51 protein-coding genes (1 of these 51 only partly in view) are annotated in these 56,013 nt (G+C 70.0%); 21 read left to right on the top strand and 30 right to left on the bottom strand.

Annotated elements, in window-relative coordinates; translation table 11 throughout:
- A protein-coding gene (locus ACZ63D_RS04250) for a response regulator (RefSeq protein ID WP_465352850.1) crosses the window boundary here: on the bottom strand, positions 1–516 show its 5' portion. It extends 180 nt beyond the left edge of the window; 516 of the gene's 696 nt are visible here — the first part of the coding sequence; the start codon lies at positions 514–516; the stop codon falls past the left edge of the window.
- Positions 517–714: 198 nt separating this feature from the next.
- Here ACZ63D_RS04250 and ACZ63D_RS04245 point away from each other — a divergent pair, with 198 nt between their 5' ends.
- A complete protein-coding gene (locus ACZ63D_RS04245) occupies positions 715–1,266 on the top strand; it encodes a M15 family metallopeptidase domain-containing protein (protein WP_465352849.1) in 552 nt (183 codons plus the stop codon).
- On the opposite strand, the gene ACZ63D_RS04240 is transcribed toward ACZ63D_RS04245, so the two are convergent.
- Positions 1,263–2,471 (bottom strand): RNA polymerase sigma factor, encoded by a 1,209-nt coding sequence (locus tag ACZ63D_RS04240; RefSeq protein WP_465353691.1) that lies wholly within the window; start codon positions 2,469–2,471, stop codon positions 1,263–1,265. The genes ACZ63D_RS04245 and ACZ63D_RS04240 overlap by 4 nt on opposite strands.
- Entirely contained in the window at positions 2,468–2,839 is a 372-nt protein-coding gene (locus ACZ63D_RS04235; protein WP_465352848.1) for a YciI family protein, read from the bottom strand. Before ACZ63D_RS04235 ends, ACZ63D_RS04240 begins: the two co-directional genes overlap by 4 nt.
- Before the next feature lie 97 nt (positions 2,840–2,936).
- On the opposite strand from ACZ63D_RS04235, the gene ACZ63D_RS04230 reads away from it, so the two are divergent.
- Positions 2,937–3,305 (top strand): VOC family protein, encoded by a 369-nt coding sequence (locus tag ACZ63D_RS04230; RefSeq protein WP_465352847.1) that lies wholly within the window; start codon positions 2,937–2,939, stop codon positions 3,303–3,305.
- Between the two features lie 58 nt (positions 3,306–3,363).
- Positions 3,364–4,848 carry an MFS transporter gene (locus ACZ63D_RS04225; RefSeq protein ID WP_465352846.1) on the top strand — a complete coding sequence of 495 codons (1,485 nt, stop codon included), beginning with the start codon at positions 3,364–3,366 and terminating at the stop codon, positions 4,846–4,848.
- 13 nt (positions 4,849–4,861) lie between these two features.
- On the opposite strand, the gene ACZ63D_RS04220 is transcribed toward ACZ63D_RS04225, so the two are convergent.
- Positions 4,862–5,368: an EXPERA domain-containing protein gene (locus tag ACZ63D_RS04220; RefSeq protein WP_465352845.1), complete on the bottom strand. Its 507-nt coding sequence runs from the start codon at positions 5,366–5,368 to the stop codon at positions 4,862–4,864.
- A gap of 52 nt (positions 5,369–5,420) precedes the next feature.
- Between ACZ63D_RS04220 and ACZ63D_RS04215 the strand changes: the two genes are divergently transcribed.
- The 4 genes from ACZ63D_RS04215 (at position 5,421) to ACZ63D_RS04200 (ending at position 8,329) form a co-directional block, all read left to right on the top strand.
- Positions 5,421–6,242, top strand: a complete 822-nt coding sequence (locus tag ACZ63D_RS04215; protein ID WP_465352844.1) for a DUF1295 domain-containing protein — start codon at positions 5,421–5,423, stop codon at positions 6,240–6,242.
- 120 nt (positions 6,243–6,362) lie between these two features.
- Complete coding sequence (locus ACZ63D_RS04210; protein WP_465352843.1) at positions 6,363–6,740, top strand: hypothetical protein; 378 nt, start codon at positions 6,363–6,365, stop codon at positions 6,738–6,740.
- Position 6,741: 1 nt separating this feature from the next.
- On the top strand, positions 6,742–7,788 hold the full coding sequence (locus ACZ63D_RS04205; RefSeq protein ID WP_465352842.1) for a hypothetical protein: 1,047 nt from the start codon (positions 6,742–6,744) through the stop codon (positions 7,786–7,788).
- 1 nt (position 7,789) lies between these two features.
- Entirely contained in the window at positions 7,790–8,329 is a 540-nt protein-coding gene (locus ACZ63D_RS04200; protein WP_465352841.1) for a YbaB/EbfC family nucleoid-associated protein, read from the top strand.
- Positions 8,330–8,334: 5 nt separating this feature from the next.
- Here the strand turns inward: ACZ63D_RS04200 and ACZ63D_RS04195 are convergent, their stop codons facing one another.
- Positions 8,335–9,003 (bottom strand): TetR/AcrR family transcriptional regulator, encoded by a 669-nt coding sequence (locus ACZ63D_RS04195; RefSeq protein ID WP_465352840.1) that lies wholly within the window; start codon positions 9,001–9,003, stop codon positions 8,335–8,337.
- A gap of 140 nt (positions 9,004–9,143) precedes the next feature.
- Between ACZ63D_RS04195 and ACZ63D_RS04190 the strand changes: the two genes are divergently transcribed.
- Together ACZ63D_RS04190 and ACZ63D_RS04185 are read left to right on the top strand one after the other, a co-directional pair.
- Positions 9,144–9,995, top strand: a complete 852-nt coding sequence (locus tag ACZ63D_RS04190) for a 3-hydroxybutyryl-CoA dehydrogenase (RefSeq protein ID WP_465352839.1) — start codon at positions 9,144–9,146, stop codon at positions 9,993–9,995.
- Between the two features lie 10 nt (positions 9,996–10,005).
- Positions 10,006–11,160 (top strand): acyl-CoA dehydrogenase family protein, encoded by a 1,155-nt coding sequence (locus ACZ63D_RS04185; RefSeq protein WP_465352838.1) that lies wholly within the window; start codon positions 10,006–10,008, stop codon positions 11,158–11,160.
- 123 nt (positions 11,161–11,283) lie between these two features.
- On the opposite strand, the gene ACZ63D_RS04180 is transcribed toward ACZ63D_RS04185, so the two are convergent.
- The 4 genes from ACZ63D_RS04180 to ACZ63D_RS04165 form a co-directional block, all read right to left on the bottom strand.
- Complete coding sequence (locus ACZ63D_RS04180; RefSeq protein WP_465352837.1) at positions 11,284–12,519, bottom strand: pentapeptide repeat-containing protein; 1,236 nt, start codon at positions 12,517–12,519, stop codon at positions 11,284–11,286.
- Positions 12,520–12,613: 94 nt separating this feature from the next.
- Positions 12,614–13,159: a DUF6069 family protein gene (locus ACZ63D_RS04175; RefSeq protein WP_465352836.1), complete on the bottom strand. Its 546-nt coding sequence runs from the start codon at positions 13,157–13,159 to the stop codon at positions 12,614–12,616.
- A 44-nt stretch (positions 13,160–13,203) separates the two neighbouring features.
- Positions 13,204–13,797 (bottom strand): HdeD family acid-resistance protein, encoded by a 594-nt coding sequence (locus ACZ63D_RS04170; protein ID WP_465352835.1) that lies wholly within the window; start codon positions 13,795–13,797, stop codon positions 13,204–13,206.
- An 87-nt stretch (positions 13,798–13,884) separates the two neighbouring features.
- Positions 13,885–15,030 carry a cytochrome P450 gene (locus tag ACZ63D_RS04165; protein WP_465352834.1) on the bottom strand — a complete coding sequence of 382 codons (1,146 nt, stop codon included), beginning with the start codon at positions 15,028–15,030 and terminating at the stop codon, positions 13,885–13,887.
- A gap of 87 nt (positions 15,031–15,117) precedes the next feature.
- Between ACZ63D_RS04165 and ACZ63D_RS04160 the strand changes: the two genes are divergently transcribed.
- The gene (locus tag ACZ63D_RS04160) at positions 15,118–16,188 is read left to right on the top strand and encodes a TetR/AcrR family transcriptional regulator (protein WP_465352833.1); all 1,071 of its coding nucleotides are present in this window, start codon (positions 15,118–15,120) and stop codon (positions 16,186–16,188) included.
- Positions 16,189–16,294: 106 nt separating this feature from the next.
- On the top strand, positions 16,295–17,221 hold the full coding sequence (locus tag ACZ63D_RS04155) for an XRE family transcriptional regulator (protein WP_465352832.1): 927 nt from the start codon (positions 16,295–16,297) through the stop codon (positions 17,219–17,221).
- Positions 17,222–17,266: 45 nt separating this feature from the next.
- Here ACZ63D_RS04155 and ACZ63D_RS04150 read toward each other — a convergent pair whose 3' ends face one another.
- The 6 genes from ACZ63D_RS04150 to ACZ63D_RS04125 form a co-directional block, all read right to left on the bottom strand.
- Positions 17,267–20,563, bottom strand: a complete 3,297-nt coding sequence (locus ACZ63D_RS04150; RefSeq protein WP_465352831.1) for a protease pro-enzyme activation domain-containing protein — start codon at positions 20,561–20,563, stop codon at positions 17,267–17,269.
- A 176-nt stretch (positions 20,564–20,739) separates the two neighbouring features.
- Positions 20,740–21,900, bottom strand: coding sequence for an MFS transporter (locus ACZ63D_RS04145; protein ID WP_465352830.1), 1,161 nt, complete (start codon positions 21,898–21,900; stop codon positions 20,740–20,742).
- A 265-nt stretch (positions 21,901–22,165) separates the two neighbouring features.
- Positions 22,166–23,335: a S8 family peptidase gene (locus ACZ63D_RS04140; RefSeq protein ID WP_465352829.1), complete on the bottom strand. Its 1,170-nt coding sequence runs from the start codon at positions 23,333–23,335 to the stop codon at positions 22,166–22,168.
- A 61-nt stretch (positions 23,336–23,396) separates the two neighbouring features.
- Complete coding sequence (locus ACZ63D_RS04135; protein ID WP_465352828.1) at positions 23,397–23,867, bottom strand: thioredoxin family protein; 471 nt, start codon at positions 23,865–23,867, stop codon at positions 23,397–23,399.
- 10 nt (positions 23,868–23,877) lie between these two features.
- Entirely contained in the window at positions 23,878–25,560 is a 1,683-nt protein-coding gene (locus tag ACZ63D_RS04130; RefSeq protein WP_465352827.1) for a cytosine permease, read from the bottom strand.
- Positions 25,557–26,240 carry a tRNA-dependent cyclodipeptide synthase gene (locus ACZ63D_RS04125; RefSeq protein WP_465352826.1) on the bottom strand — a complete coding sequence of 228 codons (684 nt, stop codon included), beginning with the start codon at positions 26,238–26,240 and terminating at the stop codon, positions 25,557–25,559. Before ACZ63D_RS04125 ends, ACZ63D_RS04130 begins: the two co-directional genes overlap by 4 nt.
- Before the next feature lie 226 nt (positions 26,241–26,466).
- Between ACZ63D_RS04125 and ACZ63D_RS04120 the strand changes: the two genes are divergently transcribed.
- Positions 26,467–27,420, top strand: a complete 954-nt coding sequence (locus ACZ63D_RS04120; RefSeq protein ID WP_465352825.1) for a LysR family transcriptional regulator — start codon at positions 26,467–26,469, stop codon at positions 27,418–27,420.
- Positions 27,396–28,331 (top strand): LysR substrate-binding domain-containing protein, encoded by a 936-nt coding sequence (locus ACZ63D_RS04115; RefSeq protein ID WP_465352824.1) that lies wholly within the window; start codon positions 27,396–27,398, stop codon positions 28,329–28,331. The genes ACZ63D_RS04120 and ACZ63D_RS04115 overlap by 25 nt, the downstream gene beginning before the upstream one ends.
- A gap of 71 nt (positions 28,332–28,402) precedes the next feature.
- Here ACZ63D_RS04115 and ACZ63D_RS04110 read toward each other — a convergent pair whose 3' ends face one another.
- From ACZ63D_RS04110 to ACZ63D_RS04100, 3 genes are all read right to left on the bottom strand, one after another.
- Complete coding sequence (locus ACZ63D_RS04110) at positions 28,403–31,780, bottom strand: S8 family peptidase (RefSeq protein ID WP_465352823.1); 3,378 nt, start codon at positions 31,778–31,780, stop codon at positions 28,403–28,405.
- Between the two features lie 242 nt (positions 31,781–32,022).
- The gene (locus ACZ63D_RS04105; RefSeq protein ID WP_465352822.1) at positions 32,023–33,246 is read right to left on the bottom strand and encodes an MFS transporter; all 1,224 of its coding nucleotides are present in this window, start codon (positions 33,244–33,246) and stop codon (positions 32,023–32,025) included.
- On the bottom strand, positions 33,243–33,881 hold the full coding sequence (locus ACZ63D_RS04100; protein ID WP_465352821.1) for a GntR family transcriptional regulator: 639 nt from the start codon (positions 33,879–33,881) through the stop codon (positions 33,243–33,245). Before ACZ63D_RS04100 ends, ACZ63D_RS04105 begins: the two co-directional genes overlap by 4 nt.
- 99 nt (positions 33,882–33,980) lie before the next feature.
- On the opposite strand from ACZ63D_RS04100, the gene ACZ63D_RS04095 reads away from it, so the two are divergent.
- Both ACZ63D_RS04095 and ACZ63D_RS04090 read left to right on the top strand, forming a co-directional pair.
- On the top strand, positions 33,981–34,859 hold the full coding sequence (locus ACZ63D_RS04095) for an ornithine cyclodeaminase family protein (protein ID WP_465353690.1): 879 nt from the start codon (positions 33,981–33,983) through the stop codon (positions 34,857–34,859).
- A 59-nt stretch (positions 34,860–34,918) separates the two neighbouring features.
- Positions 34,919–35,551, top strand: coding sequence for a class I SAM-dependent methyltransferase (locus tag ACZ63D_RS04090; RefSeq protein ID WP_465352820.1), 633 nt, complete (start codon positions 34,919–34,921; stop codon positions 35,549–35,551).
- Between the two features lie 304 nt (positions 35,552–35,855).
- Here the strand turns inward: ACZ63D_RS04090 and ACZ63D_RS04085 are convergent, their stop codons facing one another.
- Positions 35,856–36,137, bottom strand: a complete 282-nt coding sequence (locus ACZ63D_RS04085; protein WP_465352819.1) for an antitoxin — start codon at positions 36,135–36,137, stop codon at positions 35,856–35,858.
- Between the two features lie 207 nt (positions 36,138–36,344).
- On the opposite strand from ACZ63D_RS04085, the gene ACZ63D_RS04080 reads away from it, so the two are divergent.
- The gene (locus ACZ63D_RS04080) at positions 36,345–37,439 is read left to right on the top strand and encodes a CaiB/BaiF CoA transferase family protein (RefSeq protein WP_465352818.1); all 1,095 of its coding nucleotides are present in this window, start codon (positions 36,345–36,347) and stop codon (positions 37,437–37,439) included.
- Positions 37,440–37,705: 266 nt separating this feature from the next.
- Here ACZ63D_RS04080 and ACZ63D_RS04075 read toward each other — a convergent pair whose 3' ends face one another.
- A complete protein-coding gene (locus ACZ63D_RS04075; protein WP_465352817.1) occupies positions 37,706–38,926 on the bottom strand; it encodes a cytochrome P450 family protein in 1,221 nt (406 codons plus the stop codon).
- Between the two features lie 152 nt (positions 38,927–39,078).
- Entirely contained in the window at positions 39,079–40,575 is a 1,497-nt protein-coding gene (locus ACZ63D_RS04070) for a purple acid phosphatase family protein (RefSeq protein WP_465352816.1), read from the bottom strand.
- Positions 40,576–40,912: 337 nt separating this feature from the next.
- Between ACZ63D_RS04070 and eno the strand changes: the two genes are divergently transcribed.
- Positions 40,913–42,187 (top strand): phosphopyruvate hydratase, encoded by a 1,275-nt coding sequence (eno, locus tag ACZ63D_RS04065; protein ID WP_465352815.1) that lies wholly within the window; start codon positions 40,913–40,915, stop codon positions 42,185–42,187.
- A gap of 45 nt (positions 42,188–42,232) precedes the next feature.
- On the opposite strand, the gene ACZ63D_RS04060 is transcribed toward eno, so the two are convergent.
- From ACZ63D_RS04060 to ACZ63D_RS04050, 3 genes are all read right to left on the bottom strand, one after another.
- Positions 42,233–43,330, bottom strand: a complete 1,098-nt coding sequence (locus ACZ63D_RS04060) for an MFS transporter (RefSeq protein WP_465352814.1) — start codon at positions 43,328–43,330, stop codon at positions 42,233–42,235.
- A gap of 1,114 nt (positions 43,331–44,444) precedes the next feature.
- Positions 44,445–45,200, bottom strand: coding sequence for a S1 family peptidase (locus tag ACZ63D_RS04055; protein ID WP_465352813.1), 756 nt, complete (start codon positions 45,198–45,200; stop codon positions 44,445–44,447).
- Positions 45,201–45,998: 798 nt separating this feature from the next.
- Positions 45,999–47,210, bottom strand: coding sequence for a hypothetical protein (locus ACZ63D_RS04050; protein ID WP_465352812.1), 1,212 nt, complete (start codon positions 47,208–47,210; stop codon positions 45,999–46,001).
- A 172-nt stretch (positions 47,211–47,382) separates the two neighbouring features.
- On the opposite strand from ACZ63D_RS04050, the gene ACZ63D_RS04045 reads away from it, so the two are divergent.
- Positions 47,383–48,036, top strand: a complete 654-nt coding sequence (locus tag ACZ63D_RS04045) for an SDR family oxidoreductase (protein WP_465352811.1) — start codon at positions 47,383–47,385, stop codon at positions 48,034–48,036.
- A gap of 205 nt (positions 48,037–48,241) precedes the next feature.
- Here the strand turns inward: ACZ63D_RS04045 and ACZ63D_RS04040 are convergent, their stop codons facing one another.
- From ACZ63D_RS04040 to ACZ63D_RS04030, 3 genes are read right to left on the bottom strand one after another with little or no spacing between them, the layout of a single operon-like run.
- Positions 48,242–48,634, bottom strand: coding sequence for an Imm1 family immunity protein (locus tag ACZ63D_RS04040; protein WP_465352810.1), 393 nt, complete (start codon positions 48,632–48,634; stop codon positions 48,242–48,244).
- Between the two features lie 30 nt (positions 48,635–48,664).
- Positions 48,665–49,906: an RNA polymerase sigma factor gene (locus tag ACZ63D_RS04035; RefSeq protein ID WP_465352809.1), complete on the bottom strand. Its 1,242-nt coding sequence runs from the start codon at positions 49,904–49,906 to the stop codon at positions 48,665–48,667.
- On the bottom strand, positions 49,906–50,304 hold the full coding sequence (locus ACZ63D_RS04030) for a YciI family protein (protein ID WP_465352808.1): 399 nt from the start codon (positions 50,302–50,304) through the stop codon (positions 49,906–49,908). The genes ACZ63D_RS04035 and ACZ63D_RS04030 overlap by 1 nt, the downstream gene beginning before the upstream one ends.
- A gap of 206 nt (positions 50,305–50,510) precedes the next feature.
- Between ACZ63D_RS04030 and ACZ63D_RS04025 the strand changes: the two genes are divergently transcribed.
- Positions 50,511–51,302 carry a thioesterase family protein gene (locus ACZ63D_RS04025; RefSeq protein WP_465352807.1) on the top strand — a complete coding sequence of 264 codons (792 nt, stop codon included), beginning with the start codon at positions 50,511–50,513 and terminating at the stop codon, positions 51,300–51,302.
- A 109-nt stretch (positions 51,303–51,411) separates the two neighbouring features.
- Here the strand turns inward: ACZ63D_RS04025 and ACZ63D_RS04020 are convergent, their stop codons facing one another.
- A complete protein-coding gene (locus ACZ63D_RS04020; protein WP_465352806.1) occupies positions 51,412–52,188 on the bottom strand; it encodes a GntR family transcriptional regulator in 777 nt (258 codons plus the stop codon).
- A 95-nt stretch (positions 52,189–52,283) separates the two neighbouring features.
- Between ACZ63D_RS04020 and ACZ63D_RS04015 the strand changes: the two genes are divergently transcribed.
- Positions 52,284–53,336: a YeiH family protein gene (locus ACZ63D_RS04015; protein WP_465352805.1), complete on the top strand. Its 1,053-nt coding sequence runs from the start codon at positions 52,284–52,286 to the stop codon at positions 53,334–53,336.
- Between the two features lie 4 nt (positions 53,337–53,340).
- Here the strand turns inward: ACZ63D_RS04015 and ACZ63D_RS04010 are convergent, their stop codons facing one another.
- On the bottom strand, positions 53,341–53,613 hold the full coding sequence (locus ACZ63D_RS04010) for a hypothetical protein (protein ID WP_465352804.1): 273 nt from the start codon (positions 53,611–53,613) through the stop codon (positions 53,341–53,343).
- A gap of 93 nt (positions 53,614–53,706) precedes the next feature.
- Between ACZ63D_RS04010 and ACZ63D_RS04005 the strand changes: the two genes are divergently transcribed.
- Positions 53,707–54,213: a putative immunity protein gene (locus ACZ63D_RS04005; protein ID WP_465352803.1), complete on the top strand. Its 507-nt coding sequence runs from the start codon at positions 53,707–53,709 to the stop codon at positions 54,211–54,213.
- Here ACZ63D_RS04005 and ACZ63D_RS04000 read toward each other — a convergent pair.
- Complete coding sequence (locus ACZ63D_RS04000) at positions 54,210–55,829, bottom strand: ABC-F family ATP-binding cassette domain-containing protein (RefSeq protein ID WP_465352802.1); 1,620 nt, start codon at positions 55,827–55,829, stop codon at positions 54,210–54,212. The two genes, ACZ63D_RS04005 and ACZ63D_RS04000, sit on opposite strands and share 4 nt — an antisense overlap.
- Positions 55,830–56,013: the final 184 nt, after the last annotated feature.

The following is a 56,013-nucleotide window of genomic DNA, read 5'->3' as shown; positions in this document are numbered from 1 at the left end:
GGGGACCGAGGACAGCTCCAGCAGCAACCGCAGTTCGGTCGGCGCGAGCCCGATCACCGTGCCGTGCTTGCTGACCACGAGACCCTCGCGGTCGATTGTGAGGTCGCCGTGCCGTTCCGGACCCGGTTTCGCGTCCGCGCCGCGCGGTTCGCCGCCGGTGGTGCGGCGCAGCACCGCGCGGATGCGCGCCTCCAGCACCCGGGCCTGCGCGGGCTTCACGACGTAGTCGTCCGCCCCGGCTTCGAGCCCGGCCACCACGTCGATGTCGTCGTTGCGCGCGGTGAGCATGATGATCGGCAGGTCGCCGGCCGCGCGGATGCGGCGGCACACCTCGAAGCCGTCCATCCCGGGCAGCATGAGGTCGAGGACCACGACGTCGGCCGGGTCGCCGGCGAGCCGGGCGAGGCCTTCCTCGCCGGTCTCCACCGCGTCGACCGTGTGCCCCTGATAGGTCAGGGCCAGCCGCAGGCCGTCGCGCACGGCCTGGTCGTCTTCGATCAGCAGCACCCTCGGCATGACTCCCACTATCGCAGCCCGCCCGTCCGGCCGCCCGGACAGTCCACAGCGGACACCGGGGTCCAGCCTGCCCGGCCCGGTTCGCCGCGTGGTGCGTGCCGTGTCATCGTTCGGTAACAGCGCGGCCGTGGCGAACTGTTACAGAGCTGTCAAACTCCGCGCGCAGTGCGCGCACACTGGGGTCCGAAAGTGGACCCCATGATCGAGTCGCTTCACCGGTCCCGGGTCCTCGCGGCCGTCACCCGCCTCCTGGCGGTGGCGCTGCTCCCGGCGGCGTTCCTGCGTTCGCCCGGCCGCGGCCGGTACTTGGCCTGCCAGTGGGCGCTCGCGATGCGATACCCGGCCGAGGACCTCGCCGGCCTCAGCGAACCGGCCCGCGCGGCCTTCACCACGGCGCGCACCGAGGCGTTCTGGCGGCACCGCCAGCTCATCGGGCTCACCTCCGGCCACCGCGACGCCGCCCACCAGCACCGGCTGTTCGCCGAAGAAGTGCAGCGCACCGGCTCCGTCGCCGCGGCCCGGCATCGAGTGCTGCCGCCGCACGAATCGGCGCACGTCCGCGGCACCGCGCTGGACGTGCGGCCGGTCGAGGGCGCGGCATGGCTGGAGCGGCACGGGCCGCAGTACCGGCTGTATCGCCGCTACGACAACGAATGGTGGCACTTCGAGTACCACGCGCACACCGTGCCGATGCGGTTGCCGGATCCCGACGCGCTGCGTCCGTCGAGGATAGACCGGGTGGCCAGCTAAGGCGCTTTCCCCGGCGCGGCACGGGATTCCAGGTACTTCCGTTCCGGAACGCTGAGCGTTTTCCGTGCCGCTGAACGGTAATAGACCCGGGCTTGCTCGGGCTCTCCCGCCAGGTCGAGCAGGTGCGCGCGCACGACGTCGACGCGATGGTGGTCGTCCAGCCCGGCGATCTCGTCCAGCTGCCGCAATCCCTCGCGCGCGCCGTGGACCATGGCGACCGGGACGATCCGGTTCAGCGCCGCGACCGGACTCGGCGCGAGGGCGAGCAGCAGGTCGTAGAGGGCGAGCAGCTGCGGCCAGTCGGTGTCCTCGGCGCGGGTCGCCTCGTCGTGCACGGCGGCGATCGCGGCTTCGAGCTGATACGGGCCGAGCTGGGCGGTGACCAGGGTTTTCCCGATCAGGTCGAGCCCTTCGGCGATCGCCGCGCGATCCCAGCGGGTGCGGTCCTGGTCGGCCAGCGGCACGGCGGTGCCGTCCGGCCCGGTGCGCGCGGGCCGCCGGGCGTCGGTGAGCAGCATCAGCGCCAGCAGCCCGGCGACCTCGCCGTCGCCGGGGACCTGTGCGTGCAGCTGCCGGGTGAGCCGGATGGCCTCGGCGGTGAGCTCGACCCGGTGGACGGCGGTCCCGGAGCTGGCGGTGTGCCCCTCGGTGAAGATCAGGTACAGCACCTGCAGCACCGCGGTCATCCGCTCGGCCCGGTCCTCCGGCGGCGGCATCCGGAACCGGGCGCCGCTGAGCCGTTTCTTCGCCCGGTTGATCCGCTGGCTCACGGTTTTCTCCGGCACCAGCAGAGCCCGGCCGATTTCCGCCGTGGTGAGCCCGCCGACCGCGCGCAGGGTCAACGCGACCTGGGACGCCTTGCCGAGGTCGGGGTGACAGCACAGCATCAGCAAGGTCAGGGTGTCGTCGTCCGCCGGCGCCGGTTCCGGTCGCGGCACTGCCAGCCCGGCGGCGGTGTGTTCGCGCTGCCGCCGAGCGGACTCGCTGCGTTCGATGTCGATGCGCCTGCGGGCGGCCGCCGTGATCAGCCAGCTCTTGGGGTTGTCCGGCATCCCCTGCTCCGGCCACTTCATCGCGGCGGACAGCAATGCCTCCTGCACCGCGTCCTCGCAGAGCGCGAAGTCGCCGAACCGGCGGCAGACGGCGGTGAGCACCTGCGGCGCGAGTTCGCGCAGGAGCTGCTCGAAGCCGGGCGGGGGAGTCAGAGATCCAGCTCTTTCACGCTGCGGATCGGCCGTACCTCGACCTTGCCGTACATCGCGTCGGGCACTCGGGCGGCGAGTTCCAGCGCCCGTTCCATGCTCTCGCAGTCGACCAGGTAGAAGCCGACCAGATGCTCCTTGACCTCGGCGAACGGCCCGTCGCTCGGCACCGCTTTGCCGTCGCGCACGATGACGCATTTGGATTCGGCGGGGTCCGCCAGACCGTCGCTGAGCACCAGTTCGCCGGACTCTTCGAGCGCCCGGTTGAGCGCGAGATGGCTTCGTCCGAACTCGGCCTTCCGCTCGTCCGGCAGCTCCTCCCAGAGGGCCCGGAAGTGCGGGTTGCTGTGGATCATGATCAGGTACCGCACGACGTCCCCTCCGAAAATTTCTTCGCCGCGGGTGTCGCCTTCGGACTTCCGGCTCCGACGTCCCCTGCGCAAGGTCAGCTGAAGAAGGAGCATAGCGATGTTCGACACCAGCAAGGCATTCAGCGGATTCTCCGTGGACGACATCCCCGCCGCGCGGAAGTTCTACGCCGGGACGCTCGGCATCGAGGTCACCGAAAACTGGGGGATGCTGCGCCTGCGGTTCGCCGAAGGACGCGAAGTGCTCGTCTATCCGAAGGGAGACAAGCATGTTCCGGCCGAGTACACCATTCTCTACTTCCCCGTCGACGACATCGACCAGGCGGTCGCGGACCTAGGCGCGGCCGGGGTCGCCTTCGAACCCTTCGACGGGGTCGACGAAAAAGGCATCTTCCGGCTGGGCGGGCCGCTGATCGCCTGGTTCCGTGATCCAGCCGGGAATATTCTTTCGGTCCTCCAGGAAAACTGAGGACAGGACCGCAAAAGCGAAGATGCCGGTGCGGGCGCCCGGATGAGACGTTGGAGGCATGACGACAGCTTCGGGACCGGCTCGGACGAGCTGGCGGGGATTGCTCGCGGTGGCCGCGGCAGTGGTGGCGGTCGCTTCGGCGGTGGGCTTCTTCCGGGCGTTCGCGATGCCGGGAATGGACGCGATGCCTGGGATGGACGCGATGCCGTCCATGGAGCCGATGGCCGATCGGCGGCTGCACGGCATGCCGCTGGCCGACATGCCGGAAATGTTCGTCGCCGGAGCGGCCTTGCTGCTCGCGCTGGGCGCCGCGCTGGTCCTCGGCCGGACGCGGCACAGCGTCGCCCTGCCGCGGCCGAAAGAGCGGGGAAGGCGAACGATCGCGGTGGTCGCCACTGCCGCGTTGACGATCGACATCAGCAAGACGTCGACGCTCGGGTTCGTCATCCCCGGCATGCGCGCGGAATACGGCATCGACGCCTCGGCCGCGTCGCTGCTGGCGGTGAGCGGGCTGTCCGGCACCGCACTGGGCGCGTTGCTGTGCAGCCAGCTGGCCGAGCGGATCGGGCGGCGGGCCTGCTACCTGCTCGCCACGCTCGGGTTCACCGCGACCAGCATGTGCGGCACCATGCCGGATTTCCGCGGCAACGTGGTGATGTGCTTCCTGATGGGGATCGCCGTCGGCGGGCTGGCTCCGATGCTGATCACGGTGCTCAGCGACCTTTTCCCGGGGCCGGGCAGGGGAGCGGCGGTGACCGGGCTGTCGATCGTCGCGACGGCGATCGGCTATCTGATCGCGGCCGGTTCGGCGTGGTGGCTGGAGCCGGTGTTCGGGTGGCGGGTGCTGTGGCTCATCGGCGCGCCGACCGGATTGCTGCTGGCGGCCGCGGCGGCGGTCATCCCGGACCAGCGAAGCACTCCCGCTCCCGCAGCGGCGGCGGTGGACTGGCTGGCTCGCACCACGCTCACCACCCGGCTGCAGTGGGTGTTCGCCTTCTCGATCGGGCTGACCACGTTCGGCCTGACGACTTGGGTGCCGACGCTGTCCCGCGTCGGCGGGCTCTCGCTGACCACGGCGAACGCCCTGCTCACCGGATCCGCGGTGGCGATGGTGGTGTGCGCGGGGCTGCTGGTGCTCGGCTACCGCCGCTTCGGCCCGACCGGCGTGACGGTGCGCTTGGCCGTGTGCACCGCGGTGCTGCTGCTGGCGTTGGCGGTGTCCGGCTGGGCGGTCGCCGCGCCGTGGCTGTCGGCCTCCGTGCTGACGGTCGCTTTGCTGGGCGTCAACACGATGGCCGCGGTGTTCCTTCCGGTCGCCGCGGACGTGGCCGAGGACGGCAGGCGCGGACGGGTCGCCGGATCGGTGTCGTTCTTCAACCGGCTCGGCGGCCTCACCGGTCCGCTGGTGCTTTCGCTTCTGGTCAAGTCGGTGACCGGCGTGCTGGTTTCCGTCGCGATCCTCGCGCTGCTGTGCGGTTCGGTCGCGGCCTACACCAGCCGGCGGCAACGGGTTTTGCGGAAAGCCAGTGCGGCGGTGCCGTAACTGTCCACAGTGGTCAGAACCGCCGGGCGAAGGGCAGCGGTCGGCGCATCCGTACGAGCAGCAGCAACGGAATCAGCACGTAGGGGAGGTTGAACGCGAGGAACTTGCCCGGGTCGCCGGTGCGGGTCGCCGGGTCGCCGAAAAACTCGACGCCGAACACGACGATCCCGGTCAGCGTGGCGATCATCGTCGCGTAGATCACCGCGAACAGCTGGATCCCGTTGCGGCCCGCGACGAGGCACCAGACGAGCACGACGTAGAAGGGCAGGTAGCCGAACGCGGACAGCCCGGTGACGATCCGCATCCAGTCCGGCGGGTGCATGAACAGCGGATCGGCGTCGTGGGCGTACCAGTAGTTGGAGTCGACGAAGAAGGTGCCGGTCGGCCGCGAGAAGTCGACGCCGATCGTCGGCAGCAGATCGCTGATCAGCGACGTCACCGTGAACACCGAGAAGATCGCCGCGAAGAAGATGTCGATCTTGCGCTCGCGCAGGGACAGGTTCGCCGTCGTGGTGCCCATTCGGCGGATTGTAGGGCGTCGCACCGGCGATTTCCGCAGTACAGTCGCGGACATGAACGCGTTCCAGGTGTGCCTCTGGGTTTTCGCGGGAGTGTGCGCCGGCTGCTGGCTGCTGTCGGTGCTCACGCGGGAGTACTCCTGGGTGGACCGGATCTGGTCGGTCGTCCCGGTGGCCTACGCCGGGATCTTCGCCGGGCACGCGGGGTTCGCGGACGCGCGGCTGAACCTGCTGTTCGCGCTGGTCTTCCTGTGGGGCGCGCGGCTGACGTTCAACTACGGCCGCAAAGGCGGCTACGCGCCCGGCGGCGAGGACTACCGGTGGGCGGTGCTGCGCGCCCGGATGGCTCCGTGGCAGTTCCAGCTGTTCAACCTCTTCTTCATCACGCTCTACCAGAACGTGATCCTCCTGCTCATCACGCTGCCCGCGTGGACCGCGCTGGACCACCGGACTCCGCTGGGCGCCGCCGACTTCGTGCTGGCCGTCGCGTTCCTGGCGTGCCTGGCCGGGGAAACCATCGCCGACCAGCAGCAGTGGAACTTCCATCAGTGGAAGAAGCGCGAGACGGCCGCCGGGCGCACGCCCGACCCGCGGTTCGCGCAGACCGGGCTCTTCCGGTTTTCCCGCCACCCCAACTTCTTCTTCGAACAAGCGCAGTGGTGGCTGGTGTTCCTGTTCGGCGTCTCCGCGGCGGGCGCGGTGACCTGGACGATCGCCGGCGCGGTCCTGCTGACCGCGCTGTTCGTCGGGTCGACGATCTTCACCGAGAGCATCACGCTCGGCCGCTACCCGGAGTACGCGGACTACCAGCGGCGCGTTTCGCCGGTCGTGCCGTGGTTCCCGCGCCGGAACGCGGTGCGGTCCACTTCGGACTGAGCCGTGCCGGGTATGTGACTGCCCTCACGTTAATGCCGTGAACCACCTCGGTGTCCGTTGAGTCGGAAGGGATACCGTTCGCCCGGTAGGGTCACGGTTCACACGACTGGGGGTAGTTCCATGATCGGTTTCGAAACCGACCTCAAAGACCTGCGCAAGGCGAGCGGGTTCGTCGCGGCGGCCGGGGACGCGGCGGACGCCGCGCGCGGCGGGGTACGCAAACTCGACCTGCCCGACGCGGTCAGCCCGGCCGCCATCATCGGCTCGATCAACCCGTTCGGCGGCGGCCCGACCACCGCGTTCGGCGGATCGCTCGGCATGCCCAAAGTCGCGGCGGCGTACGAGAACCACCGCGCGAAGGTGGAGGACGCGCTCGCGAAGCTGGCCTACACGACGCATCAGGCGAGTGAAGCGCTCAAGCGCGTAGCCGAGCTGTACGAGGCTTCGGACGCCGACGCGCAGTCCGCGGTGCGGCGCGCGGGCGGGGAGGTGCGCTGACGTGAGCGAGCAGGAGGACTACTTCGGGCTCAGCGGCGGCGGGCAAGGGCGTCCGCGGGCGAAGCTGCTCGAAGGCATCAGCGACGATCTGCACAAGGGTGCCAACGACGCGCTCGACGGGCTGGAATTCCTGCGCTACGCGGAGTTCTTCAACTTCGCCATGACCGAAGAGCTGTACGCCGCGCAGCAGGACAAGGTCACTGAGGTCTTCCGGGAGTTCTCCGAGGCCGACCTCAAGGACACCGGCGGCGGCCTGCAGGCGATGATCAACTCGTACGAGCCGGTGTGGAAGAACCTCAGCCGCGGGTCGATCACCGAACTGCGGCGGGCCAAGGAACTGCTCGGTTCGTGGCGCGGCAACGCGGCCGAGGACGTCAAGACCTATCTCGACCGGCTGTCGGAGGCCTACGAGGCGCTCGCCGCCGAGATCACGGTCGTGGAAAGCGACCTCGTCGCCAGCCGGGACGGCATCTGGGCCGCGCGGGACGACCTCAGCTCGCTCGCGCTGACGTTCCGGGAGACCGCGGAGAAGTACCAGAAGGCGAAGGCCAAGGAAGGCGAGATCTCCTGGTCGAAGGTGGCGGCGGTGGCGTTCACCGGCGCGCTGGTCGGGATGCTCGCCGTGGTCGCCACCCCGGCGGGAGCCGCGGCGGCGGCAGGCGGGCTGTCGATGAGCGCGGTCGGCGCGCAGGCCGCGGTGGCGGGCGCGGGAGCCGGGCTCACCGAGGTGACGGCGCAGGCCTCGGCGAAGGTCGAGGGCGACAACGCGAACGACATCTTCGAAAGCTTCCTCAGCGGCGTGGACAAGATCCGCTCGCACATGCAGGATTCGGCGGGACGGCTCGCGGACAAGATCCACGAGAAGTCGGTCAACCTGCCCCCGGTGCCGAATCCGCCCGACGTGAGCCCCGGCGATTCCTTCGACCCGGCCAACTTCGAGACCTCGAACACCCCGAAGGGCACCGAAAAGCGGGTCCGGGACCGCAACGTCGACATCGCGCCGGACGGTTCGGTGTCGCAGCCGCTGTCGCCGTCCACACTGGGCTGACGTGGCCGGTCCGGAAGAACTGATCCAGGCACTGTCCGCGTTGTCGGTCGAAGCTTCTTCGCCCGACAACGCGGTCAGCGCCACCGTCAACACCGACGGTGTCCTCACTGGACTGAAACTGTCCGGCACAGTGCGGAATTTGCCGCCGGACGAGCTGGCCGCGCTGGTGCTGCGCACATACGCCGAAGCGCAGCGGGAATCGGCGAACCGGACGGCGGCGCTGCTGGCTCCGCTCGGCACCCGCGGGTACGTGATGGACCGGTTGAGGTGGCGTGCCGGGTTCGCCCCGGACATCGCCTCCGAGGCTCCGGCCCCTGCTCCTCGGCGACCCGTTCCACCTGTCGAAGCAAGGCCGCCGGACCAGCCGAAACCCCTTGCTCCGACGGAGAATTCTCCCGCGCCTCGGGTGGCCGCCGTAGCGGGGGAGGGCGATTACCTCCGCAACCGCACCGCCGACCCCGAGCTTCCGGCAGAACCGGAACGCCCGGTGAGCGATGAGGACTGGTACGAGGCTGGCGTCCGTTTCGACGAGGCCTGGTAGCCGCCTCAGCCGAGCGTGCCCTCGTCGCCGAGCAGTTTGCGCAACCCCGGCAGAACCGCGGAAAGGTCTTTGCCAGTACGGAAAGCGACGACGGTCGTCTCGGTCTCGCCGGTGTTGCCGAACAGCGCGACCGTGTCCGCCATCGCGGCGTCGAAGGCCGCTTCCGGGTCCTTCGCCTGCCCGCGCAGCCACCGGCGGAGGACGTGGTTGTGCGCCGTCACCACTGCCGCCGCCATGAGTTCGGCGCGCAGGGCGGTCTCTTCGCCGCCGCCCATCCAGCGGTGGACGAATTCCTGGAACAATCGCTGGTACTGCCGGGTTCCGGCGATTTCCCGGGCGCGCAGCGCGGGCACGCTGCGGGTGAGCCGGTACCGCGCCAGCGCCAAATCGCCTTCCGCGACGTAGTGCCGCAGCACCAGCCGCGCGGCTTCGGTGACCGCGACGATCGCGGTGCGCGGGTCGGATCCGGCCAGCCGGGCCTCGATCGCGCTCAGCAGCACCTCGTGGTCCGGGAAGATCACGTCCTCTTTGGACCGGAACGCACGGAAGAACGTACTGCGCCCGACGCCAGCGCGGTCGGTGATGTCGTCGACCGTCGTCTGGTCGTAGCCGCGTTCCTCGAACAGCGCGAACGCGGCCTCGGTCAGCCGCTGCCTTGCTGGTTTCTCGGGCATCGGGCCACCTTTCGCACGCACGCTGCGGCCAGCCTAATCGCCCGCCCGCGCCCGCGAGCAGGGTGACGTGGGCCACCCTCGTCTCGCCTACCCGTCGGTACTGAGTACCGTCATGATGAAACCAAGTACCGGAGGGATGGGTGAGGCACGTGGAGCTCGTCGGCGTGGTCGGCTGCGGCCAGATGGGGGCGGGGATCGCCGAGGTGTGCGCCCGGGCCGGGCTGGACGTCGTGGCGGTCGAATCGAGCCGGGCGGCCGCCGACGCGGGCCGGGCGCGGCTGGAGGCGTCGCTGGGCCGGGCCGAGCGCAAGGGGAAGATCGAGTCCGCGGCCGCCGTGCTGGAGCGGATCCGGATCACCGAGAACCTCGACGACCTGGCCGACCGCACGCTGGTCGTCGAGGCGATCGTGGAGAACGAGGCGGTCAAGGCGGAGCTGTTCGGGAAACTGGACAAGATCGTCGCCGCGCCGGACGCGGTGCTGGCGTCCAACACGTCGTCGATCCCGATCATGAAGCTCGGCACCGCGACCGAGCGCCCGGCGCAGGTGCTCGGCATCCACTTCTTCAACCCGGTCCCGGTGCTGCCGCTGGTCGAACTGGTGCCGAGTCTGCTCACCGGCGACGAGACCACCGGCCGCGCGCGGAAGTTCGCCGAGGAAACCCTCGGCAAGCACGCGATCCTGTGTCAGGACCGGGCCGGTTTCGTGGTGAACGCGCTGCTGATCCCGTTCATCCTCGCCGCCGTGCGCATGCTGGAGTCGGGCTTCGCGACGAAGGAAGCCATCGACGAAGGCCTCGTGCGCGGAGCCGCGCACCCGCAAGGCCCGCTCGCCTTGGCCGACTTGATCGGCCTCGACACCACGAAGGCCGTCGCGGAATCGCTGTACGAGGAGTTCAAGGAGCCGCTGTACGCGCCGCCGCCGCTGCTGGCCCGCATGGTCGACGCCGGCCTGCTGGGCCGCAAAACCGGCCGCGGCTTCTACACCTACTAGGAGATCTCCCATGAGCTTCGACCTGTTCAAAATCAACGAAGACCACGAAGCGATCCGCGAAGCCGTCCGCGCGGTCGCCGAAGAGCAGATCGCCCCGCACGCCGCCGAGGCCGACGAGCGCGAGGAATTCCCCAAGGCGTCCTATGACGCACTGGTCGCGTCGGACTTCCACGCTCCGCACGTGCCGGAGCAGTACGGCGGTGCCGGTGCCGATGCACTGGCCACCTGCATCGTGATCGAGGAAGTGGCGCGCGTATGCGCTTCGTCCTCGCTCATCCCCGCGGTGAACAAACTCGGCAGCCTCCCACTGATCCTGGCCGCGAACGAGGACGTGAAGGCGAAATACCTTCCCCCGCTGGCTTCCGGCGAGGCCGGGTTCTCCTATGGACTGTCCGAACGCGACGCGGGCTCGGACACCGCGTCGATGCGGTGCCGCGCCACCCCGTCCGGCGACGACTGGATCCTGAATGGACAGAAGTCCTGGATCACGAACGCCGGTTTCTCCGAGTACTACACGGTTCTGGCCGTCACCGACCCCGACGGCCGCCGCGGCGCCAACGTGACCGCCTTCGTCGTGGAAAAGTCCGACCCGGGTTTTTCCTTCGGTGCCAAGGAAAAGAAACTGGGCATCAAGGGCTCGCCGACGCGTGAACTGCTCTTCGACCAGGTGCGGATCCCGGGCGACCGCATGGTTGGCGAGCCGGGTCAAGGCTTGAAGATCGCCCTGCGGACGCTCGACCACACCCGCGTGACGATCGCCGCGCAAGCGGTGGGTATCGCCCAGGGTGCGCTGGACCACGCGCTGGCGTATGTCAAGGAGCGCAAGCAGTTCGGCAAGCACATCGCGGATTTCCAGGGAATCCAGTTCATGCTGGCCGACATGGCAATGGCGGTCGAGACGGCGCGCCAGATGGTGTACACGGCAGCCGCGAAGTCCGAACGCGGTGACGACGACTTGTCGTTCTTCGGCGCGGCGGCCAAGTGCCACGCGTCGGATGTAGCGATGAGCGTGACGACGGACGCGGTCCAGCTGCTGGGCGGGTACGGGTACACCCGGGACTTCCCGCTGGAGCGGATGATGCGGGACGCGAAGATTACCCAGATCTACGAAGGCACGAACCAGATCCAGCGGCTGGTGATGGCTCGGCAGTTGTTGAAGGGCTGAGGTTCTTTCGGTTGGGGAAGCGGCATCGTCGAGTCGGCGGTGCCGCTTTTTCAGCGTGTTCGGTCCGCACGCTCATCTAACTGTGCGAGTGCTGGACGCGATCGAGGAGGTGTTGCGGCGGGGTTAGACGGTGTCTTCGAGGCTGAACTGGTCGGCCTGCAGCTGCGGGGGCCGGTAAGGGGCTCCGTTGAGGGTGGTGCCGTCGAAGCCCACGTGACCGTCGAAGTTGGCGTTTTCGAAGGTGGTGTAGTTCGTGAAACTCACCTGGTCGAACCACGCTTCCTTGCCGAAACGGGCGCGGTCGAAGTACGCGCTCTGGGTCGCGGCCTCGTTGTCGAACACCGGTGCGGTCATGAAACCGGCTCCGTCGAACCTCGCGCTGCGCTCGAATTCCGCACCGCTGAACCGGGCGACGCCGCGCAGATGTGCTTGGTCGAAACGCGCGGCTTGCTGGAATTTCGCCTGGCGGAACATGATTGTTCCGACGAATTCAGTGTTCTCGAAGCGTGCTTCGCCGCGGAAGACTGTGCGACCGAGATCAGCGCTGCCGGAAAAGGTGGCCCGGACGAACCAGGCTTCGTTCTCGAAGACGGCATCGTCAAACCGGGTCGTGCCGGTGAACGTGACCTCGTGAAACCAGGCTTCTCCGATGAACCTGGCACCGGTGAAACGGGCGTTGTGCAGCGCAGCTCCGTTCAAAGTGAAGTCGAACAGCACCGCGCCTGACAGATCGAGTTCCACCCCGCTCCAGAACAGCTCTTGCGGAGCGTCGGGAATGAGGTGCTGGATCAGCAGTCGTTGCACGGTGAGCCGGACCTCGCGTTCCTGCCGCGGCTCCGGGTCGGTGCTGTCGGCGGGCGGGTCGTACGGCATGCGCAGATAGGCGCTCAGCACGTGAGCGATCGTCGGGCGCAACCGCGGATTTTCCTGGGCGAGCCGGTCCAGCGCGTACAGTCCGGCCAGCCGGACCGGGGCTTTCTCAGCTCCGAGTTGCTCGACGGACTTGAGGTAAAGCTCGTTGATCCGCCGCTCGGTCGCGTCGTGCCGGGCGTCGTCGTTCGCCTGCTCGCGCAAGCGCAATTCCGCGCGTTTGGTCGCTAGGTCCCGTTCGGCGGTTTGCTGACGACGGGCAGCCAGCAGAAGCGCCAGCGCGCCGCCGGTGCCGACCACGATCGTGCCCACCGTCCGGATGCCGTCCAGCCGGATGCGATCGGCTTCGGTGCCGTGCCCGTACCAAGCGAAGAGAAGCCAGCAAGCGCCCGCCGCGATCGCGGCCACTGCCAGTGCGCAGAGAAGAATCGTCCGGCTGGAAAGGACGCCGTCAGCGCGGGAACAGTCCCGGTCGTCAGGCGGTGCCATCCCTCCATGATCAGCCCTCAGCCGACGGAAGGAAGCGGCAATCGGGGTGGAATCCGCTCCGCCGTCCGGATGGTTCGCGCGACCGCGAAACCACTCAGCGGTCGTAATACGTAGTCGGCCCCTCCGGCCACTGCCGCGTAGGCGGAGGCGGCTGCTGCTCCGCCCGGCTGCTCTTCTTGCGCCGATGCAACGTCCGGGCACTGGCCGCCATGCTGCTCACCAGCGAAGCGATCACCAGCCCGATCACCAGGTTGATCGCCGCCGTGGCGATTTTCGCTTCCATTCCCACCGTCAGGGTGAGCGGCAGGACCACGGCGATGGCCGTCACCAGCACCATGATCCAGCCGAAAAACTGGCCTGGCGCGGGGGTCGCCACGCTCAGCACGTGCATCAATCCGGTCGCCAGCAGGGCTACCGCGGCGGCGGAGATGGCGTACGTCGGCGTGCTCGCCTTGCCCCACAGGCCGTCGCCCTTCGGGGCGAGTACTGGCACGTCGAAGATGCCTCGCGCGATCAGCAGGCCGACCACCGCCACGAGGGCCGCGACCACCGCGGTGGCCACTCCGCCTGCCCACAACCTGGCCGCGTCGATGCCTGGCCGGGTGTCTTCCCCGTAATCGCCGGGGTAGTGCTGCGCCATCGGCGGTCCCTCCGTCGCAATACCGGTCGCTGACGATTGTCCCGCTAGTTCGGCTGCTCCGCTGGGTCGGCGGATTTCGCCAGCGACCGCAGCCGCAGCGACAGGACTACGAGGGTTACCCCGTAGATGACCGCGTAAATCCCGATCAGCAGCGCGACGCCGTACGCGCCGGCGATCGGGTGGAACAGCACGAGCACCCCGGCGATCACCGAAAGCGCGCCCGCCACGATCAGGAACGCCTCGCCGGTGATCTGCTTGCGCAGCCGGATCGCGGCGACGATTTCCATGATCCCGGTGACCACCGCCCACGCGCCGACGAGCGTGGCCAGCACCAGCACGGTCACGCCTGGCCACACGAGCGTCATGATCCCGGCGACGAGGCCCAGCACGCCGAGCAGCGCGTAGGCGATCCGGTGCGCGCCGTCGCCCGGCCGGAACGCCTGCATCAGCGCGCCGACCGCGTCGATCAGCACGTAGATCCCGAACAGGAAAGCCAGCGCCAGCACGGTGATCCCCGGCCACACCAGCGCCAGCACGCCGAACAGGACGCCCAGGATCCCGCGGGTGAGCACGAGCGGCCACGCGCGCCTCGGGTCGAGGACCGCGAAGCCGAGGACGGGCGGAATGGGCGTGGACATGGATTGCCTCCCGGGGTGTCGTGCTGACCTGGCGAAACGGTAGCCGGACCTGCGCGGCGCCGCCGGGACCTCACCCGATCGAGGGCGCTACCAAGCGACGGTCAGCCCGGCGAGCCGCCACGTCCCGGGGTCGGGTACCCGCTTCGCCTCGAGGACACGCAACCCGGGGAACCGCTCCAGCAACGCGGTCAGCGCCACCTCCGCCTGCACCCGCGCGAACGACGCGCCGAGACAGAAATGCGGCCCGTGCGCGAAACCGAGGTGCGCGCCTGCCGCGCGGCGGACGTCGAACCGGTCCGGGTCGGCGAAGACGCGCGGGTCCCGGTTCGCCGCGGCGATCGACGCGGTCACCGGTTCGCCTTCGCGGATCCGCACTCCGTGCAATTCCAGGTCCTCGGTCGCCCGCCGGGGAATCGTCAGGAGCTGCGAACCGCACCAGCGCATCAATTCCTCGACCGCGCCCGGCCACAGGTCCGGTTCCGCGCGCAGCAGTGCGAGCTGATCCGGGTGCGCCAGCAAGGTTTCCACGGAATTCGCGATGAAGTTCGCCGGAGTTTGCCCGGCCAGCACGAGCTGCCAGACGAGTGCGACGGATTCCGTTTCGGTCAGGCCCGCGCTCGTCAGATGAGCCAGCAACGCGCTGTCCGGATGCTCGACCAGTGCCCGCGAGCTGTCGATGATCCCGGGCACGGCGGCGGCGAATCCGTCGCCGGACACCTGGACGACCGCCGCGCCGTACTCGTGCCAGCGCGGCCGTTCGGTTTCCGGGACGCCGACGAGGGCGCAGATCACTTCCATCGGCAAGGGCCGCGCGAACTCGGCGAGGAGGTCGACCGGGCCTTCCGCGGGCAGCGCGTCCAGGTACCGGGCGACGATTTTCTCGATCTCCGGCCGGAAATCCAGTGCGCGGCGGGCGGCGAAGGCCGGGGTGGCGAGACGGCGCAGCCGAGCGTGTTCGGCGCCTTCCATTTCCTGCATGGTCCGCAGGTAGGGACGGCAGTGCTCGGGGACGTCCGGCCGCTGATAGCTGGCCTCGCTCAAGGCGAACCGCTGGTCGGTGAGCATCGCGCGCGCTTCGGCGTGCCGCGTCAGCACCCACATCGGCGGGAAGCCGGTACCGGTCAGCTTCGCCAGCGGACCCTGTTCGCGGGCGGCTCCGAAGGCAGTGAACGGGTCGTGCAGGACGGCCGGATCGGCCAGGTCCAGTTCGGGAACGGGGGACGAGAGGGACACCGCAGCCTCCAGATGTTCTATTCAGATGATCTCATCATATGAATGATGGGGATATCTTGGCAAGGAAGCGGACCGGGAGGACTCACGATGGCGCGGCTGACCAGGGTGCAGACGCAGGAGCGCAACCGGGCGAAGGTGCTGGCCGCCGCCCGCGAGGAGTTCACCGAGCGCGGGTTCCGGGACGCCAAGATCGACGTGATCGCCGAGCGCGCCGAACTGACCCGCGGCGCGGTCTACTCCAACTTCCCCGGCAAACGCGCGCTCTACTTCGCCGTGCTCGCGGCGGAAGCGGAGCGGTTCGCCGCGCTGCCGCCCGCGCCGGACCCCGGTCTGACGCCCGCCGAGGCACTCGGCGCGTTCGCCCGCGCCTGGGTCGCCCGGCTGCCGCTGGCCACCGACCCGGACGCGCGCCTCGGCGTCGACCTGCTGCCGGAAATCCTCGCCGACGAACTCACCCACCGGCCGTACGCGCAATTGCTGCGGTTCGACGCGATCGTGCTCGGCCTGGCGCTGGAACGGCTTTCGCCGTCGTCCGGCCGGCTGGTGCGGGTGGCGGAAGCCGCGCTGACGACGCTCCACGGCGCGAGCCAGCTCGCGGCCGCGGCACCTGGTTTCGGGGAGCCGTTCCATGTTGTGCGCGTCTGCGAAGCGTTGCCGACGCTGGGGTTGGCCGACGCTTGGCCGGAGCCGCCGATCGTGCCGCAAGCGCGGGCGGCTGGGGAAACCTGGTCTCCGCCAGAGGTTTTCGATGCTCTGCGAGAGCGTCCGGCGCGCATCGACGGCGACGGAGTGGTCGCGGTGATCGGGCTGCACCGGCTGTCCGCGGTGGAGGAAGCCCTGCGCGCGGCCAAAGAGGTCACGCTCGTCGTGGTGACTGGACAGCCGGGGGAGCTGGTGCCGTTGACGAATCTGGTGCTGGCGGAGCTGCGCGGGTTGTTGAAGCGGTCCTGCCCGGAATCGGCGTGGCCGGACGTGCGGGTCGTCGTGGACGAAACCGGTGCGGTGGCTGCCGCGGCGGGAGTTTCGGCGGTGAGCGACGCGACCGAGACCGCGATCCGGGTCCACAATGGACGGATACTGCTGCGCGCCGAGGGCTACGGTGCGTGCCACGCCGCCGCGACCGGCTCCGTGCCAGCCGGGTCCGGGGAAAAGCGGTAACCGGCGCCGGAATCCGCCGCCGGGCCGCCTAGACCCTTCCGAGGTCGGTGGACAGGGCCGTCGCCGCGGCAGATAGTGGAGCGAAGATCGGCCGAAGGGAGCGACGATGGCCGAGATCGCTCCGGCGGCGCCGGTGGACCGGCAGTTGCGCAGCCTGCTGCGGCACGGCACGTTCGCGCAGGTCCTCGACCACGCGCTGAACATCCGGGGGCTGAGTCTCGAACAGGTCCGGCAGCGGCTCGCCAGGCAGGGGGTGCGGGTCAGCCGGGCGGCGCTGAGCTACTGGCGCCACGGCCGCAGCCGCCCGGAACGGGCTGAATCGCTGCGCGCCGTACGGGCCTTGGAGGCGGTGCTCGGCCTGCCGGCGGAATCGCTGGTTTCGCTGCTTGGGCCGCCTCGGCCGCGGGGAAGGGCGGCGGCGGCGGACCCGGGGGCCATAGACCGCACCCGGCTGTGGCCTGCCCACCGGCCGTTGCTGGCGGAGCTGGACCTGCCGCCGGACCACCTCGTGCGGCGGCTCGACGTGCACGAGCACCTGCGGGTCGACGAGCACCGGCGGCTGACCCGGGTGCACACCCGGCTGGTCGTGGAGGCCACCGCCGACCGGGTCGACCGGTGCGTGGTGTTCCTGTGGGCCGAACAGTCCGCCCCGGCATTGCCCGCCGACGTCCGCTACTGCCGTCCCGGTCGGGTCCGGATCGACCCGGACGCCGGGGCGACGGTCTGCGAACTGCTGCTGGACCAGCGGCTCGCGACCGGCGAGCGCAGCGTGCTCGAGTACACCGCGGTCTACCCGCCCGGCCCGGAACTGACCTTCTACCACCACCGGTTCACCCGCCCGGTGCGGCAGTACCTGCTGCAGGCGGAGTTCGCCGGCGCCCCGCCCGCCACCTGCGTGCCGTTCCGCCAGAACAGCGTGCAGGCGCCGCGGCGCCCCGGGCCTCCGCTGTGGATCGGCGCCTCCCGGACCGCGCACCTGGTGCTGACCGACGTCCGGCCGGGCATCGCGGGCCTGGCCTGGGAATGGGCTTGACCGGCGGTCTCCGGGAACCGCCGGTCGAGCCCCTCCCTCATCCGGTCAGTAGACGAACCAGGAGACCCGCGCGTTCCCCGCGGCGCCGGAGGTGTCGGTAGCGGTGATCGTCGAATCCCGCAGGCCCGAGGTGGTCTGCGGGTTTCCGGAGATCACGCCGGTGGCGCGGTCGATCGACAGCCCCGAAGGCAGTCCGGCGGCGCTCCAGGAATAGCTGCCGGTGCCGCCGGAGGCCCGCATCGCCAGGCGCACCGGCGTGCCGTGCGGCACGAACTGGAAGCCCGGGTCGGCCACGGTGACCGGGCCGGACGAACCGCCCTGCACGGTGAGCGTGAACGTGGTGTCGTGGCTCGCCGTGGCGTTCTTGCCGGTGATCGTCACCCGGTAGGTCCCCTGCGGGGTCGAGGCGCTGGTGGCGATCGTCAGTTTCGCCGAACCGCCCGCGTTGACCGACGCCGGATCGAACGCGGCACTCGCCCCGGTGGGCAGTCCGCTCGCGGACAACGCGATGTCCCCGCCCGAAGGCGTGCCGCCGATCTGCTGGTTGGCCCAGTCGCCCATCGAGCCCCACAGCTTGCCGTGCGCGTTGTAGGACGCGCAGTCGGTGCGCAGCCAGGAGAAAACGCCGTAGATCTTGCCGTTGTAGTAGTACGGCCCGCCCGAATCGCCTTGGCACAGGCCCTTGCTGCCGTCGCCGTAGCCGTCGCAGAACATGTACTGCGGCTTGAACACCGAGGAGTCGATGGTGCTGCAGTTCGAACCGTCCACGGTGGGCAGCACGACCTCGCGCAGCTTGGTGTTCTTGGTGGCGTCGTTGGCGTCGGTCTTGCCGTAGCCGATGGCCGTGCCCTGGGTGCCCAGCGGCAGGTCGTCGGCCGAGGACGCGATCTTCGGGTAGGTCATGCCCGCCGGAACGGGGATGTCGGTCTTGGTGAAGATGATCGCGACGTCGTTGCCGTTGCGCCAGCCCTGGTCGCTCTGCGGGCTGTAGTCCGGGTGGATCCGGAACTCCGCGATCTCGATCCGGGTGCCCTTGCTCGTGTCGTTCAGGTCGTCCCGCCCGTAGATCAGGTACTTCGGATCGCCGTCGGCGAACTTGCAGTGCGCGGCGATCAGCACGGCCCGCTTGGCGACCACGCTGCCGGTGCAGGACTGCTCCTGCGGGCGGACCCCGCCGGTGCGGTGCTCGGAAATGATGAACGGGTACTTGGCGACGGTGGTCGTCTGCCCGTTGATCACGCTCGGGGCCGCCGACGGCGCGGCGCCGTTCACCGCGGCCGTCGAGACGGTCGCGGTGGCGGACTGCCCGGCGTTGACGGTCGCCGAAGCCGGGTTGACGCTGATCGAGAAATCGCCTTGGCCGGAACCGTTGACGGTCAGCGCGACCGGGGTCGTGTGCGTGGCGTCCGAGGTTTTTCCGGTCACTGTCACGCTGGTCTGCCCTGGCGAGGCCGAGGACGACGCCGCGAGCGTGAGGGTGGACGTGCCGCCCGCGCTCACCGAGGGCGGGTCGAACGTCGCCGTGACCCCGGCCGGAAGCCCGCTCGCCGAAAGCGCGACGTCCTGTGCGCTGCCTTTGACGACCTTGGTGGTGATTTTCGCGGTCACCGACTTGCCCGGGCCGACGCTGACCGAGGCCGGGTCCGCGGCGAGGGAGAAGTCGTTGGCCGCGGGCGGAGCCGCGCCGTTGATCAGCGGGTCGGCGAGGTTGTCGCCCTGCATCGAACCCCAGCCGGTGCACAGGTCGTAGCCGGTGCCCGCGTCGTAGGTGCCGTTGTTGCCGGAGACGACGTCATGGAAGGCCGAGGAGTACTGCGTGGACTGGGCGATCGAGTACACCGTCGGGTTGATGGCGCCGAGGTTGCTCTTGCCCGAGCTTTTCGCCTTCTGGTTGACCATCGCGAGGTAACCCGCCCAGAGCGGGGAGGACAGGCTGGTGCCGCCGACGTCCTGCCAGCCGCCGTTCATGTACACCGAAAGCGCGCCCGCCCCGTAGTCGGCGTCGAGCGCGACATCGGGCACCGAACGGTACTTGCCGCTGCCCGGCTGCCATTCCGGTTTGCCGTAGACCGCCGAGTACCCGCCGCCGGACCGGGTGTTGCCAGTGCCGCCCTGGTTCCAGCACGACTCCGACTGGTAGGTTCCCGCGCTGTCGCTCGTCCGCAGCTGGGTGCCGCCGACGCCGGTGAACAGGGGGTCGCTGGCGGGATAGTCGGCCTGGACGGTGGAGTTGTCGCCGTTGTAGCCGCAGCCGGTGGCTCCCCAGTCCCCGGAGGCCGACAGCAGGGTCACGCCCTGGGCGACCAGCTGGGTGTAGGAGTCGTGCGACGCGGCGATCGGGTCGGCTTCGCATTTCTCGCCGAGCAGCCACGAGCCCGACAGGATCGTGATCGCGTTGTCGCTCGCGATCTTCGCCATCTCGTCGACCCAGGCTTTGTCGCTGTTGGGCGCCTCGTAGACGACCTGGCCCGCCCCGGGCGCGGTGGCCGCGACCGCCTGGATGTCCAGCGTCACCTCGAGCTGTCCGCTGCCCGGCTGGGAAACTCCGCCGTCCACGGGCACCACCCGGGGCTTGACCGAGGGCTGCTTGAAGTAGTCCGTCCAGGCGTCGATGTCGGACTGCTTGAACGAGTCGAACTCGATCAACCCGACCGTCTGCCCGGAACCGTCGTAGGAACCGGAAAGCTGCTTCATGCTGTAGGCGGTGCGGAACTGGGCGGGGGTGTAGCCGCCGCCCGGGCCGCCCGGCCCCGCCGGGGACGAGGCGCGATGCGCGACCGGCCGGTTCGTCAGGCCGGTGACAGCGCGCACGATTCCCGCGAGCGAGGCCGGCACGCTCGACGCGGATTCCCTGGCGTAGAAGTGCGTTCCGGCGGGGTCGGCGTAGTCGCCGAGCCGCGTGCCGAACGCCGCCTCGACCTGTCCGACGGTCCCGATCGCGTCGATGACCTGGCGGTTGGCGGAGACGTCGGTGACGCGCAGGCCCTGCTTCTCCAGGTACGCTTTCGCGGTGTCCACATCGGACGATCGCGGCGCGTAGCGGGCCGTGTAGTCGGCGCTGGACAGGAAATGCCGGTAGTCCGGCGAACGCGGATCGCTGACCGAGGCGACGAACTGGGCGAGCCCGGCTTCGTCGTGGGGCCGCAGCGACAGCGCGATCGGGATTTCCCGGTCGGTGTCGGTGGCGCCGAGACGCTGCGCGCCGGCCGGGGCGGCACCGGTGGGCGCCAGCGGTGTCCGAGACTCCTGTGCGGCAGCCGAGCCCGGTATCGCCAGGGCGGCCGTCAGGACGAGACCGGCCGCCGCGGCGGCCGGTCTCGTCCACGGGGAACGAGGGAGCACGATTCCTCCAGACTGGAGCGGAGAAGAAACAGCCGGCCAAGGCTAGCCGCGGCGGCGGTTTCTTAGATCGTGCTCGCTGAACGTTCGAGGATAGTCGACCGTAATTCTGAACGCGGTCGTTTTCCCTGCTCAGTGGAGGTATGCCGAAACAGTTTTCCACAGAATGGCGGGCCGGTTCACCGGCGGGGAAGCACGCGTCCGGAAAGGAAAACCGGCACGACCATCAGCGCGACGGCCGCCCAGGGCAACGCGCCGGGCGCGGTGCCGAGCACGATTCCTCCGATCAGCGCGCCGCCCGCGACAGCGCCGTTCCAGCTCGCGATGGTAAGCGACTGCGCGACGTCGGCCCGGCGTCCGGCCAGTACCGCGGTAACCGCTTGGAAAGAAGTCGGTGCACCGCCGAAAGCCAAGCCCCACAACGCGCTCGCGGCGAGCAACAGCACCGGCTCGCGGCCGCCGAGGACCAGTATCGCGAAACAACCGGCGGTGGCACCGGCGCAGCACGCCAGCACGGCGCGGGGATGCCGGTCGAGAGCGAGGCCGACCAGCCACAACCCGGCCACCGTGGCGACGCCGAACAGCAACAGGCCGGTGCTCAATAGAGCGAGATGGCCGCGACCGGCGTAAAACGGTCCGAGGTAGGTGTAGAACATGTTGTGCGCCAAGGAAAACGCGATCACCAGAAGCAGCAGCGGGCGCAGGCCGGGCGTGCGCAGCACGGTGCGGAGGCTTGTCCGGGTGCCTGGTTCCTCGCCGGACAGAGGCGGAACCACCGCCACGATCCACCACAGCAGCGGTGCCGCGACGAGTGCCATTCCGGCGAAAACCCAGCGCCAGCCGACGAGATCGCCGAGCGCCGCGCCTGCCGGGACGCCGAGCGCGAAACCGACCGGCGTGCCCGCCATGGCGACGGCGAGCGCGCGGCCGGACTGCCGCGCGGGCACGAGCCGCATGGCGTAGTTCGCCACCAGCGACCACAGAATCCCGGTGAGTGCCCCGGAAACCACCCGCGCGCCGAGCACGAGCGCGAACCACGGGGACAGCGCGACCGTCAGATTGGCCGCCACGAACCCGGCGACCAGCAGGAGCAGCAATTTCCGACGGGGCATCCGGGCCGACGCGGCGGTCAGCGGCAGCGCGGTGATCGCGGTGGTGACCGCGTACACCGTGACCAGCTGCCCCGCGGCGGCCGGGGAAACCCCGAGATCGGCCGCCGCCGGGAGCAGGATCCCGGCCGGGACGACCTCGGTCAGGCAGCCGAGGAACACCGAGGTGGCCAAGGCGAGCAGAGCGGGCAGGGGAAGGGCGGTGCGGCCGGGCGGCGCGGTGACGTCCATGGCGGGGTCCTTGGGGTCGTGGCGCCTGGCCGCGCCGGTGGAGCGGGAGGTGGTGCGACGCGTGGCCTGGGCTGGGGCGCTTTGAACGCGGGTCGTTCAGGTGCGTGATGGGGGCGCGGCCGGGCGGTGTCGGGGCACCCCGGCCGCGCCGGTCATGGAGTGGAGGTGGTGCGATGCGCGGCCAGCGTTGGCGTCGGCTACGCGCTTTGAACCCGGCGTCCAGGTGTGCGACTGGCCGGGTGCCAGGACACCCGGCCCGCCCCGGTTACGTGGTGTGCAGCAGCAGATTGTGCGATCCCTCGCCAGGATCGACCACCTTGTCCTTCGCCGCCGCGTCGGTCATCCCCTTGAGCACCTGGTCGGGCGTGGCGTCCGGGTGCTCGGACAGGTACATCGCGGCGACTCCGGCCGCTTCCGCCGAAGCGATCGACGTCCCGGAAACCACGCTGGACGCGCAGTCGCCGCCGTTGCCGGCGGTCCGGATGTCCTTGCCGGGCGCGTAAAGGTCCACGCAGCTGCCGAAATTCGACGACGGAACCCGGTGGTCGGCCGGATCGGTCGCTCCCACGGTGATCCCGGTGGTCTGCCGGGCGGGCGTGACGTCGCAGGCGTTCACCCCGGCGCCGCCGGAGCCGTTGCCCGCGGCGACGGTGTAGGCGAGGCCGTTCTGGGTCATCTTGTAGAGCTGGATGTCGAGGACCGTGCCGCTGGGGCCGGCGAAGCTGAGGTTCAGCACGGCCGGGCGCTGCGCGTTGAGGTTCACCCAGTCCAAAGCGGACAGGATCTGCTCGGACGTGCCCTTGCCGTCGCAGCCGAGGGTCCGCACCGATTCGACCGAAGCCTCTTTCGCGACCCCGTAGCGGCGGCCCGCGATGGCGGCCGCGACCTGGGTGCCGTGGCCGTTGCAGTCCGAGCCGCTCAGGTCTTCGTCCGGATCGACGGCGTCGTACGCGGCGTGCGCGCGGCCGTCGAAGTCGTGGTGGCTCGTGCGCACTCCGGTGTCGAGCACGTACACGTGCACGTTCGGCGCGGTGTTCGGGTAGGTGTAGCTGCCGTCGAGCGGGAGGTCGGTCTGGTCGATCCGGTCCTGTCCCCACGAAGGCGGGTCCTCCTGGGTTCCGGCGGCGGTGTAGACCTGGTTGTCCCCGACGGTGGTGACCGCGGCGTCGGTCAGGTACTTGTCGTGCTGCTCCCGGGTCGCGGAAAGGGAAAACGCTTGCGAGACCGAGTAGTAGACCCGGCGCAGCGTGCCGCCGTACTTGGCGATCAGCGTGTTCGCGGCGGCGGTGACCTTGTCCTTGTCTTTGTCCATCGGCTTGAGCCGCACGATGTACACCGCGGTGTCGCCCGGCGAAGCGGAGGCGGCCATCGGCACCGAGCCAGCCGCGATGGTGAGAAGCGCCGCCAGCACGACGGCTTTCGGGGTGCGTTTCATGGTCGTCCCTTCGGGGAGCCTCCGCCGGGATCTGGGGGCTTCCCGGCGGAGGCGGGCGGGGTCAGAGGTTGTTCAGCCAGGTGCGCAGGTCGTCGGGGCCGCTGCCCTCGTCGAAGCCGACCACCCGGCTGCCCTTCTCCTGACCGCTGGAGACGTCGATCAGCGTGGGGATGTACTCGATGCCGTACTTGTCGGCGATGTCCTTGTTCTGGCCCTGCTCGCTCAGGTCCACCTTCGCCCAGATCCACTTGCCGTTGTCGGCCGCGTGGTATTTCTCCAGGTAGGGAGCCATCTTCTGACAGGGGCCGCACCAGCTGGCGTAGAAGTCCAGCACCACCGGCTTGGTCTTGGACATCTCCATCACCTGGTCGTAGTTGGCCGAGGTGACGTCGATGACGGTCTCGTCCTGCGGGGCCAGCGAGACGGAGGACGCCGGGAGCTGCTCGGCGTTCGCCGGGGCCGCCGCGGCTCCGCCGAGGACCCCCGCCGTGATCGCCGCGACGGCCGCGAACATCCGGATTCTGGTTCCCATCTTCTCTCCTCTATTCGGGGTGGTTGACCGGAACCGGCGCGGGACGCGCCGGGGCTTCGGGGGCGGGACCGGTTTCGGTGGGAAGCCCGGCTCCGGCCCAGTCTTCGATTCCTTCGCGGTACTTGCGGACGTCGCGGTAGCCGAGCTCGAGCAGCCGGGCTCCGACGAATTCGCTGTTGCGGCAAGGGGTGTTGGCGCAGTAGACGACGATCGCCGCGGTTTTGTCCGGGACCACCGACGGGGCGTATTCGTCGGTGAACCGCGCGGCCTGCTCGTAGGGGAAGCCCGGGATGTTGCGGGCGCCGGGCAGGTGTTCGCGGGCGTAGTAGTCGGGCGGCATGGTGTCGACGACGATCACCGTGCCCTCGTCCATCGCGGTTTTCAGCTCTTCGCGGCCGATCAGCGGCAGCATGCCGGTTCCTCCCGTGTCCCGGCGGCGGGTCAGCAGGCCCGCCGCGACGTAACTGGCGAACGCCACGACCACCGAGTTGATCGTGGGAATCCCGAAATCGAAGACGAGCGCGAACGCCGTCCCGAGCGCCCAGCTGACCAGCGCGGCCGGCGCCCAGTCGCGCCCCGCGACCGCCTCGCCCCGGCGCAGGGCGGCGAAAACGGGACGGCACCGGCGAAGCACGAAGTACTCCGCGATCAGCACCCCGGCCACCGGCGGGGTGAGCACCCCGACCGCGGTCAGGAATCCGGCGAAGTGGTCGGCGATGCCGAGCGCGGACGCCGCCGTGCCGAAGACCCCGAGCACCAGTACCACGTGCACCCGGCGGACTTTCCGGTCGAACAGCACGTCGACGACGTTGACCAGGCCGAGCGAGGACGAGTACAGGTTCCAGTCGTTGATCTTGAGGATCGCGGTGGCCAGCACCAGCGTGCCGAGCACTCCCGAGGACGAGGTGACGATGCCGACGACGTCCGGCGTCGCGGCGGCGTGTGCGAGCAGCACGCCGATCAGCCCGATCAGGTACTCCCCGAGCGTCACGCTGAGCACGGTCTGCTTGACCACGTCGCCGCGGGTGCGGTTGAACCGCGTCATGTCCGGGGTCATCAGCGCGCCGAGAATGAACGCCCCGGACACCAGCGTGGTCGCCGCGCCGAGCGACAGCGGCGGTCCTGGCGGGGGAGCGGAGATCAGGGCCGGGAGCGAATGCGCGTGCAGTGCGTCCAGCACCGAATACCCTGCCAGGACAAGGAAAGCGGGCACGGTCAGATAGGCGGTCCAGGCCATCAGGCGGAAGCCGTAGACGGTGATCACGGTGATCACCAGCCCGCCGAGCAGCGCCCAGGCCCATTCCGGCAGCGCGCCGCCGAGGGTGTGCATGCCGTGCGCGAACACCCCGTTCTGCACGCCGAACCAGCCCGCGAGGCTGATCGCCACCAGCAGGCCGACCAGCGCGGATCCCTTCCGGCCGAACCCGGCCCAGCGGGCCAGCACCGAGGTGGACAGTCCTTCCCGCACCCCGGCGATGCCGAGCAGCACGGTGATGACCTCCAGCAGCGCCGAACCGATCGTGATGGCCAGCACCGCGTTCCAGAACGTCATGCCGTAGCCCAGCAGCGCGCCGACGATGAACTGCTGGAACGACGAGACCTGCCCGAACCGCTGCACCGCGACCGAGGGCCAGGACCGGCGGGCGGCGTCCGGGACCCGGGTCAGCGAATAGTCGTCGTGGCGGTCGCTCATCGGCCGGTCGCTTCCAGCGCGGCTTCGGCGACCACCAGGAAACCCTGGCCGTCGTGGGGCCGGAACGCGAATTCCCGGTCGAAGAACTTCCGCAGAAACGGCACCCGCTGGTGGTAGACGAACATCGACCGCGGATTTCCGGTGATGAGCCCGGAACCGGCGAACAACGGGAGTTCGGCGAGAAAGTAGCGCACCGCGAGCCGCAGCGCCCGCTCGTCGGGCACGTTTCCGGTCTTGCCCTGCAGCACCCAGGTGGAAGCGCCGTAGCAGGCGGAACGGAATGCGCGGTCGGTTTCGAAGTGGTTTTCCGCCTCGGCCAGCAGCCGCCGATAGGCGGGCAGTTCGCGCAGCCGTGCCATGCCGAGGATCCGGCTCTCCGGATCGGGCACGTCCAGCGCCCGCAGCGCGGCGGCGATCTTGTTGTGCACGTGGCAGGACTGCCGGTGCGCCTTCTGTTTCGCCCTGGCCGGCGGATATCCGAGCGCTTCGAGCGTGTAGGCGGTGACCTCGTCCGGCACGAAAAAGCAGAACTCGGCGAAGTGTTCCGCGGTCCACGCGGCGAGCCGGGTCAGCCGTTCCGCGGTGAAATAACCGTTGAACGGGCTCACCCCGACACAGGCGTGCCGGACTTCCGGATACAGGCGGGCGCAGCCGGAAGACAGCGGAGTCGCGTCGAACATGAGAACTCTCCACCTTTCCTCGTCTCGATTCCGCGTTTTCTCCCGGCGGGGCGGGACTGGTGCGGATCACTGTGCCGGGATCGAAGCGGCACGGGTAATGCCTGCCGGTTATGCCGTCGCGGGACGGCGAAGGCCCATTCGGAAAGAGGATTTCCTACTTTGGTCGGGCGATCGCCACACTTTCGCCGGTGCACTCGCCGCGGGAGAAGACATATCGTGGACTTTCGTGGAGTTGGAACTGAAGCATTTGCGCCACCTCCAGGCGATCGCGAAAGCGGGCAGCCTCAACCGCGCCGCCGTCGAACTGGTGCTGCCGCAGCCCGCGCTCAGCCGCGAACTGCGCAGGATCGAGGAGCTGCTCGGCAGGCCGCTCTTCGAACGCGCCCGCGCCGGGGTGCGGCCCACGCCGTTCGGGCGGTTGATCCTCGACTACGCGGACGGGATTCTCGCGCGCACCGCCCGGATCGGGCCCGCTCTCGCGCAGCAGGGCGCCCAGCGCGCCGGCGCGTTGCGGGTCGGCTGGTCGGAAACCCCGCTGTCGGGCTCATTGCTCCGCGCGCTGGAGACAGCCGGGCTCGGCGACCGGGCGGAGATCCGGACCGCCGAATCGACCGCGGAGATGATCGGCTGGTTCGGCCGCGGCGAACTCGATCTCGCCGTGCTGTCCGAGCAGTGCGAGGTGCCGCTCCCGGCGAACACCGGCCGGATCGACCTCGCCGAGGACCCGCTGCTGATGATGCTCCCGGACTGGCATCCGCTCGCCGCCCGGCATTCGGTGGACCTGGCCGAGCTGGAACACGAGCGGTGGATCTCCTCGACCGGGCCGGACCGCTGCCGCGAGTTCCTGGCCCGGGTCTGCGGCCCGTACGGGTTCGCCCCGGTGATCGCGCATCATGTGCCGGTTTCCGGCCCGCGCGACGAGATCGTCCGCTACCAGGGCGACGTGACGCTCATCCAGTCCTCCCGCCCGCTGGCCCCGGGGGTGGTGCACCGGCCGGTCCCCGATCTGCGGATGCGGACCAGCCATTTCCTGCTTTACCGCGAGGACAGTCCGGTCGCCGCGCGGACAAGCCTGCTGGCCGGTCTGGTCCTCGACGCCTACCACGACGAGCGCGGCGCCTGCGAGCTCCCGCGGGCGATTCCGAAAGAACTGCCGTGGCTGACGGCCCGGACAAGCTGATCCGCCCGGACCTCGAACTGCGCCAGCTGAAACTGGTGGTCGCGGTCGCCGAGGCGGGCAGCGTGGCCGCCGCGGCGGCGGTGCTCGGCAGCACCCCGGCCAAGCTCGCGCTGCGGATCAGGCGGCTGGAGCGGATGATCGGCGCCGAGCTGCTGGCCGCGGAACCGGGCGGGAAGCTGTTCACCGAAACCGGCGAGCTCCTGCTCGAACACGCCTCGGTCGTGGTGCCGCAGTTCGATCGGATGCTGACCGCCGCCCGCGCCGGCCTCCAGCGGTCCGCCGCCCGGATCCGGATCGGCGCGGTGCCGACGCCCGTGCTGCCGCGGCTGATCCGCGAGGTGGGCCGCCGCAATCCCGAGGCCGAACTGGCGGTCCGGACTGGCGAATCGGCCGCGGAGCTGGCCGGAGCGCTGCTTCGCGACGAGCTGGACCTCGGGGTGCTGCGGCAGGACGCCGTGCGGGAACACGCGGCCCTCGAATGGGTTTCGGTAGCCACGGAACCGCTGATGGTCGGTATCCCTGCCGGACACCCGCTAGGCGTTCCGGACTCGCTCACCCCGGCCGCGCTGTCCGGCCAGCGATGCGTGCTCCTCGACCAGTCGGTGCAGCCGCGGACGCGCGCGCTGCTCGCGGCCTTCGCCGACGCCGGTGCCGATCCGCGGCTCTGCTACGCCGAGAGCGACTGGGCGGCATTGTGTCTTGGTTACGGCACCGGAATCCTGACCGTGACAGCTCCGCCGACGACACCGATGCCGGACACCGCCTACCGCCCATTGCATTGCGCGGCAACGAATTCGACTCTGGTGCTCTCCTGGGCGCAGGACGGGCCGCTCGCCCGCTGCATCCCGCGGGTCCGCGCGGAGGTGACGCGCGCGCACGCCGAATACCTCCGCGCGCTCGTGCACGCCTGACCCGATCGCGAATACGCAAGGGCCGTTCGGGGAGAAACGAATTCTCCCCGAACGGCCCTCAGTGCGGAGCGTCAGCCGATGCGGTAGCTGTACGGCAGAGTCGCCAGCACCTCACCGGTTCCGACCTGCGGCAGACCGGTCACGCCGGTCGGCAGCGAAGGCACGGTCACGATGTTCAAGTGCCCGGCCACCTTGTCGCCGCGGTTGCCCGACGGCGTGATCGTCACCAGGATGGTCGCGGTCTCGCCCGGCTTCACCAGCTGCGGCGTGCCGCCGGTGCCGTTCGGGTCCACCGACTGGCCGTACGGGTCGCCGGTCGACGAGGTCACCGAGCCGTCGAAGCCCGCGGTCTGGATCGACGCCGTGTAGCTCGAATGCCCGGCGGGCGCGCCCTCCGGACCGAACGGGCCGATCTCCTGCACGTCGGCGTACCAGACGCCCTTGGTGACGTACCCGGTCTTCTCGCCGATCGTCGCGACCGACACCGTGCTGCCGTTCTGCGCGGACTTCAAGTCGCCGAGCACGTCGATGCCCGCCGCCGAACCCTGGATTTCCGCCTGCGCGGGCACGGTCGAGGACGTCGCGACGGTGAACTTGCTCGTCTCCGGCGGGATCGAGTACACCGGCGCGTTCGCGTTCAGCTCCGGCAGATCGACCTCGGTCGACCCCTGGATCGGCTGCGGCTGCAGCGTTTGCCGGGCGTTCGTGCGCGCGTCGACGCCGATGGCGATCGGCTCGATCCCGGTGTTGCGCACCGTGACCGGCACGGTCACGGCTTTGCCCGCGGCGAGCGACGCGGACTGCGGCAGCGCGGGTGCGCTGGCCGAGGCCTGGTCGAAGCCGACGGTGCCGGTGAACGGCTGGTCGATTTGCTTGCCGGTCACCGGGTTCTGCACGACGAGCACGAGGTGCCAGCGGCCCGGCAGCGGGTTCGCGTCGACGAGCTGCAGCCCGGTGCCCTGCCCCAGCGTGGTGGCCGAGGTGAGGAAGGCGTTGCTGTTCACGTCGGCGAGTTCGCCGTTCGGGTCGACCAGGACGCCGTCGAGCAGCGTGCCCGGATCCTGCAGCTTCACCGCGACGTCGAGGTCCCGCTTGCCGCGCGGCACGTCGAACTCGTAGGAGAACGTCTGCGCGGGCGACACGGCGCGGGCGTTGCCGCCGGTGATCGTGCCGCTGAACGTGCCAGGGCCGTTCTTCGTCGGGATGAGCGCGCGCAGCACGGCCGACACGGAGGTCTGGTGGCCGTCGGAGCTGCCGAAGGTGATCGAGTAGTCCGCGTCGCCGCCGCTGCTCGGGGTCTGCAGCGAAACGTGCACCGGCTTCGTCTGGCCTGGCTTGAGCTCCAGGATCTGCGGCGACACCTGGCCGTACGGGACGGTGCGCTGCGCGGTGGTCGCGAGCTGGATGTCACCGGTGTAGCCGGCCTGTCCGGACGCCGAGTACAGCACCGCGGTCCACGTGCCCGCGACCGGTCGCGTGACGTCCACGTTGGCGTAGTTCGCCGTCGCGGCCCCGCCCTGCGGACGGCTGTTGGCGACGAAAGTGCCGTCCGGCGCGAGCAGCGTCAGCCGCACCACCGGGGTGACCGACTGGCCGTTGACCGTCTTCGGGCTGCCCTGCCACGCCATCCGCGCCAGCAACCGCTGCGCGCCGTTCGGCACGGAGAACGTGACCTTCTTGTATGCCCAGTTCGTGCCGTTGAAATACGGGAACGTCGGCAGCTTCGCCGCGTCGAACGCGGTGGTCTGCGTCTGCGTGCCCATCGGCGCGAACGTCCGCGCGCCGGTGCTGACCGTCAGCGGCTTGGTGCCCGAGTTGGTGACGTTCACCGACGCCTGCTGCATGCTGCCCGGGGCGCCTTCCAGCGTCAGCTGGTCGGCCGACAGCGTGATGTTCGACGAGACGCCCGCCGGGGCACCGGTCGAGCCCGGGGCGGTGAGCGCCGCTTCGACCGCCGCACGAGCGTCGAGAAGGCCAGCGCCTTGCTCGTCGGCCGGGAGGTTGAGGTCGCGCGCGGTGCTGGTGATGATCTGCTTCACCTGCGCGGGCGTCGGCGACGCGCCGCGGTGTGCGTTGCGGTAGCTCTGGATCACCAGCGCGGCCACGCCCGCGGTCAGCGGCGCGGATTCACTGGTGCCGCCGAAGGATTCGAGGTCGGTCGGCTGCGGGACGGTGTTGAAGTTGCGGCATTCCGCGTACGCCGGGGAGCAGTCGGCCCAGTTGCCCTCGCCGGGCGCGACGAGGTCGATGGTGCGGCCGTTCTGCGTGATGCCGGACGAGGACAGCGCCGAGATGTTGTCGCTCACCCATTTCCCGTTGGAGAACGGGAAAGCCGCGTACCCGGTCTGCGCGTACAGCCGGTTGTCGGTCGTCGCGCCGGCGGAGATCACCAGGGGGTCGGTGGCCGGGCTGCCGATCGTGGACGTGGTGCCCGCGTCGCCGCTGGAGGCGGTCACCGTGACGCCCGCGGCCACGGCCTGGTCGTTGAAGACCTGGAACAGGTTGCGGGAGCTGGAATCCGGGTACTGGTTGAGGCCGAGCGACTCGTTGATCACGTCGACGTGGTCGACGGTCACCGCGTAGTCGATCGCCTGCAGCACCGCGGAGTTCGTCGCGGTCTTGCCGAAGACGTTCAGCCCGACCAGGCTCGCGCCCGGCGCGACGCCCTTGACGACGATGTTGCAGCCCGCCGGGAGCGGGTGCTTTTCGTTCACGAACTTCGACAGGTCGTGCACCACGACGCCCTGCGCGGCGATCGAGGAAGCGTCGCCGAACGCCTCGGCCCCGGCGTCGGTCGTGTTCGGACCGTCGCCGGAGAAGTCCTGGTAGTCCGAGAACACGTGGCTGCCGTCGGGGCGGATGAAGTCGGCGTAGTTCGGGTCCATGTTGTCGGCCAGGAACGCAACCTTGACGCCGGCTCCGTTGGCCAGATCGGACGCGCTCTTCCCGCCGGTGGTGCTGTACGCGCGGATCGAGGTCAGCGCTTCGGGCTCCAGCAACGGTTTCGCCGGGTCGCTCGGGCAGGTCGCGTTCGGCGTGGCCTGCGCGGCGGCCGGTCCGCCCGCCTTCGGCGCGGCGGCCGGAGCGCTCGGCTTGGCGTCCGGCAACGTCACCTTGCTGTCCGGCAGCACCTGCGCGACCGCCGGGTCGTGCGCGAGCTGGGCGGCCTGCGCGGGCGTGACGGTGGCGGAGAAAGCGTTGCCCAGTGCGAAATGCTTGACCTTGGCCGGTGCCGCGCCGGTGAGCTTGGCGAGCACCGAATCCTGTTGCTGGGTGGCTTGGGCGCGGCGGGCGCCGGAGGCCGCCTTGGTGGGCGGCGCGCTGGGCAGCTGGTCCGCGAGGACCACGATCACCGATTGCGGCGCGGTGTCGGCCGCCGCCCCGGCCGGCGCGGCAGCCTGGGCCGGCTGGGTGGCCCCGGCCAGCACCAGACTGCCGGTCGCAGCCATGACCAGGGCGCGAACGGATCGCGAGGAACGCCCCATGTGCGATTCCCACTTCCTGCTAGAAGGGTTCGTGAGTTACCGGCCCCGACGAAATCGGGCGCATTGGTGCCGCGCTCGATTTCCCGGCCTCTGAACTCTTTCCGACTCCCGCACGATCCACAAGCGACAATAGTGGGAAAGAAATCCGGCAAACGGGACCGAATTTCCGCGCGGTCGCGCATTCGGTCCCGTTTGCCGGAATCGGGTCAGTCCTGGGGAAGGTGCCGGCGCGAGTGTCGGGACACCACAAGGGTTCCGGCGACGGCGACCAGTGCGACGCAGGCGAGCAGCACCGGGTAGTCCGCTACTCCGTTCAGTGCCGCTAAAAGTGACGGCAAGAGGAATCCGACATACGCCAGCGCGTAGTACACGCCGGTGAGTTCCGCGATTTCGCCGGGCCGGGCGAGACGTTGCAATTCGAGCAGTCCGGACACCACGACGATGCCGTAAGCGGTTCCCAGCACCACTGCGGCGCCGAGTGCGAGCCACGGCGATTCCTGTGCCGCCGCGAAGACGCTCAAAACGAGACCGGCGCACAGCACGATCATCCCGGTGAGCACGGCCCGCGCGCTGGTAGCCCGGTCGACACGCTTGGCGATCGGCTGAATGCCGACGCCCGCGCCGATCGCGCAGACGGTGAGCAAAGTGGAGTAGGCCAGCGCCCACGACCCGGTCCGGTGCTCGACGAGCTGCGGCAGGATCGCATACGCCACGCCGCACGAACCGAAGATCCACGGCGCCGCGGGCAGGATCACCCGGCGGAATCGCGGATGCCGAGCCGTGGCGGGCAACGCGGCGCGCACCGAATCGGTCCGGACAGTGAGCGTTTCCGGACTGCGCGTGACCGCGGCCAGCGAGACCAGCGCGAGTCCGATGTGGACCAGATAGGGCAGCACCATCGGCCACGGTCCCCACTGCGCGAGCACTCCGGCGACGCCAGGGCCGATGCCGAGGCCGAGCGTCAGGCACAGCGCGGCGCGGCGGGTGCCGAGATCGGCCGCGCTGTACGGATCGGCGTCGGCGAGTTCCTTGATCCAGGTGGAACCGACGGCCATCGCGACCGCGACTGCGATGCCGGCGAGGAACCGGCCGGCGGCGATCCACGCCACGCCGAGCGGGCCGAGTGCCAGCAGCAGGCTGGCCAGCAGCGAGAGCACCGTCCCGGCGAACATCACCGGACGGCGACCGTACCGATTGGACAGTCCGCCGGAGAGCAGCAGTCCCGGCACGAGGCCGACGACGTAGGCGCCGAGCAGGGCGTCGACGGTGAACGCGGAATAGCCCGCGGCGTGGTACATCACGAGCAGCGGGGTGAACTGGTTGCCGCCCCAGCCGCACGCGAACACCGCCGCGGCGGCCGGGAACCAGGCCGGGCGTGCGGTCGTCTCGGGTGTTTCGGGCAGGGGAGAGCGATCGGCAGTGGTGGTCATCGACGGTGCACCGAATCCAGGTGTGCTCGCAGGGCCGGGGCGAAGGCGTCGGCCTTCGTCTCGGCCGCCGCGATGATGGTGAGCAGTTCTTCGTGCTCGCCGACGACCTGCGGCAGCCGGGCCGGGATCGGCGCGAGCGCGTGGACGTTCATCCGGCGCTGCCGGTCGGCGAGCGTGGTGTAGAAGCCGAGCAGCAAGGTGTTGCCGCCGGCCGCGACGATCGTCCGGTGGAACAGTTCGTCGGCTTCGGCGAACGCGGGCACGTCGCCCGCTTCCGCGTGCCGGCGCTGGGTGTCCAGCACCGCGCGCAGCTGGTCGAGCGCGGCCGGGATCAGCTCCGGGCGGCGGCCCAGCCGGTGCACCGCGGCGCTTTCGACGGCCTCGCGGGCTTCGAGCACGTCCTCGGCCTCGCCGGGCGTGATCGGCACGACGATCGCGCCGCGCTTCGGGATCAGGTTGAGCAGCCCCTCGACCTGCAGCCGCAGGAACGCCTCGCGTACCGGAGTCCGGCTTACCCCGAGCCGCTCGGCGATCTCGCCCTCGCTGAACAGGTGCCCACCGGGCAGTTCGCCGGTGAGCACCAGTTCCTTGGTGAGCTCGTAAGCGCGGTCGGCGGCGGGTTTCACGGCGTTCACGGCTGAGACGCTAGCATGCGTACCACGTTGTATCTAAGGCGTTGTGACCTGCGGCTCAGCTGGACTGTCAGGGGTCTGTGGGATGCTCGGCGGGTGCGAATGCTCCTCGATGCCCGGCCCACTGTGCAGCAAGCCGCCGACGCCGTCCGTGCCGCTCTCGCCGACGGTCTCGACCCCGACCAGGACCCGCCCCGCTCGGTCGTACCGGTGCCTACCGGGCAGTTTCTGCTCATGCCCGCGTTCTGGGGCCGCTACGCCGGGGTCAAGGTCGCGTCCGTCGCGCCGGACAACCCGGCGCGGGGCCTGCCGCGCATCCAGGGTCACTACCTGCTGATGGACGGTCCGACACTCACCCCGATGGCGCTCCTGGACGGCGTCGCCCTCACGTCGGTGCGCACGGCGGCGGTTTCCGCTGTCGCGGCGGACCTGCTCGCCGTGCCGGACGCGGAACGTCTGGTGGTGTTCGGGACGGGTCCGCAGGCGGAGAGCCACATCGAAGCTTTACGGGCCGTCCGGCCGGTGCGGGACGTGGTGGTGGTCGGCCGGAATGCCGAGCGCACGCAAGCCTTCGCCGCGCGGTATCCGTTCGCCCGGGCAGGCACGCCGGACGACGTGGCCTCGGCCGACCTGGTCGTCTGCTGCACCTCGTCGCGGACTCCGGTCTTCGACGGCGCGAAGGTGCCCGAACATGCCACTGTCGTGGCCGTCGGCTCGCACGAACCGGAAGCGCGGGAAGTCGACGATGTCCTCATTGGACGGTCCACGGTGGTCGTGGAGGGGGTCGGCGCGGCTACCCGCGAGGCGGGGGACGTCGTGCTGGCAATGAAATCCGGCGCCCTCGCCGCCGATGACCTCGTTCCCCTCGCGGCGCTGGCCCAGGGACGCGCGGTGCCTGCCGGGCCTCGGCTGTTCAAGAGCGTCGGAATGGCTTGGGAGGATTTGGTGGTCGCGGCGGCCGCCTATGAAGCCGCCGAGTGAGCGGAATCGTCGGCGGGGGCCGATAGCCTGGCATCCTTCGACGGCGAGGGGAGACCGGGATGTCCCAGGAAATGACCACCGCGGCGGAACTGTTCGACGCGATCGGAGCCGGGTACGAGGAAGCGTTCGGCCGTCCGCCGGTGGTCGACGCGGCGGTGCGGGAGCTGCTCGCGGTGCTGCCGCCCTCGGCCCGGGTGCTCGACCTCGGCAGCGGGACCGGTCGCCCCACCGCGGCGGACCTCGCCGCCGCCGGGCACCGGGTGACCGGGATCGACGTGTCCGCGGAAATGGTGCGGATCGCCCGCGAGCAGGTGCCCGAGGCCGAGTTCGTGCAGGCTGACCTGCGGGAATGGGAGTCGGAGCCGGAAACGTGGGACGCCGTGTGCGCGTTCTTCCCGTTCCTGCAGCTGTCGCGGGCCGAAACGGAGCGCGCACTCGGCCGCATCGCGGGCTGGCTGGTGCCCGGCGGAAGGTTCTCGCTGGTGACCGTGCCCTCCGACGTCGAAGACATGCCGGTCGATTTCCTCGGCCACTCCATCCGGCTGACGAGCTTCCCGGCGGATGCGCTGGCCGACCGCGTGCGCGCGGCCGGGCTGGAGGTGACCGGGACCCGGTCGGAGGTGTTCGCTCCGGACAAACCGGGCGCGGAACCGGAGGAGCACTTGCTGATCTCGGCCCGCAAACCCGGCTGACCGGCCCGGAAAAGCGGATCGCGAAACAGTTCAAGCGGCTGGCGCGAAAACGGGGCGGCATTTTCCGGCGAACCAGGCGGATAACCTGGAATTCGCGCGGAAAACACCGCCCCGTCATGTTCTGTGCGGCCCGGTTCTCTGGTCGGCCGAAAACAAGCCTCACCGCGGCTAAGGATTGCCGGAAGCAGCGCGGTTCGCTCGCTGTGGCCGGTTCAGACGGTCGACCGCGATAGCCGGTCCACTCGCTCGCCACCGGTTCGCGCCACCGCTCGGGACGCGGGAACTCAGGCCGGTACGGGCCTCGTTACTGCTGGTCGCCCTGGCCGAAGCCGCCCTGGTCGCCGCCCGGCTGACCGCCCTGGTCGAACCCGCCCTGCGGCTGGCCGCCCTGTTCCTGGCCGCCCTGCTGGCCGCCGCCGAAGTTCTCCTTCAGCTTGTCCGCGCCCTGGCGGATCTGGTCGCCGTGCTTGCCGCCGGTTTTCTCGTCGGCGAATTCGGCGGCCTTGTCGACGCCCTGGCCGACCTTGTCCGGGTTGTTGCCCGCGAATTCCTGGATCTTGTCCTTGGCCTGGTCGAAAAAGCTCATTGAAATCCTCCTTGATCCATTCGTGACCCATGGATACCAGCCGGGTACCCGAAGGGCGCGGCCGTGAGACGCCAGTCCCCGGTTCGGGTGAGGCGCGGCGCCGGTTCTGCCCGGGTCGGGCCACGGGTGGGTTACCCCACACGCCCGGACGCGGACCGGACCGGCCGGTAGGGTCGCCGCGGCAGGCGCCGGAGCCGAGGAGGACGTGTGGCGGGACCGTTGAGCGGGCTGAAAGTCGTCGAACTGGCCGGGATCGGGCCGGGGCCGCACGCGTGCATGGTGCTCGCCGACCTGGGCGCGGACGTCGTCCGGGTGGAACGGCCTTCCGGATCGCTCGACCTCAGCGGCGGCAAACCGGACCCGCTGCTGCGCGGCCGCCGCTCGGTGGCCGCGGACCTCAAGACCCCCGAAGGCCGCGAACTCGTCCTGCGGCTCGCGGCGAAGGCGGACGTGCTGATCGAAGGCCTGCGCCCGGGCGTGACCGAACGGCTCGGCGTCGGCCCGGACGACTGTTTCGCGCGCAATCCCCGCCTGGTCTACGGCCGGATGACCGGCTGGGGCCAGGACGGCCCGCTCGCCCAGCGCGCCGGGCACGACATCAACTATCTCGGCCTCACCGGCGTGCTGCACGCGATCGGCCGCGCGGGCGAGCGCCCGGTGCCGCCGCTCAACCTGGTCGGCGACTTCGGCGGCGGGTCGATGTTCCTGATCGCGGGCGTCCTCGCGGCGTTGTGGGAATGCGGCCGGACCGGACGCGGCCAGGTCGTGGACGCGGCGATGGTCGACGGCGCGAACGTGCTGTCCCAGATGATGTGGGCCTTGCGCGGCCTGGGTTCCTGGTTCGACGAACGCGGCACGAATCTTCTGGACGGCGGCGCGCCCTTCTACGACACCTACGTCTGCGCGGACGGCCGCTACGTCGCCGTCGGTTCCCTCGAGCCCCAGTTCTACGCGGCTCTTCTCAAGGGCCTCGGCCTCGTCGCGGAAGACCTGCCGCCACAACTGGACCGGGACGGCTGGCCCACCCTCCGCGCCACCTTCACCCGCGTGTTCCTGAGCCGGACCCGCGACGAATGGGCCGAAATCTTCGACGGCACCGACGCGTGCGTCACGCCAGTGCTGGCTCCCGACGAGGCGCCCCAGCACCCGCACATCGCCGCCCGGTCAGGCCTGATCACGCTGGACGGGATCGTCCAGCCCGCCCCGGCACCGCGGTTTTCCCGCAGTACGCCGGATGTTCCGACCTCGCCGCCGGTCCCGGGCGCGGACACGGAGAAGGTGCTCGCGGACTGGGGCGCGTAGTTTCCGCGTTCGTTCCGGTGGGCGGCGTGGTGAAGGAGGGCACCGGGCTTGGCTGGTTTGCGGCAGTGGGGCTGCCCTTGTAGTCAGACCGCTTGGCTTCGCGACCGAAATCGCGGCCGGTACCGTCCTCGGCTGATGGGGGAGCAGCTTGGAGGGAGCCGCTCGCCTGCAATCAGACCGGTTGGCTTTGCGGCCGGTGCGGCGCTGCCCTCGGCTGGTCGGCGAGCAGCGTGGCCGAGAACCCTCCGCACCGCCGCCCAACCCACCTAGTCCCGCAGCCGCACCGGCAAAGCCACGTGCCCGTTCGTGATGAACGACGGCACCGGCTCCAGCTTCTCGCCGGGCACCGTCAGCGCCAAATCCGGGAACCGCTCGAACAGCGCGGGCAGCGCGAGTTCCGCTTCCATCCGGGCGAGCTGCGCGCCGAGGCAATAATGCACGCCGTGGCCGAACGCGAGCGATGATTTGTCCTTGCGGGACAGATCGAACTCGTTCGCGTCCGGGCCGTGGTGGCGCTCGTCGCGGCCGGCCGGGCCGAGGGAGGCGAGGATCGGGTCGCCTGCCTGGATGGTCGCGCCCTCGACCTCGATGTCCTCCCGCGCGAACCGCAACGGCAGGTGCGAAAGCGGGGCCTGCCAGCGCAAAGTCTCGTCCACGACGTCCGACCAGGTGCGCGTTCCGCCGAGGACCTGACGCAGCTGCGCGGGATGGGTCAGCAGCGCGGTCACCGCCTGGTCGAGCAAGTTCACCGTCGTCTCGTGACCAGCCGTGATCACCAGGATCAAGGTGTCCACGAGTTCCGCTTCGCTGAGCCGGGAGCCGTCGGTGTCGCGGGCGGAAATCAGTGCGGTGGCGAGGTCGTCGCCCGGTTCGGCACGCCGTTGTGCGACGAGACTGGCGAGAATCCCGTACAGGAGTTCGACATTCGCGGTCGCTTCTTCCGAGGTCGCCGACGTCGCGAAGATCCCGGCCACCGCGGTGCGCAGGCCCTCCCTCGCCTGTTCGGGCACGCCGACCAGCCGGCAGATCACCTCGATCGGCAGCCGGTAGCAATACTGTTCCCGCAGGTCGGTTTCGGCGGGTCCGGCTTCGAGGCCGGCGAGCAGGCCCTCGACGATCTCGGCGACCACCGGGCGCAGCGCGGCGATCCGGCCGGGTGCGAAAGCCTTGGACACCAACGATCGCAGCCGCCGGTGCTCGGCGCCGTAGGCGGTGAACATGTTCTGCACGGAAACCCAGATGTTCAGCGACCAGTCCGCGGAAACCTCGCCGTCCCGGTAGGCGGGCCAGTGCTGCCGGGCGTCTTTCGACACCCGCGGGTCGGCGAGCAGGGCGCGCAGCAGCGGCAGGCTGGTGACCGACCAGGCGAGCACGCCGCCCGGCAGTTCGACCACGGTCAGCGGTCCGCGGGCGCGAAGCCGGGCTCCCTCGCCGTGCACGTCCGGCGCCGCCGGGTCGAGCACGAAAGGGGTGACGGCGTGGTCCATGGGCGCTCCTCGCGGCCCGATGGTCCACAATGGACTGACGATGGGGGAGGTGTCCGTTGCGGCCACCGGGTCCACGGCAAGCGTAGCGCGGCCGAGGACCGCTCTGTCCGGCTTGAGGGGTGGTCCGGACCAGACCGGGGAAGGGGTTGACGTCAGCCGTCGGCGCGCTGGCGGTGCAGCGAAAACCGCTCGAAGACCGACAGCTCGCCAGTCGGCTTGTTCACGTTGTAGTAGGTCACGTGCATCGTCGTCGTGCCGCCCGGACGACGGCCGGGGTCCACTGTGAACGCGGCGAATCCGTAGGGGTGGTCGAGGTCGCGCACCGCGCTCCACACCGCTTTTTCGCGCACGTACGTCGGTTTCCGCTTGCCCGTGGCCGGATCCCGCTTGTCCGCGACGGCGGTCAGCACCTTTCCGGTGCCGTCGGTGAAGAAGCTGCCGTTGGTGGTCCCGGAGACGCCGCCTCCGCCGAGGATCATGTGCACGGTGCCGTGCGTGGTGTCGATGTTGTCGGTCGCCGCGGACACCGGGTTCGGCGTGAGCGTTTCGCTTTCCGCGACGACACCGCGTACGGCAAGGGAACGTTCGTAGTCGTGCTCGTGCCCGCAGAGCACCAGGTCGACGCCGTAGCGGTCGAACAGCGGGCCGTACTTCTCGCGCAGGCCCAGGTCGGCGCCGTTCGCGTCGGACGAGCTGATCATCACTTGGTGCATCGCGACGACGATCCAGTCCACGTCGCGCGACGCCCGCGCCGCGGCCAGTTCCTTCTCCAGCCAGGCGAGCTGCCGTCCGCCGGAGTAGCCGTTGACGTAGAGGTCGCCGCCGTCCTGCAGGCAGTTGTCGTCGTTCTGCAGCACGATCACCCGGACCGACCCGACGGTGAAGCCGTACCAGAGACCGGCGAGTTCCGGATCGGTTTCGGTCGAGGGCAGCTGGAAGTACGCCTGGTAGGCGTCCATCCCGATCGCGCCGTTCTTTTTCTCGATCTCGTGGTTGCCCGCGGCGGGCATCCACGGCCGGTACCGCGCCGAACGGGTGTTGTTGGTGAAGAAGTTGTTCCAGGTGCGCACGCGGTCGACGTCGAGGTTGGCATAGCAGAGATCGCCGTTGAGCAGGTGGAACAGCGGCGCGACGGTCTCGATCCCGGTGACGATGTCCTTCGTGGCCGGGGTGGAGAAGAAGTCGAGCGCGGGCGCGCCCTTGAGATCCCAGGTGACCTGCGGCGCCGACTGGTCGCCGAAGCTGGTGAAGGTGAACGCGGACCGTCCGCCGGGCGCGGTGCGGAACGTGCCCGCGTCGGGCGTCGCGCCGTCGTGCTGGGCGACGTAGAGGTACTCGGTGTTCGGGCAAAGGCGGTCGATTGCGGCGTGGTGCACCCAGACCGTGCGGTTGGAAGCGCCGTCGAGGTAGGTGCGGGTGACCGCAGGCGCGTACGAGCCGAAGCCGTCGTCGAGCGTGCCGTAGAGGACGCGGGGACGGCGGACCGGTCCGTCGGTGAGCCACGAAACCACCATTTGCCGGGCGGGGTCGCGGCCGAACGTGAGATGCAAGCCCTGCACCGGCGTCGCACCGCCGCCCGAGGACGGCACGAGCGGCGCGGCGGCTGCCGTACCAGTTCCGAGCAGTGGTACGGCAGCGCTAGCGCCCATTAGGCCCAATGCTCCTCGACGGCTGACGGTGTTGGACATGGCGGCGGCCTCCTCCGGCTCCCAGGCGGAAGCGAAGCTATGCTCGCCGCGAGGCCCGGCGATGAACGCGGCCTGTCCGGGGCGTGAAGTTGTCCGCCGGACGATTCCGGTTCGTTCCCTTTGCCGGGAAAGGGCTTCCGGACTGTCCTCAATGGAATCTGCCAGCTGAGCCGGATCGATTCAGAACAGTTCTGCTAGCCTCCGGTGTGACGTGCGGCTCGCCGTGGTGCCGCGTTGCTGCCGGAGCGCTCCACGGAGCGTGCGCTGAGTGCTTCGGCTCGAACCTCCGAGGAGCGTTATGACAGGCATCGTCCGGGTCCGGGGCCGTGAGGTGCTCGACAGCCGGGGCAACCCGACGGTCGAGGTCGACGTGGTGCTGGCGGACGGGTCGGCGGGCAGGGCGGCGGTGCCGTCCGGGGCCTCCACCGGCACGCGCGAGGCCGTCGAACTGCGCGACGGCGACGCGAAGCGGTTCCACGGCAAGGGCGTGCGCAAGGCGATCGACGCGGTGAACGGCGAGATCGCCGACGCCGTGGTCGGCATGGAAGCCGAGGCACAGGCCGACGTCGACCGCGCGCTGATCGCCCTCGACGGCACCGAGAACAAGGCCCGCCTCGGCGCGAACGCGACGCTCGGGGTCTCGCTGGCGGTGGCGAAGGCGGCCGCCGCGGCGAACACGCTGCCGCTGTACCGCTACGTCGGCGGGGTGTACGCGCATCTGCTGCCGATGCCGATGATGAACATCATCAACGGCGGCGCGCACGCGGACAACCCGATCGACTTCCAGGAGTTCATGATCGGCCCGGTCGGCGCGTCGACGTTCGCCGAGGCCGTGCGGATGGGCTCGGAGGTGTTCCACACGCTGCGGAAATCGCTGCACGACGCGGGACACAACACGAATGTCGGCGACGAGGGCGGGTTCGCGCCGCAGCTGGGGTCGGCCGACGAGGCGCTCGAGTTCGTGGTCCGCGCGATCGAGCAGACCGGGTACGAGCCGGGCAAGGACATCGCGCTGCTGCTGGACCCGGCGGCGTCGGAGTTCTACCGCGACGGCGTCTACGACTACACCGGCGAGGGCCGCAAGCGCAGCGTCGAGGAGCATGTCGCGTACCTGACCGAACTGACCGAGCGCTTCCCGATCGTGTCGATCGAAGACGGTCTCGCGCAGGACGACTACACCGGCTGGAAGCAGCTGACCGACGGCATCGGCGACCGCGTGCAGCTCGTTGGCGACGACCTGTTCTGCACGAACGTCGAGATCCTGCGCGACGGCATCAAGCGTGGTATCGCCAACTCGATCCTCATCAAGGTCAACCAGATCGGCACCCTGACCGAGACGCTGTCCGCGGTCGACACCGCGCACAAGGCGGGCTACTCGGCGGTCATGTCGCACCGTTCGGGCGAAACCGAGGACACCACCATCGCCGACCTCGCGGTGGCGACCGGCTGCGGCCAGATCAAGACGGGTTCGCTGTCGCGATCCGACCGGACGGCGAAGTACAACCAGCTGATCCGCATCGAAGAGGAGCTGGGCACCGAGGCTCGCTACGCGGGCTGGGACACCCTGCGCTGAGCTTGTTTTCCGGCGGCCCGGGCTTTGCGCCCGGGCCGCCGGGTTTTACTTTTTCACCCGCAAAAACATTGCCGCGGCAGTGAAAGCCGCACTGACCCAGAACGCCGCACGCGCCTGCGTCGCGTCTACGACAAAGGCCCCCGCCACCGCAGGCCCGACCACCGCGCCGAGGTTGAACGCCGTCGTCGCGATCGCCCCAGCCACCCGCGGCGCGTCCTCGCTGGCAGTCGTGACGATCGCAGCGATCAACGCGGACCCGACCCCGAACGCCGCCGCCCCGGAAACCAATGCGGTGGCCAGGAGCCCCGGAAGACTCTGCGCCGCGAAGAACGCCGCCACCCACACGATGGTCAGCACCGCCGCGCCCGGTGCGAGGATTTTCGGACCCGCCTTGCCCGCGAGCGTGACGCCGACGAACGAGCCCACCCCGAAAGCCGCGAGCACAACCGGCACCCAGCCCACCGGTGGGGTCATCGTGCCAAGGTAGGTAAAGGCCGCGAACGTCCCGCCGTTGACGAGAACCCCTTTGACCACAGTGGCCACGACGCGCGGCTGGGTCAGGACCAGCCATTCGCGATACACCGGCGTGGTCGCCGGCGGGTCGTCGAAGGTGGTTGTGACGAGGGCCGCGGCAGCCACCGCAGTGATCGCCGCGATGGCCCAGAACGCGGCCTGCCACCCCGCGTACTGCCCGAGCAAAGTCCCGGCCGGGACGCCGACGATGCACGCGAGCGTGACCCCGGACAGCAGAACGGACGTCGCCCGCCCGACCGCGTCCGCCGGGACGAGCGAAGGCAGTGCCGCGAGCGCCACGGCGAGAAACCCGGCGTTGGCGAAGGCCGCGAGTGCCCGGGTGGCGAGCAGGAGCGGGAAGTCGGTGGTGAGTGCGCCGATGACGTGGACCGCGGAGAAAAGCCCGAGGAACGCGAGAAGCGCGAGCTTGCGCGGCAACTTGCTGCCGAGCATCGCGAGCACCGGTGCCCCGGCGACCATCCCGGCCGCGAAGAGGGACGTGAGCAGCCCGGCGGTGCCGAGGGAAACGCCGGTGCTGTTGGCGATTTGGGGGAGCAGCCCGGAGAGGACGAACTCGGACGTGCCTTGCGCGAAGACCGCGCTGGCTAGGAGGAAAAGGATGGGAGGCAAGGGGATCGACTCCGAAGGACCGTCGGCGCCTTGGACGCCGGAGGGATGCGGACGGTTCGATGGCGGAGTGGAGTGGGTGCGGTGGGCTGCACTGGCTCGCTGCGCTGTGGGTTGCTTTGGCGCGGCCGGTCGCTCGTGCCGGTGGCAGTGCTGGGACGTGGCCATGTGCCGCTTGAGGACTCGGGTCGCAGGCCCGGTGAGCTGGTTGCTCCATGGCTTGCTTGACGCGGTCGCTCGTGCCCTTGGCATGGACTTAGCCATACCCCGCTTAAGAGACTCGGACTGGTGGCCCGGTGAGTTGGCCGCGCGTGGCTTGCCTGTCTCGCGACGTCCGTGCCGTGGCAGGGCAGTTACCGCCGTACCGGGCAGGTTCGCGCCCGTGGCGTGGCTGCGGTCGCAGACAGCTGGGTACCGCCTGAACCGCAGTGCGGCGCTGCCTTCATGCCTATTCTCGCCAGCACGAAAGCGCTACTGCCTGACGACTTCGTCGCTCTAGGCCAAGCTCCCGCCGGTCGGCCCGGCCGGGATGTGCCCGCTGCACTCATCACTCCGCCGCCCAGCTCTCGGCTGGGCGGCTACCGTCTGCTGGCCTCCGGCGACGTCATGCCCCGGACTTTACCGTGCTTCGCACGGCACCTGTGGCTGGTGGTCGCGGCGGGCCGTTCCCAGTTCCTCCCCCAGAAGCTTTTCCGGCCTGACGCGACCGGTCGCGACTCGGTTGCGCCGTCGGAAGCCGGGCGCGGCTGAGTCATGCTCGCGCGGTGTCGTGGTGGCCTTCGCGGCTGGTGTCGGTTCGGTGCGAAGCCAGGCCTGCCACGCACGCGGCGGGGGTGTTTCGGTTGGCCCGGTCGGGCCGTTCCACGCGGCGTGGCTTCCTGCTCGGGCTGGACCTGCCCCGCCTTGGTGCGGGAACCGGAATCTCGACTCGGGAACCAGAACCTCGCCCGGACGGTCCGGCTTGGTGCGGGAATCGGAACCTCGGTGCGGGAACCGGTGCCTCGCCCGGTTGGTGCGGCTCGAGAACCAGAACGGTGCGGGAATCGGAATCTCGTCCGGCTTGGTGCGGGAACCTCGCCCCGCCCGGTCCGGCTCGGAGCGAGTCCGTCTTCGCCGCTCAGCCTTGTCCGGCGTGGGCGGCGATGTCGTCGGCGAAGGACGTCACCCTCGTGTACATCCCGGGTTTGCCGGGCTTCCCGCATCCGTCGCCGTACGACACGATGCCCACGACTGTGTCGCCGACCAGCAACGGGCCTCCGGAATCGCCTTTGCAGGCGTCGACGCCGCCGTTCGGGTAGCCGGCGCACAGCATGCTCGTCGCGGAGTATTCCGGATATGCGGTGCGGCAGGTGGAGTCGTCGGCTATCGGGACGGTGGCTTGCCGCAGGTAGTCCGAGCGGTCGCCGCCGTCGGCGACGCGGCCCCAGCCCAGGACGGTGGCGGTCGTGCCCGCGGGGTAGCGGCTCGGGTCGCGGGTCAGGTCGGCGGAGGGATAGGGGAGCGTGCCGCGGACGGTCAGGACGGCGATGTCGGAACCTTGTTGCGGGGTGCGGAAGTCCGGGTGTTGCCAGGCCGCGGACACTGCGAGGACTACGCCGTCCTGGGTGCGTTTGTCCTCTCGTCCGGCTACTACGCTGAGCTCGCCGGCCGGGACGGTGGCGGCGCAGTGCGCGGCGGTCGCGACCGCGGTGCGGCTGACGATGACGCCGCCGCAGAACTGGGTTCCGTGAATGTCCACTAAGTACACTGCGTACGGATTCCTTGCCAGGGAGGTTTTTTCGCCGCCGATGATGGTCGGGGCGGCAGTGGCGGGTGTGCTCAGGCTGATGGCGAACAAGATGACGGTGGCGATGAGTGCTAAACGGCGTGGCATGGCGGACCCCCTCGGCTGCGGCAGCGCACGTTGATCACTTTACCTGGCGGTTGAGCGGAAAACCGTCGCTGAACCGGGTGGAAAGCTCGGGGGCAGAGCTGGATTCTCGCGGCAGCTGAGGCGAGAGATCTCCGGAAGAGCCGTTCTGGCAAGGGGTTTTCGCGGAAAGGCTGGGAGCGTGGAAGAATCAGCTGGAGCGGCCGTCGGGAAATGGGTACCCGATTGACGCGCCGCCAAAGGGCGTGGAAGCGGAGAAGAAGTTTCAGAACTGAATCCGTCGGCAAGGCCCGCGGTAACAGCGAGGTCGGTGCGGAGTCAGCCAAATCCGCACCAGGAACACCGCTCGTCACGGGGGAGGAGTGATGGGAATCGCTGGTCTGGGGCCAGTCTCGAGGCCCCGGCTCGCCGTGGCGGAGAGCGAAGGGAAACCACCGGTGCGGGACCGCCCAACCCGCACCGGGGGACACCGCCTCGTCTCGACAAGGCGCAGCGGGCGACGAGGAACCATCGGTCTGGAACCAGCCTCCGGCTCGTTGCTGCAAGCACAGCCGGGCGAAGAAAACCCACCAATGCGGGGCCGCTCCGAAGTACCGCAGCGGCGACCCCAGGTCCCAGCGGAGCGGCGCCGATGGATCGTCACGGCCGGGCGAAGAAGACCACCGGTGCGGGGCCGCTCCAAAGTCCCGCACCGGCAACCCCCAAGCCTCAGCGGAGTGGCACTGCCGGACCGTCACAGCCGGGCGAAGAACCCACCGGTGCGGGACCGCCCCCAAGCCCCGCACCGGCAACCCCCAAGCCTCAGCAGAGCGGCGCCACCGGACCGTCCGAACCGGTCTTCACATACGTGTCCGAGATGTAATGCCCCGCCCCGATCCGGTCCCAGATCGTGCTGGTCCCGAACTTCCCGGTCACCGAGTCCCCGTTGACGTAGCACTCGATGTTCACCCGGGCATAGTTGGCCGCCAAGCCCTTCACCGACGAGGACGTGTGCGCGCCCGACCGGACGTTCACCGGGTCGCCCGCCGTTTGCACCAGGCCGGTGGCCGCGGCGGAGCCGGTCCACAGGTAGGTGACCTTCACGTTCCCGTTGTCGCCGAGGCCGACGCCGGAGGCGAACGTGCCGTCGGCCAGGTCGATGCCCGCCGGGTTGCCGACTTTGTATCCGAGGTCGTCCCGGCCGCCGTTGTAGCCGTTGTGGTAGGCGGCGTAGGCCTCGGGCTGGCCTTGCGGCAGGTCCTTGTACTCCGCGCGCACCGAGGGCGGGTTCCAGTAGTCGTCCTTGGTGTTCCACGGGCCGACGTCCCAGACCGGCGCGTATTCGCAGCGGCTGCCGTCCGTTTTGCACACTCGCACGCTGTAGTTGCCGGTTCCCTTGGGCGACAAGGCTTTCCCGGACGGAAGCGCGACGAAGTGGTCGTTGCTCGCGATGACGTGGCCGTTCGCGGTGGTGTGGCCGGCGAGGCCTTCGCGGGTGGCGTAGACGGTGTAGGTGAGCGGGGTGGCGGCGACGAGCGCGTTTGCCTGCGGGGAAAGGGATCCGGTGAGTTCCACGTCGCGCACGGCGGGGCGGGCGGCGGTCGTGCTGGACAGGGTGATCCTGGTTTGCACGACGCTCACTGCGCGAGGAAGCGCGGTGCCAGCGGGGGTCCATTCCGTCCAGTCGTCGGCACCGGAGCGGCCGCGGACGTCGACTTCGACCGAGGTGCCCGCCGGGGCGTCAGCGGAGATTTCGGCGGATATCCGGTTCACCGGCGTGGACAGCCGGCGTTCGGCGGAGAGCAGGTAGCCCTCGCTGCCCAGGGCCGGACCGGCGGGTCTCCACGCGGGGTCTCGCAGCGTGAGTGTGCCGCCGGAAGCGGCGACGTTGACGTCGTCACTGTCCACTGAGGACAGATCGGCGCGCCAGGCTCCGGTCGCCCCGGCAGCGTTCGCTGGCGTCGCGCCTGCGATGACCGCCCCCGCGGCGAGCAGTGCGGCGACCGTGCGCCGGACCGTCACATTCCCGACCACGACGGATCTCCCTTCACTCGTCCGAATCGAACTGCCGGAGTGTCGGAGGGATCCGTACACGATCCATACAACGATCTCGCCCGGTCGTGTACCGGGAGCGCGAGGTTGACAGCGGGGAGTCACGCAGATAACTTCGCAAGCAAAGTTAATTTAAGAGCAAAGGAAATGTGGGATGACCATCCTGGTGACCGGAGCGCGCGGAAATGTCGGGAGCGAGGTCGTCCGGGTGCTCCGCGAAGGCGGGCACGAGGTGCGGGGATCGGCGCGGGACGCGGCCGCGCTGGATGTGCCGGACGCGGTGTCGCTGGATCTCGCGGCGGAGGGTGGCTTCGAGGACGCGTTGCGCGGCGTGGACGCGGTCTTCCTGTATCCGACGCGGCCCAATGGCGCGGCGGATTTCCTTGCCGCGGCGCGAAAGGCGGAGGTGTCCTACGTCGTGCTGCTGTCGTCGCCGGACGTCTTCGAGGGGGCGGCGGACAACCCGATCCGGCTGGGTCATTTGCCCGCGGAGACGGCACTGGCGGAGTCCGGGTTGCCGTTCACGGTGCTGTATCCGGGCTGGCTGGCGGGTAACGCCCGGCGTGACTGGGGTGCGGCGATCCGGGCGGGGGAGCCGGTGCGGCTCTTTTCTCCAGAGGCGCAGTTTCACGCCGACGGCCGAGGCGGACGTAGCCGCCGTGGCCGCGAAGTTGCTCACGGAGCGTTGCTACCCGGGGCGGGCGCTGGCGCTGACCGGGCCGGAATCGATGACGCAGCGTGCGATGGTGGAAACCCTTGCGGAGGAGTTGGGTCGCTCGATCGAAGTGCTGGCCGAAACGCGGAGTGAGGCGCTGGCACGGCGTCCGGAGTGGATGCCCGCGGCGGTTCTCGAGCATCTGATGGACGTGCAGGAGGCTGCGATGGGCCGGAGGGCTCCGGTCAACAACACGGTGGAGCGGTTCGCGGGACGGGCGACGTCATTTCGCGAGTGGGCGCGGGCGCACAAAGACGACTTCGCTCCGAGGTGACGAGCTGTCCGAAGTAGACAAAAACTAGGCGCGCTTCCAGGAAACGCAGGCAGGTCGCGTCCGGGATTCGCACAGTTCCCGCACCGCGCGCAGGACTTCCTCGGCGGAGATCTCGCTCCCGGCGGGCTGCGGGAAGTGCGCGCCTTGCAGGCTGAAGTAGTCGAGCGGCCCCTCGCCCGCACCGTCCGTGGGCAGGTAGGTCTCGCCGTTTTCGTGCCACGCCAGGCTTCCTCGTGTGCCGCGCAAACCGGCGACCAGGTACGGCGTCCGCGGCTTCCGGCCCGCGTACAGCCACCAGACGACCCCGGCGCCCGGCTGGGGAGGTTCGGCGGCGCGCAGAGCGGAGAGCACGTCGTCGGCAGTCGTCTCGGTGACGTCGTACCCGGTCCGGCGACGGGCGTCTTCGATGCTCGCCATGGTGTGCTCCGCTCGTGAAGTGTCCTGATACTACTCGGTGCCGATCGGCGAGCGACGTGTGGAACTGCTGGTGCGGAGCCGAGCCGCGCGCAGCGTCAGATAGCGCTGCTCGGCGGTGTTTCCGGTGTGGGCGGCGGCCGCGGTGTAGTGGCGGATGGCTTCCTCTCGTTGCCCGGCCAGTTCCAGCAGGTGCGCGCGGGCGGCGGCGAGGCGATGGTGGCCGGCGAGCCGGTCGTCGAGTCCGGCCAGCATCGCGAGCCCGGCGTCCGGCCCGTGCACCATCGCAGTCGCGATCGCGCGGTTGAGCGTTACGACTGGGTTGCCGGTTAACGCTTCCAGCCGCGTGTACAGCGTCAGGACGCGCGGCCAGTCGGTGTCTTCGGCCCGCAACGCGATGTCGTGCGTCGCGGCGATCGCGGCCTGCAGGCGGTATCCGCCGAGGCCGTCGCGGGTCAGGGCGGCGGTGATCAGCGCGACGCCCTCTCGAATCAGCGTACGGTCCCACAGCGCCCGGTTCTGGTCGGCGAGCGGGATGAGGTCGCCGTCCGGTCCGGTGCGGGCCGGACGGCGGGCGTCGGTGAGCAGCATCAGCGCGAGCAATCCGGCCGCTTCGCCGTCGTCCGGCAGTGCGGCGTACAGCAGCCGCGCCAGCCGGATCGCCTCGGCGGACAGTTCGGTGCGGTGCAGGCGACCGCCGCCGCTGCTCGTGTATCCCTCATTGAACACGAGGTAGAGCACGTGCAGCACGGACCGCAGCCGGGCCTGTCGCTCGTCCTCGGCGGGCATCCGGAACGGCAGGCCGGACTTCGTGATTTTCGCCTTGGCCCGGCTGATCCGTTGCGCCATCGTGGTTTCCGGCACGAGGAACGCGCTGGCGATCTCCGCGGTCGTCAGGCCGCCGACCGCCCGCAACGTCAAAGCGATCGCTGACGCCGAAGTCAGCGAAGGATGCGCGCACAGGAACAACAGCGTCAGCGTGTCGTCCTGATCCGGCACCTCGGCTGCCCGCGGTTCGGCGGCAACGGTGTCCTCGCGCCGCCTCCGGGCCTGGTCGCTGCGGAAGCTGTCGACGAGCCGGCGGCTGGCGGTCTGCAGCAGCCAGCCGCGCGGATTTTCCGGGATCCCTTCGGCAGGCCAGTGCCGGACGGCGGCGATGAGAGCTTCCTGCGTCGCGTCCTCGGCCGCGCCGAAATCGCCGGACCGGCGCGCGAGCACGGCGAGGACCTGGGGCGCGAGCGTGCGCACCAGATCCTCGACCTCGCTCCGCGACATCAGACGGCCGGCGCGCTCATCAGCTGGCGCACCTCGATCGGCACCCGCAGCGGCGTGCCCTGCGGGCCCGGCGCGGCCGAGACCCGGGTCGCGATCTCCAGCGCCCGCTCCTCCGATTCGACGTCCACCACCCGGTATCCGGCCAGCAGTTCCTTGCCCTCCGGGTACGGCCCGTCGGTGACGACCGCGCCGCCCTTGCCGTCCGCGACCACGGTCTTCGCCGCTTCCGGCCCAGCCAGCCCTTCCGCCTCGACGAGTTCCCCGGCCTCGGCCAGCTCGGCGTTGAGCACGTGCTGGAACTGGATGTGTGCGCGGATGTCCTCTGGTGCCCATTCCGGCAGCGGGGCATCGCAGCCTTCGCCCTGGGCGTAGGTCTGCAGCAGCATGTACTTCGGCATGGCGTTTCCTCCAGAGTCCGGCTCGCCGCTTCCGGGCGGGCTCACCAAGAGAACGGAACCCGCACGCCGTCCTCGACACGCACTGCGGACATCTTGCCGGGGAATTCGCGCCAGGGAGGGCGGGCCGGGTGGCGTGGGTCTCAGTGCCCGGGACGACTGGGCGGTCTAGCAGGTAGGTTGCGGTAAGCAACTCACCTGGAGGGACCGTGAGCACGACGACCTTCGCCGCGGTGTCCGCGGTCAAGCAGCGTTCGGACACCGAGTTCAGCGTCGACCTCAGCCCGGCGTGGACCATCGGCGGCCGCCCCAACGGCGGCTATCTGCTGGCCACGATCGCCCGCGCGGCGACCGTCGTGTCCGGGCATCCGGACGTCCTCGCCGCCAGCGCGCACTACCTGCGCTCGCCCGAACCGGGGCCGGCGGAGATCGAGGTCGAGGTGCTGCGCACCGGCCGGACCGCGACCCAGCTGCGCGGACGGCTGCTCAAGGACGGCGTGCCGCAGGTCGAAGCCCTGCTGACGCTGGGCGTCCTCGGTGAGGCGGAGCCGTTCTGGCAGGACGGCGTGCCGAAGCCGGAGTTCGGCCCGTTCCCGGACGAGCCGTGGGGCCCGGCCGTGCTGACCTCCGGCATCCCGATCGCGATCCGCGACGAGATCGACGTGTACTTCGACCGCCCGCTCGTCGACGGGCCCAGCGGCCGCGGCGAACTGCGCGCCCTGCTGGCGCTGCCCGGCGACGAGCCCTTCGATCCGGTCAGCCTGCTGTTCGCGGTCGATGCCCTGCCTCCGGCGACCCTCGACGTCGCGCCGTCGGGCTGGGTTCCGACGCTCGAACTGACCGCCTACGTGCGGGCGCATCCGGCTCCCGGCCCGGTGCGGGTGCTGCACCGGGCCCACCTGATCGGCGACGGGCGCGTCGACGAGTCCTGCCACGTGTGGGACAGCGCCGGGACGCTGGTCGCGCAGGGCACTCAGCTAGCCGGGATCCGGCTCGGCTGAATCACCCGGTCGTGAGGGCCACCCTCAAGGACTCTGATTCCGTGAGGGTGGCCCTCACGGTGCCGACCGCCGTGAAGGTGGCCCTCACGGCGGTGTGAAATCCGCCGGCTCAGCGGGTTCCGGCCAGCGCCCCCGTGGTGACCAGCCGGTATCCGGTGCGCCCGGAGAACTCCGCCGTCAGCGCGAACCGGTCGCCGCGCACCAGGGTGTGCCGCCATTCGATCCGTTTGCCCGCGCTGGTGCCGAGGCGGCCGATGGAGAACGCGCCGACGGTTTCGCCGCAGCCGAGCAGGGTGCGTTCGGCGCGGGTCGGCACGACGGCGCGGATCTGTTCCTCGCCGTGGTCGAGCCGGACGCCGGTGCGGCGGTGGAGTTCGCCGTACAGGCTGGTGTGCTGGAAATCCGCGTCCAGCAGCGGCCGGGCGAGGTCGGCGGGCAGCCACACCCGGTCGACGGCCAGCGGGTCGTTTCCGGCCAGCCGCAAGCGTTCCAGGTACAGCAGGGGAGTGGAGCCCTCCAGCGACAGCCGTTCGGCGACTACCGCGTCCGCGCGGATGTCGAGCCTGCGCACGACGCTGTGCTGGTCGAGCCCGGATTCCTCGACCGCGGCGAAAAGGCTGTAGAGCGCACCGAGCGGCTGCTGGATCTCGGCGGCCGCGGCCACGCGGGGCTGGCGTCCGCGTTCGGCGATGAGCGTGCCGTCCGCGCGCAGTTCCCGCAGCGCCTGCCGGACGGTCTGCCTGCTGACGCTGTATTCCTCGGCGAGCGCGAGCTCTCCGGGGAACGCGCTGTCGAATTCCCCGGCGCGGATGCGCACCAGCAGCCGCTGCTGCAACTGCTGCCACAGGGGCTGTCCGCCGGTGCGGACCAGCTCTGCCTCGCCCATGCCCGAACAGTACCGCTTGCCAAATGTACGGACAGCTCTTAGATTAAATGTACGTACATTAGCGAGGAGGCCAGAGTGCGCACAGGAGTGAACCGGTGACCGGCGCGACGCTGGGAGCGACGCGCGCGACGGCGGAATGGCGGGCCAAGCTCGCCCGCCCGGTGCCGGGGCTCGCGGTCGCGCTGCTGGTCGCGGCGGTGGCGACGGCGGGCGGGAAGCTCGTGCCGGTGGTCGGCGGGCCGGTGCTCGCGATCCTGCTCGGCGCGGTCGCCGGGGCGGTCGTGCCGGGGCTGCGCGGCTGGCGGTTCAGCCCGGGGTACGCCATCGCGTCGCGGCCGGTGCTCCAGCTGTCGATCGTCGTGCTGGGCACGGGACTCTCGATCCAGCAGGTGGTGCACGTCGGCGGGCAATCGCTGCCGGTCATGCTCGGCACGCTCGCGATCGCGCTCGGCGGCGCGTGGGTGCTCGGCCGGCTGCTCGGCGTTCGCGGGGACACGCAGACGCTGATCGGCGTCGGCACGGGCATTTGCGGTGCGTCCGCGATCGCCGCGACCAGTGCGGTGCTGAAGCCGAAAGAAGCCGACATCGCTTACGCGCTCGGCACGATCTTCACCTTCAACGTCGCCGCGGTCCTACTCTTCCCGCCGCTCGGGCACGCGTTGGGAATGTCGCCGCACGCGTTCGGTCTGTGGGCCGGAACCGCGGTGAACGACACGTCTTCCGTCGTCGCGGCTTCTTACGCCTATGGCGGTGACGCCGGTGCGTACGGCCTTGTCGTGAAGCTCACCCGCACGCTCACGCTGATCCCGATCGTGCTGTTCCTCGCCGTGCTCGCCGCGCGCAAGCAGACCGGTGGCCGGGTCTCCTTGCGCGCCATGCCTTGGCACCGGCTGGTGCCGCCGTTTCTGATCGGCTTCCTCGCCGCCGCGACGGTGGAAAGCGCGGGCTGGATTCCGCAATCGTGGCACGCGCCGCTCTCGACGCTCGGCACCTTCCTGATCACCATGGCGCTCGCTGGGATCGGCTTGGCGCTCAAGCCGTCCGACCTGCGCAAGGCGGGACACAAACCGCTGCTGATGGGGGCCATTCTGTGGATCGCGGTCGCCGCGTCCAGCCTCGGGTTGCAGGCGCTGACCGGCGGGATGTGACGCGCTAGCGCACGCGTGGGTTGCGCTTCCGCCGCCTGCGCGCGGCAAGGGCCGCCAGCAGCCGGGGAACTCCTCGGCTCCGGCGCACGAACACCAGCGGTTCGCCGCGTGGGTCCGTTCCGGCCCCCGCGGCGATTTCCGTTCGCTGGCCGCGCCGGAACTCGTCGAGCCCGGCGGAGAACTCGTCCGGATCGCCGCCGACGTCCGGGTGATGGGTGCGCACGAACTGGCGGTAGGCCGCCTTGTCGGCTTCCGACCACGCCCTCCGCTCGTCCACCGCCGCCCTTCCCGGTTGAGGGTTTCGCCCAGTACTCCTGCCGGAGGTCAGCAGGAAGTGCCAACCGGCAGTTCAACGATACAGTTCAAGCACATGACCGAGGAGATCGAACTCGACCTCGCCGAGCTTCGCGCCGTCACGGCGTACGCGGTGAATTGCGCCGAGCCCGCGCTGCGGATCTTCGAACAAGCCCGTCCGGACGACCGCCGCCCGCACGAAGCGATCGAGGCGGCTCGGGCGTTCGCCGAGGGGGCCAAGCGCAGCAAGACAATCCGCGACCGCGCGTGGGCGGCGCAACGCGCGTATCAGGAAACCCGCGACGCCGGACAGGACGCCGCGAGCGAGGCCGCGCGGGCAGCTGTCGCCGCTGCCGGGGCGGCGTTTCTGCATCCGCTCGCGAAAGCGACGCAGGTGTGGCACATCCTCGGGTCGGCCGGACATGCGGCTTACGCGTTCGAGCTGGCCGGGATGGCGGCACAGCGCCCGGCGGCCGATCCGGTCGTGGCCCGGGTTTTGTCGCGGTATCCGAAGGCACCGGGCGGCCGGGGCCGGGCGGGGGAGCTGGTGCGCGAGCTGGACGCCTTGCTGCGCAAGGGTTAGCGCACCCGCTCGACCCGCCGTTCGTCCCAAACCGGTTCCGGGGTCTCGCGGACCACGCCGTCGGAGCCGAAGACCAGGTAGCGGTCGAACGAGCGCGCGAACCAGCGGTCGTGAGTGACCGCGAGCACCGTGCCCTCGTAGGACTCCAGCCCGTCCTGCAGCGCCTCGGCCGATTCCAGGTCGAGGTTGTCGGTCGGCTCGTCCAGCAGCAGCGCGGTGGTTCCGGCCAGTTCCAGCAACAGGATCTGGAACCGCGCCTGCTGCCCGCCGGACAACCGGTCGAAGGCCTGCTCGCCCTGGCGGTGCAGTTCGTACCGGCGCAGCGCGGCCATCGCCGCGCCGCGATCGGCCGCGTGTTCCGTCCACAGCACGTCGACCAGCGTGCGCCCGGTGAGCTCCGGCCGCGCGTGCGTCTGCGCGAAATGGCCGGGCACGACGCGAGCGCCGGTCTTCCACTCGCCGGTGTGCGCGACGTCGCCACCCGCGAGCAGCCGCAGGAAATGCGACTTCCCGGACCCGTTCGAGCCGAGCACCGCGACCCGCTCGCCGAAGAAGATCTCCAGCGAGAACGGCTTCATCAGCCCGGTGAGTTCGAGGTTCTCGCAGGTCACCGCGCGTACGCCGGTGCGGCCGCCGCGCAGCCGCATCCGGATGTCCTGCGGTCGCGGCGGTTCCGGCGGGGGACCGGCCTCCTCGAACTTCCGCAGCCGGGTCTGCGCCGCCTTGTACCGCGACGCCATCTCGTCGCTGCGCGCGGCGTACTGCTGCATGTCCCGGACCAGCCGCTTGAGCTGGGCATGCTTTTCGTCCCAGCGCCGGCGCAGTTCGTCGTAGCGGGCGAAACGTTCCTGGCGCGCCTCGTGATACGTGGCGAAACCGCCGCCGTGCACCCAGGCGTCCGCGCCGTCGCCGCCCGGCTCGACGCTCACGATCTTGTCCGCCGCTCGGGCGAGCAGCTCGCGGTCGTGCGACACGAACAAGACGGTTTTGCGGGTTTCCTTCAACCGGGCTTCGAGCCAGCGTTTGCCGGGGACGTCGAGGTAGTTGTCCGGCTCGTCCAGCAGCAGCACCTCGTCCGGCCCGCGCAGCAACGCTTCCAGCACCAGCCGTTTCTGCTCGCCGCCGCTGAGCGTGCGCACGAGCCGCCAGCGCGCGCGGTCGAACGGCACGCCGAGGGCTTCGGTCGTGCACATGTCCCAGGTGGTCTCGAACTCGTAGCCGCGGGCTTCGGCCCAGTCGCTGAGCGCCTGCGCGTACTGCATTTGCGCGGCCTCGTCGTCGACCTCCAGCATCCGCTCCTCGGCCGCGTCGACCGCTCTCGCGGCGTCGCGAACCCGTTTCGGGGCAACGGAAACCAGCAGATCGCGCACCGTGCGTTCGTCGCGCACCGATCCGACGAACTGCGCCATCACGCCCAGCCCGCCGGTCACCGTGACCGCGCCCTCGTCCGGTTTCAGCTCTCCCGACAGCATGCGCAGCAACGTGGTCTTGCCCGCGCCGTTAGGGCCGACCAGCGCGACGACGGCGCCCTCGCCGACCCGGAACGAGACGTCGCCGAGCAGCGGACGCCCGTCGGGCAGCACGTAGCGCAGATGCGCGGCCTCCAAATGCCCCATGCCGCGCACTCTACCCAGGCCGAGGCGAAACGCCGCACGATTTTCCGGACGTCTACAAAGGACAGTGGGGGGGGGGGGGGGGGGGGGGGGGGGGGAGGGAGGGGAGAGGGGGGGGGGTGGGGGGGGATTGTTTTCTCCTTGTTGTTTGGTTTTGTGGTTTTCTTTTTGTTCTTCTTTTTTTCTT

Source organism: Amycolatopsis sp. NPDC104775 (assembly GCF_055583325.1).
Note: the sequence above shows the minus strand (reverse complement) of the source record. Positions and strands in the feature narration are given on the sequence as shown.

Bases quoted from the DNA above. Each gene is read 5' to 3' on its own strand.
- ACZ63D_RS04245 (WP_465352849.1), top strand. From the start codon at position 715: ATGATCGAGTCGCTTCACCGGTCCCGGGTCCTCGCGGCCGTCACCCGC.
- ACZ63D_RS04230 (WP_465352847.1), top strand. From the start codon at position 2,937: ATGTTCGACACCAGCAAGGCATTCAGCGGATTCTCCGTGGACGACATC.
- ACZ63D_RS04225 (WP_465352846.1), top strand. From the start codon at position 3,364: ATGACGACAGCTTCGGGACCGGCTCGGACGAGCTGGCGGGGATTGCTC.
- ACZ63D_RS04220 (WP_465352845.1), bottom strand. From the start codon at position 5,368: ATGGGCACCACGACGGCGAACCTGTCCCTGCGCGAGCGCAAGATCGAC.
- ACZ63D_RS04215 (WP_465352844.1), top strand. From the start codon at position 5,421: ATGAACGCGTTCCAGGTGTGCCTCTGGGTTTTCGCGGGAGTGTGCGCC.
- ACZ63D_RS04210 (WP_465352843.1), top strand. From the start codon at position 6,363: ATGATCGGTTTCGAAACCGACCTCAAAGACCTGCGCAAGGCGAGCGGG.
- ACZ63D_RS04195 (WP_465352840.1), bottom strand. From the start codon at position 9,003: ATGCCCGAGAAACCAGCAAGGCAGCGGCTGACCGAGGCCGCGTTCGCG.
- ACZ63D_RS04185 (WP_465352838.1), top strand. From the start codon at position 10,006: ATGAGCTTCGACCTGTTCAAAATCAACGAAGACCACGAAGCGATCCGC.
- ACZ63D_RS04180 (WP_465352837.1), bottom strand. From the start codon at position 12,519: ATGGCACCGCCTGACGACCGGGACTGTTCCCGCGCTGACGGCGTCCTT.
- ACZ63D_RS04175 (WP_465352836.1), bottom strand. From the start codon at position 13,159: ATGGCGCAGCACTACCCCGGCGATTACGGGGAAGACACCCGGCCAGGC.
- ACZ63D_RS04170 (WP_465352835.1), bottom strand. From the start codon at position 13,797: ATGTCCACGCCCATTCCGCCCGTCCTCGGCTTCGCGGTCCTCGACCCG.
- ACZ63D_RS04160 (WP_465352833.1), top strand. From the start codon at position 15,118: ATGGCGCGGCTGACCAGGGTGCAGACGCAGGAGCGCAACCGGGCGAAG.
- ACZ63D_RS04155 (WP_465352832.1), top strand. From the start codon at position 16,295: ATGGCCGAGATCGCTCCGGCGGCGCCGGTGGACCGGCAGTTGCGCAGC.
- ACZ63D_RS04145 (WP_465352830.1), bottom strand. From the start codon at position 21,900: ATGGACGTCACCGCGCCGCCCGGCCGCACCGCCCTTCCCCTGCCCGCT.
- ACZ63D_RS04140 (WP_465352829.1), bottom strand. From the start codon at position 23,335: ATGAAACGCACCCCGAAAGCCGTCGTGCTGGCGGCGCTTCTCACCATC.
- ACZ63D_RS04135 (WP_465352828.1), bottom strand. From the start codon at position 23,867: ATGGGAACCAGAATCCGGATGTTCGCGGCCGTCGCGGCGATCACGGCG.
- ACZ63D_RS04130 (WP_465352827.1), bottom strand. From the start codon at position 25,560: ATGAGCGACCGCCACGACGACTATTCGCTGACCCGGGTCCCGGACGCC.
- ACZ63D_RS04125 (WP_465352826.1), bottom strand. From the start codon at position 26,240: ATGTTCGACGCGACTCCGCTGTCTTCCGGCTGCGCCCGCCTGTATCCG.
- ACZ63D_RS04110 (WP_465352823.1), bottom strand. From the start codon at position 31,780: ATGGCTGCGACCGGCAGTCTGGTGCTGGCCGGGGCCACCCAGCCGGCC.
- ACZ63D_RS04105 (WP_465352822.1), bottom strand. From the start codon at position 33,246: ATGACCACCACTGCCGATCGCTCTCCCCTGCCCGAAACACCCGAGACG.
- ACZ63D_RS04095 (WP_465353690.1), top strand. From the start codon at position 33,981: ATGCTCCTCGATGCCCGGCCCACTGTGCAGCAAGCCGCCGACGCCGTC.
- ACZ63D_RS04090 (WP_465352820.1), top strand. From the start codon at position 34,919: ATGTCCCAGGAAATGACCACCGCGGCGGAACTGTTCGACGCGATCGGA.
- ACZ63D_RS04085 (WP_465352819.1), bottom strand. From the start codon at position 36,137: ATGAGCTTTTTCGACCAGGCCAAGGACAAGATCCAGGAATTCGCGGGC.
- ACZ63D_RS04075 (WP_465352817.1), bottom strand. From the start codon at position 38,926: ATGGACCACGCCGTCACCCCTTTCGTGCTCGACCCGGCGGCGCCGGAC.
- ACZ63D_RS04070 (WP_465352816.1), bottom strand. From the start codon at position 40,575: ATGGGCGCTAGCGCTGCCGTACCACTGCTCGGAACTGGTACGGCAGCC.
- eno (WP_465352815.1), top strand. From the start codon at position 40,913: ATGACAGGCATCGTCCGGGTCCGGGGCCGTGAGGTGCTCGACAGCCGG.
- ACZ63D_RS04055 (WP_465352813.1), bottom strand. From the start codon at position 45,200: ATGCCACGCCGTTTAGCACTCATCGCCACCGTCATCTTGTTCGCCATC.
- ACZ63D_RS04045 (WP_465352811.1), top strand. From the start codon at position 47,383: ATGACCATCCTGGTGACCGGAGCGCGCGGAAATGTCGGGAGCGAGGTC.
- ACZ63D_RS04040 (WP_465352810.1), bottom strand. From the start codon at position 48,634: ATGGCGAGCATCGAAGACGCCCGTCGCCGGACCGGGTACGACGTCACC.
- ACZ63D_RS04035 (WP_465352809.1), bottom strand. From the start codon at position 49,906: ATGTCGCGGAGCGAGGTCGAGGATCTGGTGCGCACGCTCGCGCCCCAG.
- ACZ63D_RS04030 (WP_465352808.1), bottom strand. From the start codon at position 50,304: ATGCCGAAGTACATGCTGCTGCAGACCTACGCCCAGGGCGAAGGCTGC.
- ACZ63D_RS04020 (WP_465352806.1), bottom strand. From the start codon at position 52,188: ATGGGCGAGGCAGAGCTGGTCCGCACCGGCGGACAGCCCCTGTGGCAG.
- ACZ63D_RS04005 (WP_465352803.1), top strand. From the start codon at position 53,707: ATGACCGAGGAGATCGAACTCGACCTCGCCGAGCTTCGCGCCGTCACG.
- ACZ63D_RS04000 (WP_465352802.1), bottom strand. From the start codon at position 55,829: ATGGGGCATTTGGAGGCCGCGCATCTGCGCTACGTGCTGCCCGACGGG.